We start from the raw sequence: 57,463 nt of genomic DNA on the forward strand, positions 1-57,463 counted from the left end.
AGAGACCAGCAGCATGAAATCAGCACACGCCCCGCTCAAATGCGGAGAGCCCGTTTATGTGCTCTGAGCGCCGGGTAGGCACCTGAACACACCAACTGAATCGTTTCTGTGACATTTCTGACCGCACCCGATTACCTGCAGGTGAACAGCCAGCGTTAACCTCAATACATAGGACACCCGGCGTCCGTGAAATCCACGTGAGTGGATGACGCGGCTGGACCCCGTCGAGAGGGGGACACCGGGATCGACTGGTATCGGGGCGCTGCAGTTTGCATCCGGTGTCACGAGAACCCGGTTCCGGCTCACCCCAGGAGAGTTTGATGACCTCAGCGACCATTCCCGGTCTCAATGGAACTGACGGCACGCCCCCCACGCAGCACAAGGAACTGCTTGCATGGGTGCAAGAGGTTGCCGAACTCACCCAGCCTGATCGTGTCGTCTTCGCAGACGGCTCGGACGAAGAATGGGACCGACTGACAACGAAGTTGGTCGAGGCAGGAACCTTCACCCGCCTCAACGACGAGAAGAAGCCGAACTCTTTCCTCGGCAACTCCGATCCGTCCGATGTCGCGCGAGTCGAATCGCGTACGTACATCTGCTCGAAGGAAGAAATCGACGCAGGTCCCACCAACAACTGGATGGACCCGGCGGAGATGCGCACCCTCATGGGTGACCTGTACCGCGGTTGCATGCGTGGACGCACCATGTACGTCGTGCCGTTCTGCATGGGCCCCCTCGACGCCGAGGATCCGAAGCTGGGCGTCGAGCTCACCGATTCCGAGTACGTCGTCGTCTCCATGCGCGTCATGACCCGCATGGGCAGCAAGGTTCTCGACAAGCTCGGCACCGACGGATTCTTCGTCAAGGCGCTGCACTCGCTGGGCGCTCCGCTGGCCGATGGCCAGGAAGATGTCGCGTGGCCGTGCAACGACACCAAGTACATCACCCACTTCCCCGAGGATCGTGAGATCTGGAGCTTCGGTTCCGGCTACGGCGGAAACGCTCTCCTGGGCAAGAAGTGCTACTCGCTTCGTATCGCTTCGGCAATGGCGCACGACGAGGGCTGGCTGGCCGAGCACATGCTCATCCTCAAGCTCATCTCGCCCGAGGACAAGGCCTACTACATCGCGGCGGCATTCCCCTCCGCTTGTGGCAAGACCAACCTCGCGATGATCCAGCCGACCATCCCCGGATGGCGCGCCGAGACCCTCGGTGACGACATTGCCTGGATGCGTTTCGGTGAGGACGGACAGCTCTACGCCGTCAACCCGGAATTCGGTTTCTTCGGCGTGGCTCCCGGCACCAACTGGTCGTCGAACCCCAACGCCATGCGCACCATCGACCAGGGCAACACGGTCTTCACCAACGTCGCTCTGACCGACGACGGTGACGTCTGGTGGGAAGGCCTCGAAGGCGACCCGCAGCACCTGATCGACTGGAAGGGCAACGAGTGGACGCCCGAGTCGGGCACCCATGCGGCTCATCCCAACTCGCGTTACTGCACCCCGATGTCGCAGTGCCCGATCATGGCTCCCGAGTGGGACGACCCGAAGGGCGTGCCGATCTCGGCAATCCTGTTCGGTGGACGCCGCAAGACGACGGTTCCGCTGGTCACCGAGGCTCGCGACTGGCAGCACGGCGTCTTCATGGGTGCAACGGTCGGCTCCGAGCAGACCGCAGCAGCCGAAGGCCAGGTCGGTACGGTTCGCCGCGATCCGATGGCAATGCTGCCGTTCCTCGGCTACAACGTCGGTGACTACTTCCAGCACTGGATCGACCTCGGCAAGTCCGCGGACGCGTCCAAGCTCCCCAAGGTCTTCTACGTCAACTGGTTCCGCCGTGGCGACGACGGACGCTTCCTGTGGCCAGGCTTCGGCGAGAACTCTCGCGTCCTGAAGTGGATCGTCGAGCGCATCGAGCACAAGGCTGCCGGCATCGACACCCCGATCGGCGTCGTTCCCACCGGATCGGCACTCGACATCGAAGGCCTGGACGTGTCGGACGCCGACATCACCGAGGCCCTCGCGGTCAACATCGACGAGTGGAAGGCCGAGATCCCGCTCATCGAAGAGTGGTTCGACTTCGTCGGCGAGAAGCTGCCGACCGGCATACGTGACGAGTTTGAAGCTCTGAAGCAGCGGTTGGCCTGATAAACCGCCCCCGTATGTAGTGGCCTGATGCCGCATTGGTTCAATTTGATGAACCGATGCGGCATCGGTCGTCTGTATGCCCTTGCCTGTAGCCGTTATGCAGTTCAGCCGTAAAGCAGTTCAGCCGTAAAGCAGTGATCAGCGAGCGGGTCGACACACTCGATCCTCAGGAGGACCAGATATGAGCGGGATCTACAACAACGTGACCGAATTGGTCGGGCGCACCCCGATCGTGCGGCTCAACCGTCTGACCGAGGGCCTGGACGCACAGGTCGCCGTCAAGCTCGAGTTCTACAACCCGGCCAACAGCGTCAAGGACCGGATCGGCGTGGCAATCATCGACGCCGCCGAGAAGTCCGGTGCACTCAAGCCCGGCGGAACCATCGTCGAGGGCACCAGTGGTAACACCGGTATCGCACTCGCCATGGTCGGTGCTGCTCGCGGCTACAAGGTCATCCTGACCATGCCGGAGACCATGTCCACCGAGCGTCGCGTGATGCTGCGTGCTTACGGCGCCGAGATCGTGCTGACCCCGGGCTCCGAGGGCATGGCCGGTGCAGTCGCCAAGGCCAAGGAAATCGTCGAGCAGACCGAGAACGCTGTCTCGGCCAGCCAGTTCGCCAACCCTGCCAACCCGGCCATCCACGAGGCGACGACGGGCGAAGAGGTCTGGGCCGACACCGACGGCGCCGTCGACATCTTCGTGTCCGGCATCGGCACCGGCGGCACCATCACCGGCGTCGGACGCACCCTTCGCAAGTACAAGCCCGAGGTCAAGATCGTGGGCGTCGAGCCCATCGACTCGCCGATCCTCAACGGTGGCCAGCCGGGTCCCCACAAGATCCAGGGAATCGGCGCGAACTTCGTGCCCGACGTCCTCGATCGCGAGATCTACGACGAGATCATCGACGTCTCGTTCCCCGATTCCATCGAGGTCGCTCGCGCACTCGGCACCAAGGAAGGCATCCTGGGCGGCATCTCGTCCGGCGCCATCGTCTGGGCCGCACTCGAGTTGGCGAAGCGTCCGGAAAACGCCGGCAAGCTGATCGTGGCTGTCGTGTGTGACTTCGGCGAGCGTTACATCTCCACCCCGCTGTTCGAACACATCCGGGACTGAGACTTGTGAGTATCCTCGGGACAATTCGCGAGGACCTGCAGGCTGCGCGCGGTCAGGATCCTGCCGCGCGCAGCAATGTGGAGAACGCGCTCGTTTATTCAGGGCTGCATGCCATTTGGGCGCATCGGGTTGCGCATCGTATGTGGGCCGTCCCTGCACTACGCGGCCCGGCGCGAGTGCTCTCGCAGCTGACACGCTTCGTTACCGGCATCGAGATTCACCCCGGTGCCACCATCGGTCGACGGTTCTTCATCGACCACGGCATGGGCGTCGTGATCGGGGAGACGGCCGAGGTCGGTAACGACGTGATGCTCTATCACGGCGTCACCCTGGGTGGTCGCTCGCTCGAGCAGGTCAAGCGTCACCCGACGCTGGGAGACCGAGTCACCGTCGGCGCTGGTGCCAAGATCCTCGGACCTGTCGTCATCGGTGAAGGTAGCGCTATCGGCGCCAATGCCGTTGTCACCAGAGATGTTCCGGCCGAATCCATCGCGACGGGTATCCCGGCGGTGGCGCGGCCACGGACCACCAAGGAAAAGCTGGTGGACCCGAACAGTTACATCGATCCTGCGATGTACATCTGAAGCACTCCTTCTTCGATGGCCACCCTCGTGTAGACGGCGGGTGGCCATCGGCGTCTGTTCAGGCTCGCGTCAGGTGCCACCCGCGACGTCCCAGTACGACGGCCGTCGCTGCGCCCAGTGCCGTCCCGATCAGGGGATAGCAAGCGAGAATTAGCCACTGGGGCGAGTTGTCTCGAAGCGCCATGTAGGAGATGTCCAGGCTCGACTCGTAGTCGCGACTCGTCTGCACACCCCGGATCGGTTCGTAGGCACCCTGATAGACGATGGTCTTGTCTTGACTGGTCATCACGTCGATCAGACTGCCCACCAGAGGAATTCCCCCGACGACAAATCCCAGAACCGCCAGAATCACGATCAGTGCGCGCATCGAACGAGCCTATCGCCCGGCCGGAAGTTCAGACTGCGATCGACGGTTCTTCGGGCGTCGAGAGGGTCAGGATCGCTCGCACGACGCGTGGACTCTGCTCGAGTGAGCGTTCGAGTTCGCGCAACGTGTGGGCCACTCGGGATTCCGCGTAGTCACCGACCAGATCGACGCTGGCCACCAGGTACACCTGCCGTGGCCCGAGGTATTCCATGCGTAGGAACGTGATTCGGTTGATCTCGGGTAGTTGGGTGAGAGCTTCGACGGCTGCTGCCCGCAGCGTCGGTGAGGCCTCTTCGCCGACCAGGAATCGGCGGTTGCGATCGATCAGGATGATCGCGATGACTCCGAGAAGTATGCCGACGAAGATGGAGCCGAGGGCGTCGGGGATCGGTGAACCGGTGATCTGGTGCAGTAGGACGCCGACGAATGCGATGACCAAACCGATCAGTGCTGCAGCATCTTCGGCGAACACGGCCCGGGTCGTCGGGTCGGATGTGTTGAGCGCCTGGGCCATGACGTCGCGGTTCACGGCGGACGCTTCGGTTCGGAGTTGCTTGTACGCCTGCCGGAACGAGATGCCTTCGAGGATGAACGAGACGCCGAGGACTGCGTAGGCGACACCGAAGTCGGTGGCCGGTTCGGAATGGAACAGTTCCTGGATGCCGTGGGTGATCGACACACCTGCGCCGAGCGCGAAGAGTCCGAGGGCGGCGAACATCGACCAGATGTAGGCCTCCCGGCCGTACCCGAGTGGCTGGTCTCGGTCGGGAACCCTTTTCGAGCGGCGGTTCGCGATCAGCAGCAGCACTTCGTTGCCGGTATCGGCCCAGGAGTGGGTGGCCTCGGCGACCATCGATGCAGATCCGGTGACGATGGCGGCCGCCGTCTTGGCCCCGGCGATCAGCGCGTTAGCCGCAAACGCCAGTACGACTGTCGTGGTGCTCTCGTCGCCGTTTCCCGTCGGCTCGGCCTTGGGTTCGATGCTCACGAACTTCAGGCTAGGCGGGTGGCGACGGTTTCGTGCGGTGACGCTCGGCGACGGAGCGCAGCAGTGTGTCGACGGCGTCGTGGAACTGCGTCAGGCCCGGCTCTTCGACGGGAAAGTGCCCGCACCCGTCCAGCATCACGAATCCGGTGGGTGCGTTGATGCGGCGGAGGAACTGCAGGCTCAGTTCGGGTGGCGTCCATCGGTCGTCGGCCGGGTGGGTGAGCAGAACGGGCGTCGTCCGAAATGCTTCGGGTGCGGTGTGCTCGAACGAGAAGTAGCTGCTGAGGAATCCGAGTGGCACCCGAACACCGCCACCGCGCGGATCGGTTGCGCACAGCGTCGCGAGTTCACGGTTGCTGCTCATGTTCGCGACGTCGGCGACCCAACGGATGGGCACGCGGATACGGCCCACCAGTCGTTCGGTGCGGCGCATCAGGGGAGCGCCGTAGACACCCATCGGGCCGAACCGCGCCGCGGCAGCTCTGGCCGACGGATTCGAGGGATCGAGCAGACAGGTAGCGACGACGGCGTCGGCCAGACCGGTCCGCGCGGCTACTTCGTAGGCCAGCAGACCGCCGATGCTGGCGCCCAACAACACCAGCGGCCGATCGTCGGCTGCCTTCTCGGCCCGGACGAGATCGCAGAGGAGATCGACCCACTGCTCGTACCGGACGCCGGCGGGATCGGCTACGACGGTGTCGCCGTACAGCGGAAGATCGGGGAAGAGGACTTCGGCTCCGAGTTTCACGCCGATCCCGGCGAACGGCCACAACGCGCCCGAGTAGCCGCCGGCGCCGTGGATGCCGAGAACACGAACCGGCGCGTCTGGAGCCACTGCCCGTGCGACGTGGACGGTGTTGCCGTTCCACTCCCACCACGTCGGGGTCGGCGCCGGCATGTGGTCGGTGTACCGGTCGGGCATAAACTTCGAGTAATCGGCGCTGGTCACCTACACAATTCTCGGTACCGGCGTCGCGGCTGACAACTCGCATCGGAGGACCGTGTCGACTCGGCGGAAAAGGCCCTCCCAGCAGCGCTCGAGGGCTACCTACGACGCGATCCTGGAGGCAGCTACTCGCGTTTTCGCGTCGGAGGGCATGGCAGCGACCACCAACCGGATCGCTGACGAAGCAGGGGTGTCGGTGGGCTCGCTCTACCAGTATTTCGGCGACAAGTACGAGATCCTTGCGGAGTTGGCGAACCGTCACGTGAGTGCTGCGCGGGAGAGTTTTGCGCTCTGCCTTGCCGACATCGTCGAGCGTGAACTCGCCCCGGACGAGGCCGTCCGGATGTTGGTGGAGTGCGCGGTCGAAGTGAACAGTAAGCCGCGAGAGTTCTTTCACCTGCTCTACGATCAGGTTCCGCGTACGCGCGAGCTCATCGAGCAGGTCGAAGGAATGAATCGGCAACTGGTACTGGGTTTTTCGGAGTACTTGCAGAGCCGCGGTTTCAGTGCGGACGATGCGTTGCTGACGTCGCGGCTGACTGTGACTGCCATGGACAGCCAGGTGCATCGGGTTGTGCTGGAATCGGATTCACCCGAGGAACTTCGAGTGCGAACGGAAGCCGTCGTGCGGCAGGCGAGATCGATGACCGCGTCTGCCAAGAACTCGTCGTGAAACAGAGAACCCGCTGAGCGCGAAGTGCGCTCAGCGGGTTCTGTTGTCCTGTCTCAGGAACCGAAGGGAAGGGTTCCCGGCGGGATCTGGTATCCACTGCTGCCGACGGAGGCGCTGCCCCAGAGTGCGAGGAAAGCGTTGATGGCGTTGGTGAGCATATGAATGTCCTTTGTGAGATGACTGATTCGTTTTCGACGGTACCGGGTGGATCTGTGGATTCGCTGGGAGTTGGCACCCATTTCATGGGGCTGGCACCCGTTCCGGCAGGTCGGAACGGGTGCCAACTGTCAGCAAAGGGTGCCAACTCCCGGGTGGGTCAGCCCACGTAGCCGGGCGGCATGAGTACGGACTTGGTCTCGCAGAAGGCTTCGAGGCCCTCAGGTCCGTTCTCGCGTCCGATACCGGAGTTCTTGTAACCACCGAACGGTGATCCGGGATCGAAGGCGTACCAGTTGATCGCGTAGGTACCAGTGCGGATCTGCGCGGCAACTTCGAGTCCGTGATCGATGTCGGTGGTCCACACCGATCCGGCGAGGCCGTAATCCGAATCGTTGGCGATCTTGATGGCCTCGTCCTCGGAGTCGTACGGGATCACCGAGAGGACGGGTCCGAAGATCTCCTCGCGTGCGATGGTCATCGAGTTGTCCACGTCGGCGAAGATCGTCGGCTCGACGTACCAGCCCTTGTCCAGGCCGGCGGGACGTCCACCACCGAGTACGACGCGCGCGCCTTCTTCCTTGCCCTTGGCGATATAGCCCTCGACGCGCTCGCGCTGCTTCTCGGAGATCAGCGGGCCGAGTTGTGCTGCGGGATCGGACGGATCGCCGACGGTCATGAAGCCTGCCGCGGTCTTCATTCCCTCGATGACCTCGTCGTAACGCGAACGGGGAGCGAGGATTCGGGTCTGAGCGACACAGGCCTGGCCGGTGTTCATCAGGCCGGACATGACGAGCATCGGCATTCCGGCGGCGATGTCGGCGTCCTCGAGGATGATCGCGGCGGACTTGCCACCCAGTTCGAGGGAGCAGCGCTTGAGGTTCTGCGCGGCGATGGCACCGATCTTGCGGCCGACGGCACTGGATCCGGTGAACGTGATCTTGTCGATGCCCGCATGAGAGACCAGGTATTCGCCGGTCTCGGCTCCGCCGGGGAGCACGGAGATGACGCCTTCGGGAACGCCTGCCTCGGTGAAGATCTCGGCGATCACGTGGACGGAGAGAGGGGATTCGGGTGCGGGCTTGAGCAGTACGGTGCAGCCGGCGAGCAGTGCGGGGGCCAGCTTGTTGATCGCCAGGAACAGCGGGACGTTCCAGGCCAGCACGGCGGCGACGACGCCGACGGGCTCACGGGTCACCTTGGTCTGCCCGAATGCGCCGGTGCGCTTCTCTTCCCACGCGAACTTGTCGGCCAGCTCGGCGTAGTAGCCCAGCGTCGCCATCGACGGGGTCTGCTGCATCATGCCGACCATGGCGGGCGGCTGGCCCATCTCGTTGGAGATGAGCTGGTTGATTTCCGCGCTGCGCTCTTCGATCAGCTTGGCGGCCTTGGCGAGGATCGCGCCGCGCTCGGCGGGGGTGGTGCGTGACCACGGTCCCTCGAACGCCGCGCGGGCTGCGGACACGGCCGCGTCGATGTCTGCCGGTGCTGCGATGGGACAGCTGCCGACGCGCTCCTCCGTTGCGGGAGAGAACACTTCGAGTACCTGGTCGGTGGCCGGGGCCACCCATGCTCCACCGATGTAGAGCTTGTCGTAGTCAGTCATCAATTCATTCCTCGGTGTTGTCGGTCGCCGCGAGGGCATACGCGTCGTCTGCCTGTGCGGTGTCGGTGAAACTGGTGAATCCGTATTTCTCGTGCGGTCCGATGGCGGCTACCTCGAAAAGACCGGTGCCGGTGTTGGTGTTCGTGCCTTCGGTGAGCGTGAAGGACGCGAGGTTGTCGACGGGGGAGAACATGCGTTGGAACGGTTCGATCTCGTGGACCTTGTGGCGGAGCCCTTGTACGACGAGTTCGCCCTGCCACATTCCGTGACGCCAGTCCTGTTCGAGCCCGTAGCCGGTGCCGATTCCGATGTAGTTGGCCAGCAGCAGTTCGCAGGCGACGGTGAGGACTTCACCGCCTGGCCGGTGGAAGGTGATGGTCGCTCCGGTGACGTCGCGGGTGTCGGGGCAGAACGTCAGTTCGTGTTCGGGTCGGCCGAGCCATTCGTTGTCCCTGGCTTCGTCCGGCCACACTCGCATGGCTTCTTCGACGATGCGCCTGCCCTGCTCGTCTTCCTGCATGATCACCGAGATCGTGAACTCGTCGAACTGCATGACCGCGTAGATCCAGAAGAAGTTCTGGATTCCGTCGACGGCGCGTCTGCCTTGCGGTTCGGCTTCACCGACCGGACGCACACCCCACGAGCGGTCGCGGTTACCTCGCCACGTCTTCGGGTCGATCGCGAAGTCCTCCCCGTCGACGGTGAGCGATCCGGTCCACGTGCCGGTCTGCAGGAAGCGTGAGGTGTCGAACGTGACTCGTTCGAGTTGACGGCGAAAGTGCTTGGGCTCGAGCGCCGCCGGGATGGTGGCATCGAAGGTGATGTCGAAGGAGAGATCGTATTCGCTGCCCGGTTCGAGTACGACGCGGAGCTTCTGCAGCCCTTCGAGCACTTCGACGCGCAAAGGTCCGACGGTGGTGTCGGTACGGTCGGCACCCAGCGCCTTCGACATGCGAGCAACGATGTGGTCGTCACCGCGGCGAAGGACAGCGAATGCGTCCATGACGCCGAGGTTGGGGTACTGGCCGAGTCCGACGATGAGGAACACGTCGGGGGATTCGGTGGGGTAGCAGTTGAAGTAGTAGCGGTCGTAGAAGTTTCGATCCGAGGTGGCTACGTGACGGATCGGTTCGGCGATCTGGTGAACGGGATAGTCGTCCATCGGTGAGAGCATGTCAGGCCAACCTCTCCCAGTAGGTGCCGTCGAGCATCGCGGCGAGCGAAGCGCGGTGCATGATCATGTCGTCGGGGTCTTCGGGTCGCTGTGACTGGCCGAAAGCTATGGCGCGGGCCTGGATTCGCCACATGATGACCGCCTGGCGCAGTGCGGCATAGGTAACGTAGAACTCCAGATCGTGTGGGGCGTGGCCGGTGATCTCGGCGTAGGTGTGCGCGAGATCCGGCAGTCGAAGGAAGTCGGGAAGGCCGGGTAGGTTCGCCAACCCGGCGATGTCCTCGAAGAACCTGTGCAGGAATGCCATCCAGCCCAGATCCATCTCTCGCGGGCCGAGAGTTGCCATTTCCCAGTCGAGTACGGCTACCGGCGCGAAGTCCTGGTACATGACGTTGCCGATGCGCGAGTCGCCCCAACAGAGCACCGCCGGAGAATCGTCCGCGGGATTGTTCTCCTCGATCCAGTCGAGGGCACGTTCGATGAGCGGTGATCTGATGCCGTCGGAGACCACCCACTCGTAGTACGCGCGCTGCTCGGCGATGTGCGCCGTGAATGCGTCTCGTGCAGTCGTTCCCGAATTCGGGAGTCGGAGGAAGTCGAAACGCTCGCACGGCTTGTCGATGGCGTGCAATTGAGCCAGGACGTCGACCGAGCTGCGCTGGAGGGTTTTTCGCTGCTCGGGGGACGCTTCGGTGACCCACGATCCGAAGTTGTACGGCATGACGTCTGGCGGCACGTCGCCGGAGATTCGTTCCATCACGAAGAACGGCGCACCCAACGCGTCCGGGTCGGATTCCGACCAGTACACCGCGGGTACGGGCACCGCCGAGTGCTCGCGCACCTGAGCCATGGTGCGGAACTGGGATTCGAGGTCGTAGGTCGGAAACACCGGCATGGTCGATTCCGTCGGTGCCACCCGAGCGACCAAGGGATGATGATCGCCGTCCCAGGTGGCGTCGAAGAGGATGGTTTCGCTGGACATGCCGTTGGCTGCGGGCAAGGTGACGTCGGCGACGGTCACAGTGGATCCGCTCGGCACTTTGCCGGCCATCCACCGTTCCAGGCGCTCACGGAGGTCTTCGGTGTCGCGGAGGGAATCGCTCGGTCGGGCGACCTGGGCGTGATGCTCGGTTTCATCGGTCGAAGAAGCAGTCGAAGCAACGTCAGATGAGGAAGCGTCTGGGCTCACGGTCACCTCCTTCCCGTAGGCGTCACGTGCAATGCCCGTAACGGTGTGAGTCAGAACACTAAAACACGTTACAGAAATTGGGAACAGGCGGCACCCGTTTAGTGGGACTCCCTGCGGATTTATCGGGGAAGAACGCGTGTCAGATAACGGCGGTGAGCGCGAGCAAGCCCGCACCGGTCAGAGTTCCGGCGCCACCTAGCTCGGCGGGAACGATCCGGAGCCCGGCGATGAACGACAAACGGGCATGTCGGGCAGCCGCGTCGAGCATCGGTTCCCACAGCGGTGCACCCGACTGGGCGAAACCGCCGCCGATCACCACGAGGTCCACGTCCAGGAGGGCAGCCGCCGAGGCGATGGCGCCACCGAGCGCCGTCCCTGCGCGGTGAAGCGCGTCCACGGCGATCGCGTCACCGCTGCGTGCACCCTCGGCTAGTTCACGGCCGGTGTTTCCCGACCAGCCCTGGCTACGAGCCCATCGCACCGCGGACGGTCCACTGGCCACCGTCTCGAGGCAGCCGACGCCCCCGCAGCTGCACGGTTCGGAAGATCCTGGAACGACGAGGTGGCCGATGTGACCGGCGTTCCCCGTGCGACCCCGAGCAATCTCACCGCCGAGGACGATTCCTCCGCCGATTCCCGTCGAGACGACCAGGCTCAGGAGGTTCGGGGTTCCGCGTCCGGCGCCGTGGTGGAACTCCGCCAATGCCGCTGCGGCTCCGTCCATGGCGAGGGCGGTTCCGGCATCGGGAAAGACGCTGCGGACGCCCGCTACCAGCTCGAATCCCTGTGCCCACTCGGTGACGTTGATGGGAGCTACGACGCCGGCGACGGTGTCCACCGGCCCGGCGCACGCGATGCCCACACCGTCGACGTCGCGGCCGTCTGCGACTCGTTCGAGCAGCGCCGCACACTCTCTCCACGGGTCGGTCTGCGGCGTCGGCACACTGTCGAACACGGGAACGCGGCCGTCCTCGGACACGACGCCGGCCGCCATCTTGGTGCCACCGATGTCGAGTGCGAGGCGCATGTCGCTATCGCTTCTCGAGAACCACGACGAGGTTGCTCACCAGGAACTCCCGAAGACCGGGGACTCGGACCATCCACCACGCCCACGACGGGTGGTAGCGCGGGATCGCGGCGAGCAACGTGCCCTGGCTGGTTCCACGGGCCCAGCGTAGGCCGTCGGTGGCGCCGACTTTGAACAACGACACCCCGAATCTGTTCTTCGGTTCGCGTCCGGTCTTGCGGAGGTACCGCTTGGCTGCGTACTCGCCTCCCAGCGCGTGCCACGGTCCGGTTTCGTGGCCGCCGAACGGACCCCACCACAGGGTGTACGAGAGAACCATCAAGCCGCCGGGCTTGGTCACGCGCAGCATTTCCTCGGCCATCAGCCACGGCTCGCTGACGTGTTCGGCCACGTTGGAGGAGAAGCAGATGTCCACGGACGAGTCCAGGAACGGCAGTGCCAAACCGGATCCACGCACCGCGCCGCCCACGGTCAGACCCGCGGCGTGCATCTCCGACGGATCGGGTTCGACGGGAATGTAGCGGGCACCTGCGGCTTGAAAGACCTCCGCGAAATAGCCCGGACCACCGCCGACGTCGAGGACAGTGAGACCGTCGAGGGATCGTCCGGTGTGACCTTCGTGCAGGTCCGAGATCAACTCGACGGAGTCGCGCGCAAGCGCGCCGTAGAAGATGTCGGGCGCGGACTGCTCGTGGCGGAAGTCGCTGAGCAGGCCGAACGAGCGTTTCAGGGTTGCCCGTCGGCCGAAAATGCGGGTCACTGCGGGCTTGGTCACGGGTAGCAACTTTAGCCACTGGGTCGCCCGGTCCACGAACACCGTCAGGAGCGCGGCAATACGGACGCTCGAACAGTTAGGGTGTTCGGCAGGGTTACCGGCCGGTCAGGCGGGGCATCCCGCAGGATCGCCCGAACCGGGGTGGCCACCGACCGACTCAGGGAGTAACGCACGTGCGCGAGGTTCTGTTGCTCTGCTGGCGCGATACCGGGCATCCCCAGGGCGGTGGAAGCGAGCGTTACCTCGAGCAGGTCGGATCCCAGTTGGCCGAGCGCGGTATCAAGGTGACGCTGCGGACGGCGTCGTACCCCGGGGCGCCCGCGTCGGAGGTTCGAGACGGCATCACGATCAGCCGGGCCGGTGGACGTTTCAGCGTGTACCCCCGCGCTCTGGCCGCCATTGCCGCCGGACGTCTGGGTTTCGGATCGCTCAAGGGCATTCGCCCCGACGCGGTGATCGACACCCAGAACGGCATCCCCTTCTTCTCGAAGACCGTGGCGGGTGCGCCGGTCACGCTTCTGGTCCATCACTGCCATCGTGAACAATGGCCGGTGGCAGGCAAGCTCGTCGGCCGGATCGGCTGGTGGGTCGAATCGCGATTGTCACCGCGCACCCATCGACGTAGTCAGTATCTGACGGTGTCGCTTCCTTCGGCCGAAGAATTGGTGGACCTCGGTGTCGAGCGCGAACGAATTGCCGTGGTGCGCAACGGTGCCGATCGGCTCCCCGTCGGCGTCGACGCGGGTGGATCGATCACCAGGGCCGAGCGTCCCACCATCTCGGTTCTCTCACGACTGGTGCCGCACAAGCAGATCGAGGACGCACTCGAGGCCGTCGCAGCCCTGCGTCCGACGCTTCCGGACATCCATCTCGACGTCATCGGTGGTGGTTGGTGGGAGCAGAACCTGCGAGATCGCGCCGCCGAGTTGGGAATCGGTGACGCCGTCTCGTTCTACGGTCACGTCGACGAGGCTCGTAAACATGAACTCCTTGCGCAGTCGTGGATTCACCTCATGCCTTCGCGGAAGGAAGGGTGGGGCCTGGCGGTCATCGAGGCTGCGCAGCACGGTGTTCCGACGATCGGTTACCGCAGTTCCAAGGGCTTGACCGATTCGATCGTCGACGGAGTGACCGGGCTGTTGGTCGGCGGTGAGCACGCCGGCGACGGCGACATCGCTGATCTGACGCAGGCGGCAGGCACCCTGCTCCGCGACCACGAACTCCGCACGGTGCTCGGTGAGAAAGCTCGGGTGTGGTCGGGCGAGTTCTCCTGGGAGCAGACCGGCACCGGAGTGCTCGAGGTGCTGACCGCGCACAAGGACGGTCGGTGGGTCTCAGGACTGGCCGCGCCTCGCGAGTCGAATTCGGTTCTGGTTCAGTCCGACTGAGATCAGCGCGATCACGCCCATCAGTATCCAGGCGAGATGCGCAGCGATGACGGCAGTTCGGGCACCGGTCGACGCTTCCTGCGCGGCAACATCTCCGGGTACCCGGTAGAGCTCGAGATCGTTGTCGGCAAAGACCTGTTCCAACCCGTCGAGTGTCGCTGCCGCCTTGCCGAGCCGGCCTGGTGTCTCACGCTCGATCAGTACCCATCCGACTCCGAGATCGGCCAACTGCGTAGGACTCCCGCCGGCAAGCAGCACATCCTCGACCTGGGTGGCCCGGGTTCCTTCACCGCCGACAGCACCACCGGCAACCACCAGTTGGCCGGTCTGCAGCACGTCGAGGGGTAGGAAGCGTGGTGCTGGATCGAGTACCGGCGCATCACCGCTGTAGGGGAAGACGCGGAACATCCCGGCGGGAAGCACTGCAACGTCACCGGTTTCGTCTCGTAGTTGCTCGGCCACCACGGTCCAGGACCCGGGATAGTGCACGGGCTTCAACGCGCCGCCGACACCCCACACCAGATCCGGTAGCGCCACGATCGTCACCACGGCGGCGGCGATCGAGAATGTCGGGCGGGGAAGGGAGAACCGATTGCCCGCCCACATCACCGCGGCGGCGGCAGCGAGTGCGTAGAACGGTACGGCCAGCGCGACCCACTTCTGGGCGTCACGCAGTAGACCGGCGCCGGTGAACACCTCGACCGACCATCGGCCGACGTCGAGCCCCCACGGAGTAGCGCCCAGGGTCGGAGCGAGCACCGCGAACAGGGCCAGCGCGCCGAGTCCACTGACAACGGGGTTCCGGCGTCGGCGCCATAGAGCGGGCACACCGGCAAACACCACGACAAGCAGAAGAACTGTTCCGACCAACGCGAAGAGTGTTGTGCGCGTGGAAGGTACCGCTGCCGAGTTCCAGATACCGCCGAGCCCGGCGAGGCTGCCGAGCGTCGCGAGTCCGGGTTCTGCTCGGGCGGCAAAGGCGGCGACTCCCGCTGGATCGGAACCGTCGCCTGCTGCTCCGGATACGAAGGTGGCGACCAACCACGGCGAGGCGGCGACGAGGAACAGCCCGATAGCGCCGCAGACACGCCGCATGGCCGAGGTTCGGCCTCCGGGGGTGGCTACCACCACCAGCGCGGCCGTCAGAGCGAGCAGAGCGCCGGTAGGTGTCAGGCCCGCGAATGCCAGTGACGCGGCCAACGCCCACCAGGACCCGGGCGTGGCTCGGCGAACTCCGATTCCGGCACACACGATCCACGGCAGTGCGGCATAACCGGTCAGCAGGCTCCAATGTCCTTGTAACAGGCGCTCGGCCACGTAGGGGTTCCAGAGCATCACCGTCGACGCGACCAGTTGTGGACCGAGACCGGCCGTCGGCAGCAGGACGGCGACCATGCGCGCCGCACCCCAACCGGCGAGCCAGAGCGCCACGAGCAGGATGAACTTGACCACCAGTCCGCCGTCGATCACGGTGCTCAACGCTGCGATCAGCGCGTCCTGGGGAACGGCGCGGGCTGCGGCGTCGGTGAGTCCGAGGGCGGAGTCGGTCAAGTACGAGCGCGGCGTGCTGACGGCGTCGCGCAGCAGGAGGTAGCCGGGGCCGAGCAGCGGTCCGAGGATCAACAGTGCCAGCGCCAGGCTGTACGCCGCAGGCAGGTAACGGCGGTATCCGGCTTGCACTGTCATGACGCGCACGATACGTGGTGCATCATTACTGCCATGCCTCGCCAACCACTCGATCGCGCCGCCGCGGCCGGGGTCGGCATGGTTTTGGTGGGATCGATGACGGCCAATGTCGCGTCGTACCTGTTGGCATGGTTGGCCAGCCGATGGTTGGGTCCGGTCGGCTACGGAGAGTTCGCGAGTCTGCTTGCCGCCCAGTTGGTACTTGCGGTTCCGGCTTTGGCGTTGCAGACGGTGGTCGCCCGCGAGGCGGTGCGTGGCAAGAGCACAGATGCGTTGCGGTCGTTGGGGTATCGATGCACCGCGATCGTTGCCGTCCTCGCGGTTGCGCTCGCTCCGGCGATGGCGTGGCTGCTCGACACCGGAATCGTGGCGTCGTTCTCGGCATTGGTGACTGCGCCCATGTTGGTTCTGCTGGCCACGGAGCAGGGGTTGTTGCAGGGTCACGGTCGATTCGGCACTCTCAGCGCTGTATTGGCCGGGGCCGGGGTGATGAAAGTCCTTCCGGCAGTGATCGTTCTGGCCTTCGGCGGCGGGGCAGGCGCGGCATTGGTCGCGGGCGCGGCCGGAACTGCGTTGCTGGTGGCGATAGTTCGAGTGGTCGACCGAACCGTCTCGGTGAGCGAGGACCGGCCGGTGCGGATCGGCGTCGTCTCCGTGCTCGCGGCGTCGCAGGTTCAGCTTGCGTTGATCGCGTTGTCTTCGCTGGACCTGCTGATCGTCCGCGTCGTCCTCAGCGAGTACGACGCCGGTGTCTACGCACTCGGAGCCGTCGCGACGAAGGTGGCGTTCTGGCTGCCACAGGCAGTGGGCGTCGTGCTGTACCCGAAGATGGCGAATCCGGCGCACTCGGCGCAAGCGGTTCGCTCGGCGTTGGCGGTGCTCGTCGGTATCGGCGCCGTGTTGGTTCTGGGGGCGGCGGTTGCCGGCCCGCTGGTGCCGATGCTCGTGGGCGACGCGTACGCCGCCGTGGCTCCCATGCTGTGGGCCTTCGCCCTGCACGGTGCAGCGCTGGCGGTACTCCAGGGTGCCTTGCTGTCCGCAATCGCGTCAGAACGCACGCGAGTGGCCCTTCTGGCGTGGGCGGGACTGGTTGTGGAGGCGACGGTCATGCTGGTGTGGGCGAAGACGCCGGGAGAGTTGATCGGCGTCGCCGTGGTGGTGGCGTCGACGACGGCCTTGGCGGTGTCCGTCGCCGCAGTGCGAAGTGCCGACCGCGCCCGGCCGGCACCTCACAGCGACGTCAGTTCTCCAGACGCGTGAACAAATCGTCGAAGTAGTCGAGCGTACGCATCGCGGTGTAGACGGATCCGTAGTTGATGTTCCCACCTGTGTAGACGACGTTGTCGCCTTGTACTGCGCGGATACGGTTCCACATCGCGCGGTCGTCGGTGACGGGATCCACGCCGGGCGCGGTGGTGACGATCATTCCGTCGGCCGAGTCGAGGGAAGTCACCAGGTTTTCGGTAGAGATCTCCTTCTGTCCCTCGACCGGCCACTGGAGCTGGACGCCGAGGTCTTCGGCCACCTGCGTGGAGATGCCCTTGCGGTTGACGCCGTTGACCTTCTGATTCACGTAGTTCAGCAGCACGATCTGCTTGCTCACCAAACTCCGGGCGTGGCGTTCCTTCAATCCGGCTGCTTTGTCCTCGTACGCTCCGATGACCTGACGGACTTCGGGGTTCTCGGTGCGATTCAGCCAACTCGCCAACTGATCGATGTTCTCGCGCCACGGACGGGTGAAGTCCATCGGAAGCACAGGCGCTGTCTGGCTCAACTGCTGCAGCGGCCACATGTCGGAGGCCTCACCGATGTCGGTGCAGATGATCAGGTCCGGTTCCAGCGCGAGAATTGCCTCGACGTTGACCGGTGCCTCGAACACCTGCGCCGTCGGATCGGCTGGAACCCACGGCTCGGCGGCGTCGAAGCTGTACGCGATGACCGGCAGGCCCATCGCAACGGCTGGTTCGAGGTCGAGTCGGGAGTCGATGGCGACGACGCGCTTCGGTGTCACCGGAATGTCGTAGGTTCCGAGCGAGGTCGTGACCGTGCGCATCCCGGACGCATCGCCCTCGGTACCGGCGGACCTTGCGCAACCGGCGGCGAACAGCCCGGAGAATGCAGCACTGCCGACAACAAATCTCCGACGTGTCAGATCGCTGACACAGATGTGCGAACCCAGAACTGTTGATGCGGGCATGTGGCTCCTCGTGTTCGGGGTGGTCTGGACTTCCAGAAAACGCTAAGCCCGCGACCACGCGGAGGGAACGACCCGTTGCGCCAATCCGTACGCCGATCCGGCAACAAAGTCCCGAAATGCAGCAGAGCGCCCCTTCCGTGTGGAAGGGGCGCTCTGCTAACTGCCTGAATCAGTCCTTGCGCAGATCCGGACGCGGGATCACCTGAGTGTCGTCCGAGGTCCAGTCGTGCTCACCCGGAGCCGGCTCGGGCGAACCCTGGCCGCTGGGATTCTGGTTCGTTCCGCCGTGTGCAGCGCGGGCCGGAGTTCCGCCCTTGCCGCCGCGAAGGCCGAGGAAGATACCGGCGATCAGCGCGATGACTCCGAGGACACCTGCCACGATCGGGACGGTGCGGCCGAACAGCGAGAGCTTGTCCATGCCGTCACGCGCCTGCTGGACCTGGTACTCGATGGTCGCCTCGTCGAAGGGCAGCGTGACCTTGAGAACCTCGACGTCGACGGCATCCTTGTTGCGGCCGTAGTACTGGTGCAACTGCTCCTGGCCCTTGACGACGACACCGGTCTTGGGCTCGACCCACAGGTCACGGACGTTGGTGTACCAACGCGTCATCGTGATCGGGGTTGCGCCGCCGGGAACGCCCCAGGTGTCAGCGGGAAGGCTCAGCTTGTTGGTGGGGGAGTTGACGACCTTCGACAGGTCGACGGGATCGATCGTCTGCTGGAAGTGGTACACCTTCAGACCGTTGATCTCGGTCTCTTCGACGAAGTCGATGTCCTTCGTGGCGCGAGCGTTCAGGTCGAAGTAGGGGTAGCTCTTCTGTTCCGTGTTGAACGGGAACTTGTACTGCAGACCGTCGCGGGAAACTTCTTCGGCGGGCTGGTCGCTGGACGTCTGGACGGTTCCGACCGGATCGTTGGTCGGCATCGAGCTGACGCGATCGAGCGTGACGCGGTCCAGGGTTGCGGTCAGCAGTCCGGTATCGCCCTGCTTGTCGGTGCGACGGACCGTCTGGCCGGCTTCGACGGTGATGATGTCGGCGTCGGACGGGTCCTGCGTGGTGACGTAGCGCTGAGCGACGATCGGCACGTTGGTGTCGACCTGTGCCTTTCCGCCGAGGAGGGCCGCCGAGTTGAGGACGCTACCGGTGCCTGTGGCGACGGTGGTCACCTCGAGGTCGAGTGGCGTCTTCTCCAGCTTGCCTACCGTGTAGGTAGGAATGAGGATGGCGATGGCCAAAAGGAAGGCACCGAGGCCCACCAGAATGCAAGGAAGTATCCGGCTCGGCCCTGAGCGTTCCGCCATGCTGTGACTCCTAACCCGTTAAGTCTTTCGAGGTTCCCCAACCGGCACAATATGAGCTGCGCAGATCGCATGGGGCCCCCGATGGACACCATGTGTGGCAGAACACTAACAGTCCACCGGCCCGGTTTGTCGCATGAGGGCATGAATTGGCCAGGCATTTTGTTGTGAGTCCCTGGTGGTTTCCCTCAATCGGCCTGGGGTGCACACTTATCCGTGATGATCAGTTCCACGAATTCCTCTCAGACGGTCCCGCCACAGGCTCGGGGCTTCGTTCCGGCTTTGGACGGTATGCGTGGATTGGCCGCGCTGGGCGTCCTCGTCACCCATGTCGCGTTCCAGACCGGTGAAGCGCAGTCCGGTGCGATCGGGCGCGCGTTCGGTCGACTCGATCTCGCCGTAGCGGTGTTCTTTGCCTTGTCCGGATTTCTCCTGTGGCGCCCCCATGCGGCAAAGGCTCGCGGAATCGGGCAGCCGCAGTCGACCGTCCGGTACTGGATCTCCCGCGCGACGCGCATTCTGCCGGCGTACTGGGTGGCAGTGGTCCTGATCCTGCTGTTCCTGCCCGGAGCCGGCGGGGGCTACCAGGTGTGGCTGGCGAATCTCGGGTTGGCGCAGGTCTTCGTGCCGTTGACACTCACCGAGGGCCTCACTCAGATGTGGAGCCTGTCGGTCGAGGTGGCGTTCTATGTTCTGCTGCCGCTTTTCGCGTATCTGATGGTCCGACTACGAGGAAACTCGGTCCGGTTCCGGCTGCCGCTTCTGCTCGGGGTGTCGGTCTTGGCCTTGACGTGGGCATTCATTCCGATTCCGACGCCGGACGCTATCCACCACGACAACTGGTTGCCGGGCTACCTGCCGTGGTTCGGCGCCGGCATGGTGCTGGCCGAGCTGGCAGTGGGCCCGTCGACACGGGTGCATCGCCTCGCGCACCGTCGGGTACTCCTGACCCTCATTGCCTTTATCGCCTTCGTTCTCTCGTGCACTGATCTGGCCGGGCCCGAAGGTCTGGTGCGGCCTGAGCCGTGGCAGTACGCGATCAAGATTGCACTCGGTGCGATCATCAGCTTCTCGTTGATCGCGCCACTGGTTCTGCGCGATCAATCGCAGCATCGGTTGCTGGCCAGTCCTCTGGCGCTGGCAATCGGACGCTGGTCCTACGGCCTGTTCATCTGGCACCTGGCCGTACTGAACGCTGTGTTCCCCGTATTCGGCATAGTTCCGTTCTCGGGCAGCTTCTTCTACGTCCTGGCCCTCACGGTCGTCCTGAGCGTCGCTGTGGCCTCGGCCAGTTACGCCTTGGTGGAGGAACCGGCGCGCGTCGCGGTCACGCGGTGGGAGAAGCGCCGCCACATCGGTGAACCGGCAAAGGGCAACGCGGCCAACCCGGTCACGACCAAGGCCACCAACATCGAGAACTGAATCGCGAACGAATCGCCCACATAGCCGCCCGGTGCCCGCCACGGTCCGGTCGAGAGCAGCGTGATGCCGATCATCGCGGCCACGCCGGCGGTGCCGACGAGAATGCGTGCGGTCCGAGCCGGGCCGAAGATTCGCAGCGCGGCAAGTCCGAGGATCGAGCACACGACTGCGATCGCCGCTCCCACTCCGCCGCCGATGACGGTGGCCGCCGCGAGCACGCCCACCCATCCTGCCGCGACGCTGCGCCACGGTCGGGGTGGTGTGAGGGGCTTGGGCTCTCGGCGAGTGGGGACAAGAGCCGCGAACAACAGCGGGATCAGCAACACGAGCCCGCCGAAGATGCCGAGGCGGTACCAACGGTCGCTGGGGAAGTCGATGGTGACGGTTCCCGCGGTGCCTGCCGGCACGATCCAGCCCTGCTGCCAACCGTTCACGACCACCGGCGTCAGCTCGGAACCGTCCGGCGCCGTGGCGATCCAACCGATGCTGGTGCTCTCGGGATTGACGATCAGCTGATCGATGGACGAGTTCGTGACGGTCAGTTCCCTGTGATTCGCCGTCCACGCGGTCGATTCGAGCGGTGTATTCCGTTGCGCGGCTGAAGGACCGACCGCCGTCAGGTCGAGATTGTCGACCGAGAATGCGGGGCCTGGTTCGACGACCACTTCAGGCTGTCCCGCCGGCAAAGTCGCCGAAGCGTCCAGACCGCACACACGTGCTTCGACGGGTGCGCCGGTCCGAAGTTGCGTCGCCGTCGCCGTGATCGAGGTGGGGAATTGCTGTCCGGCAACCGAGATGGTCGGGCCGTCGCCACAGGTGACGGTGACGGTGCGGTTGTCGAATGATTCTGCGCCCTGCACTCCGGAACCGGCGATCGGGGTTCCGTCGGCACCGACGACGCCGACCTCGGCGAGGCCGGTGGGCTGCGCCTGGGCGAAGCCGAGCGCCGTCTGATCGAGGACTGGTTCCCAAGCGGTGATGCTCAGGACGATCTTGTCGGTGACGAAGGGGGCGAGGGTAACTCGACTGGTTCGAGGCGTGTCGTCCGAGGGTTCGGGCAGCTCTCGCACCTGCGGCCCGTTGCCGAGATTCACCGCGACACTGGTCGGCAGCGACGGCAGAGTGCCAAGTCCCCGCGTGATGTCCAGGCCGGTGACCAGGGTGGGCTCGGGAAGATTGAGAGTCAGCGTCGGTTTCGGGCCGCCCGGTTCTGTGGTGCTCTGCGGCGCCGACCACGTGGTGCGTGCGTCGCCGTCGGTGGCAGCGAAGGCAGATCCGCGTGTGTCGCCGATGTCGCTCGAACCCGAAGCCGTGATTCGGCCGGGGACGGAAAGCAGACCTTCGAGGGCGTTGCCCTGACGCGCTCGGACAGTCAGTGTCGGTGCAACGACTGTGTTTTCGGGCACCGTGAGCGTGCGCTGGAAGCGGCTCGGCTCTTCGGGTATCGCCATGAATGCATTGCTGCACCGCACGCGGTCCGTCGAATCGGCGCAGGCGTTGCGGCCGGGGAACTCCTGGCTCAGGTTCCACGCGTTCACAGATGCGCCCGTCGGCGTACTCGGCAGGACCGTGTCGAAACGGATCGGTACGGTCTTCGGCGCGCTGCGATCGGAGAAGTCTTCGACGGAGAGTTCGCTGATGCCGAACTGTGTTCCAGGCGATCCGTTTTCGGTGTGAGTCGCTGTGACGCGTACCCACGGAGTGTTGCCACCCGGAATCGAGACGGTGATGGGCTCACCGGGACGCTCCACCTTCACCGCCGTGCTGCCGTTCGGTGTCGAGACCTCGAGCCATTTGACGGGAGCTCCGATTGCCGCGGCACTGGTGGTCAGATGAAGCAACCCACTGGAAATCGGTGTGTCGAAGTCGATCTGCAACCACTGGCCCAGCGCGCGCTCGATGCCGTTGCTGAACCAGCCGGTGGCGGGATCGCCGTCGACCGTCGACGCTGGACTGCTCGACGGTGAGGTGCCGCCCAGCTGGGTGGCATCTGAGGCGGCGCTGGAAACGGTAATCGAAGCGCCACTCCAGCGGCCTTCCACGAGAGGCGTGTTCGCAACCGGATAGTCGGGCACCAGATTGTAGGTACGACGTGCGTCGTCAGGGGTGCGCAGGGCGGAACTGTGGTTGTCGACCTGACCGAAATCGGTTTCCCGATCGCGCGGTGTGTCGGTGACGGTGACAGAATCGACGGGCAGTCCCGCAGCTTCGGCGTCGGCGGCGAGAATCATCGGCCCGGTCCCCGGAACCAGCCCGCTTTCGTGAAGTCGCACAGACGATTCCGGCCCACCTTGTACACGCGGAACCTGGTTCAGGTCGACGGAGTACGGGCCACTGACCGCCGGGGTGCCGTCGGGCGGGGTGACCTCGAAGATCTCGATGGCCGGGTAACCGGGACGCAGATCGCTGTCCGCGACCAGCCCTTCGATCGGTTCGGGGCTGTCGTCGTCACCGAAGTGGGCGACTCGCTCGATCCCCGGCGAGCCTTCGACTGCCTGGTGCACGAGTATCGGCCTGGCCGAGCGCGACGTTTCGCCGTCGAGGTCGTTGCGCATCACCAGGTAGTGGATGCCCTGCCCAAGCAAGGTCTGTGCGAGGCCGTCCGACGGACGTCCGTCGGCGATGAGACGTTGCACCGAATCGAGCGCTCGGATGGCGCCGGGAGGGGTCAGCGGGACCGAGTCACGCACCGCCCACGGCGTACTCGCCAAAGCCTGAAGCGGTTCGTCACGCGTCAGACCCCAGACCTGGCTGCCGAAGGGCGCTCCCGGGACGACCAGGGCACGTTCGGCTTCCGATCCGGGGGAGGTGTTGTCCTCGAGCCACTGCGCTGCTTCGTTCCAGTACGAGGGAACGTCCGGGTAAGCGCCGCGGGGAGCGAGCTTTCCCGTCCAGGCCAAGGCAGTCGAGAGGGTGAGGGCAACGAGGATCAGGCTGGTCAGTGCGACCATCGGTTCGCGCTCGGGATGGGCGAACGCGCGGCGCCATCGGGCGAGTGGAACCGATCCCGGTAGTGGCACTTTGGCCAGCAGGTGTGCGAGTCCGAGCACCAGCGGCAGACGGACCAACGGCTCGAGCTTGTGGACGTTGCGCAGCGGAGCACCCGCCGAGTCGAGGAACAGGCGTACCGACTCCGACACCGGCGAGCTGAGTTCACCAACGTATCCCGCGGCCAGGCCGGTGATACCGACGAACAGGACGAGTGTCAGCCGGCCGCGAGCAGGCATGGACCGCATGCAGAGCCCGGCGAGGCCGGCGGCGGCAACCAGACCGGTGGCGACAACTGCTGCGGGCTGGGTGACCAGGACGGCGCCGGCAATGCGTTCGGGGGAGACGAACGGGGTCCAACTGTCCGTGCCGCGAAGTATCTCGGCCAGCGACGCCCATTGCGTGGTGACACCGGCGGACTCGATGTAGTCGAGGAACGGTGGGCTGATCTTGCCGAGCAGCAGTAGCGGCACGATCCACCAGAGTGTGCCGAGAGCGACGAACAGCGCCCACCACGCGGTGAACTTCAGCCATGTTCGGTTGGGTTTGTGCGAGAGCCACCAGATGATCGCGACCAGGCAGGCCGCGGCGGTGGCGACGGCATTGATCGAACCCATGAGCGCGACGGCAAGCGCGGATTGCGCGGCCAACCGCCTCAACCCCCGTGAGCGGTTAGGGAGTCCAGGGACTCCATTTCCACGCACAGGGCCGAAGGCCAAAATCACCGGCAACAACACCCACGGCGCCAGCATCATCGGCAGGGTTTCCGAGGAAATCGAACCGAGCGTGGTCAGCACGCGGGGAGAGAGAACAAAGGCAACCGCTGCGATGACGCGCGAACTACGGCTGCCGATACCGAGAGCCTCGGCAACTCGGATGATGCCCCAGAATCCTGCGATCAGAAGCAGCGCCCACCAGATGCGCTGGGTGATCCACGGCGGAACGTTCGCCAACTCGCCGAGCGCGAAGAACGGCCCGTGCGGAAAGAAATATCCGTAGGCCTGGTTCTGAACCTGGCCTAGCGGGGCCTGACTACTCCACTGATGCGACGCGCGTTCGAGAAAACCGAACGGATTCTGCGTCAGGTCGTACTTGGTGTCAGCGGTGATCAGACCCGGCGATTGCAGAAAAGTGAGAAGAAACGCTACGACGGAGGCGCCGAACAGCCACCGCTTCGACAGGGGCTCTGCCGACGGGGCGGTGTCTACCGAAGACACCGCCCCGTCGGCGGAAGAACGGGAACTCGCGAGGCCTGCGCTCTCAGCGGCTGCCGTACTCAACCTGGTTCAGCACGGAAGAATCTGCGTTTCCGCTGCGGTCGATCTCGGGACGAGTGTTGTCCGACGCGGCGGCCGTGACACCGAAGATGACGCCGGCACCCAGAACGGCACCGATGACAGCGCTGGCCACACCGGGGACAAGGAACTTCGTCATCGCGGATCTCCCAATTGGTCGTTAGTCGGTCGTTCGCGGTCGGACGGACTTACCGGCCCGTACGAACTGCTCGGGTCAAGGTATCACCCGCACTCGAGAATCCGGACGATTACCCTCGTGACGTGCTGGTCAGTCGAGGGTTTCGGCACCGAGCGCGGTCAACAGAGTGCGCAGTTTCGTGGACGTCTCGTCGAGTTCGTCCTGCGGATCCGATTCGGCGACAATTCCACCACCCGCGCTGGCCCAGGCGTTGCGGCCGTCTGCACTGATCTCGGCGCAGCGGATGGCAACCACCCAATCGCCGTCACCGGCCTCGTCGCACCATCCCACGGCGCCGCCGTAGAAACGGCGAGGCTCCTCGGTCTCGCGGATGACTTTCAGTGCCGCGTCGGTGGGTGTTCCGCACAGCGCGGGCGTCGGATGCAGCGCGATGGCGAGGTCGAGCGCAGTGGTGTCGTTTCGCAGCGTGCCGCGGATCGGGCTGGCTAAGTGCCAGACCTCGTGAGTATTGGTCAGTTCGGGAGTTGCTGGCACCGACAGATCGCTGCACATCGGTTGCAGGACCTCGCGGATCCACGCCGTCACGAAGGCGTGCTCGGACAGATTCTTCGTCGAATGCAGAAGACTTTCGCCTGCCTCGCGGTCTTGATCGGCGTCGGCGGATCGCTTTGTGGTGCCGGCCAACGGGCGACATGTCACGACGCGCCCGCGTCGACTGACCAATACTTCGGGCGTCGCGCCGACCAGGCTGTGGCCCTCGAATTCGGCTCCCGCAGCAGAGAGGTCGACGGCAAAGGTGTTGGCGACGGGATTGAGCGCCGCCATGCGTGCGGCGAGCGCGGTCGGGGAGATCGGGGTCTGCGTCCGAAGTTCCACAGTGCGAGCCGCGACAACCTTGTCGATCTCGCCGCTGCGGAGGCGTCCGATCAACTTTTCCACCCGACGAAGATGCTCCGACGACGACGGGATCTCCCGGTCAACCCGGGTCGTGGGCAGGGCCTGGGGATCGCGCGGTTGCCACGGCCGCGACGTGATCGTCGCCTCGGCAGGTTCGTACAACGCCGTTGCGGCAGCCGGGTCGAAGGGGAGCGCTCCGACGATCAGCTTTGTCGTACCTGCCGACAGAGCGTGGGTGGCCGCGTCGGAGCTGTCGAAGCTGCGTCGTACGCCGCGGGTGACCACGCTGTGATCGGGGCACGAGAGAACAAAACCGTCCATGGTGGCTTCGACACTAGTCGGCCACGGATCAGGAATGCGCGAAGGTCACTTCCCTGGAGGGACGATCAACACCGGCCGATGACTGTGACGCAGAACATGATCCGCGACGCTGCTCTGCAGTAGCGACCGCAAACCCGTAGTGCCACGGGTGCCGGTCACGATGATGTCGACGTCCAATTCGTCTGCGGTTTCGCAGATTGCAGACCAGATCGCGGATCGGCACTCGGCGCTTCTGCCTTCGACGGTCAGGCCTGCGGCCTCGGCCAGTGCGACGCCCTCGGCGAGGGTGACTTTGGCGTCGGTGTACGCGATGTCCTCGACGTCGTCGTCGGGAACCCACTCCGGTTGCATCACCCCGGACAGGCCGGACATGCGAGCGGCCTGGCGAACCATCGGCTCCCAGGCAGTGACGAGAACAGCACGATTGGCGGAGAGGAAACGCCCCGCATAGTCGACTGCACGCTTGGCGTTGTCGGAACCGTCGTACGCGATGAGCATCAGACCTTGTGGCATCACGACCTCCTCGTCAGCGGGGGAATCGGTTCTCTTCCAGGCTACCGTCCCGATGTGCCCGTGAGGGAGTGTATGGGTACCGGGTCCGTTACGGTCGAGGTATGCGGATCAAGTTTCTGAAGGCTGCGACGACCATTGCTTTATGCGGAGGGTTGGTTGCGGGATGCTCGGGCGAGAACGGGACCGCCGATCCGGTTTCGAGCGCCCCGACCAGCACCACCTCCGAGATCACGTCGACGCCTGCGGCATCCAGCTCCGCGCCCGTCGCCGCGTCGTGCGGTAGCGACCTTCTGGCTTCGCTGTCCCTGCGTCAGAAACTTGCCCAGCTGCTCAACGTCGGCGTCACCGGGACCGACGACGCGTTGTCGATAGTGCAGAACGAGGAGATCGGCGGCATCTTCGTCGGAAGTTGGACCGATCAGTCGATGCTCACCAATCGCGAAGTGCCGCAGGTTGCTTCGGCGTCGAAGTTGCCGTTGATGGTGACGATCGACGAAGAAGGTGGACGAGTTTCCCGCGTCGCGGACATCCTCGGGCCCGATCCGTCGGCCAGGGAAACAGCGCAGACCATGACAGTGGAACAGACGTACCAGATGGCACTCGAGCGTGGACGTGGGTTGAAGGATCTCGGGATCACCGTCAACTACGCCCCCGACGTCGACGCCAGCAGCCAACCCGACGACTCCGTGATCGGAGACCGCTCGTACTCCGACGACCCCCAGACCGTGGTTGCCTACGCCGGTGCGTACGCGCAGGGTATGCGCGATGCCGGAATCTTCCCGGTGATCAAGCACTTTCCCGGACATGGCAGCGCGTCGGGTGACTCGCACCGGGGCGAGGTGACAACGCCGCCGCTACAGGATCTGATCGCATCGGACCTGATTCCCTTCCGTGAACTGTCGGGGACCGGAGTCGGCGTCATGATGGGTCACCTCGAGGTTCCCGGTCTGACCGAGCCCGGTACCCCTGCCAGCATCAGCCCCGCAGCCGTTGCGTTGCTTCGCGACGGAGTGGGTTACGGCGCAGCGCCGTTCACCGGCCCGGTATTCACCGACGACCTCAGCGGAATGCAGGCGATCACCGACCGATACGATATTGCCGACGCGGTTCAGGCTGCGCTGGTGGCTGGAGTCGATCAGGCATTGTGGCTGACAACCGACGACGTTCCGCGGGTGCTCGACCATCTCGAGCAGGCCGTCGCGTCCGGTGAGCTTCCGCAGGCGCGGGTCGATCAGGCCGTGGTCACAGTTGCCACTGCCAAAGGTGCCGTGACCTGCTGAGTCGAAGTCGGGATTCGACGCACAATCTTACCGTAGAGTAAGATCGACATTTACCCTGTGGTTGGAGGAAGCATGGCCGGCGGTACCAAGCGACTGCCACGCGCAGTGCGTGAGCAGCAGATGCTCGACGCGGCTGTGGACGTGTTCTCCGACAGGGGGTTTCACGAAACTTCGATGGACACCATCGCAGCCAAAGCCGAGATCTCGAAGCCGATGCTGTACCTGTACTACGGCTCGAAGGAAGAGCTGTTCGCGGCGTGCATTCATCGTGAAGGGCTCCGCTTCCTCGAAGCGCTCGCCCCGGCCGGCGCGCCGAACCTGACTCCGCGTGAACAATTGCGCGCCGCTCTCGAGGGCTTCCTCGGGTTCGTGGGCGCAAACCGCAAGTCGTGGATGGTGCTCTACCGTCAGGCCGTCGGGCAGCAGGCTTTTGCGGGAACCGTGCAGTCCAGCCGCGATCGGTTGATCGAGTTGACTGCGCATCTGCTCGAGTCCAGCACCAAGGATCCTGATGCCGCGCACGACTACGGGATCATCGCCATTGCGCTCGTCGGCGCCGGTGAGGCGGTAGCCGACCGGGTCGCGGGTGGGGAAATCGAAGTGGATGCCGCAGCGGATCTACTCGAATCCCTCGCGTGGCGCGGTCTGTCGGGCAAGAAGAAGTCCGAATAGCCCCCAAACCAATCTGAGCGAACGTACCTTTCAGCGCATCCAAGGCGCCGAAAGGTACGTTCGCTCAATTGGGGTGGGTGGGAAACCCGACAAAACTTAGGTCAGCGCAGCGTCGCCGTGACGTGCGGGTAGCCCTTCTTCGGGTGACGCAGCGACAGATCCCAGCCGCCGTCGGTGCGATCAGCGTAGGCATTCAGCGTCGCCGGTAGCAGAATCGGCTTGCCGAAACGCACGCTGTAGGTGACCTTGTCCGCGACGGATCCCTCGACGGTCCGCAGAACTGCCGCGGCACTCCACATTCCGTGAGCAATGGTCTTCGGGAAACCGAAAGCCTTGGCGCCCAGAGACGAGACGTGAATCGGATTGCGGTCGCCGGAGACGGCGGCGTACTTGCTGATCGTGGTCTGGTCGACGCGGATGGTGCTCATCGGCATCGGCGGGACCTCGTCGGCCTTGGGCTCCGGACCTGGCTGGCCGGACAGGGAGGTCTTCTGCTGGTTCAGGAAGCTCGAGGTCTGTCGCCAGACCAGTTCCCGTCCCACCCGAATTTCGGTGATCACGTCGATCAGCAGGCCCTTGCGGTGCTCACGCAGGTTCTCGGCATGCACCGAGAGGTCAAGCGGTTCGCTGACGGAGATGGGCCGCAGCGATTCGATGACGTTCTCGGCGTGAACGGAGCCGACGGCGGCGAAGGGGAAGTCCTTCGACACCATCAGCTTCATCACGGTCGGGAAGGCCAAGGTGAAGGGATACGTGATCGGCAGAGTGTCGCCGAATCGCAGTCCGGTCACGCGGCAGTACGACGCCAGATTGTCGGTGTCGACCTTCAGTCCGGTGAGGGTGAAGGTCTGCTGTGGCACCGAGCGCGAGTTGGACTTGTTCCACGGCAACAATCCCAGTACCGCCCGGGAGTAGATGTCGATGGTCTTTGGCTGCTCGGTGAGCGCGACGGTCTTTGTTGCCATCATGCGCCCAGGAGGCTCTGGCCGCAGACGCGAACGACCTGTCCCGTAACGGCATTGGAGGCCGGGCTGGCGAAGTATGCGACGGTCTCGGCGACGTCGACGGTCTCGCCGCCCTGCAGGAGCGAGCTCATGCGGCGGCCGGCTTCGCGGGTGGCGAAGGGGATGGCTGCGGTCATGGCGGTCTCGATGAAGCCCGGTGCGACGGCGTTGATGGTGATGTTCTTCTTCGCCAGGACGGGAGCTTCGGCGTGTACGAGGCCGATGACGCCGGCCTTGGAGGTGCCGTAGTTGGTCTGGCCGCGGTTGCCCGCGATGCCGGCGATGGAGGAGACGTCGACGACGCGGCCGCCTTCCTTGAGGGCGCCCTTCTCGACGAGGTGCTCGGTGATCTTCTGCGGTGCAAGAAGATTGACGTTCATGACCATGTTCCAGCGGCCCTCGTCCATGTTGGCGAGGGTCTTGTCGCGGGTGATGCCGGCGTTGTGGACGATGATGTCGGCTCCGCCGTGACGCTCGAGGAGGTGAGCTGCGAGGACCTCGGCTGCGTCGGCCGCCGTGACGTCGAGGGCGAGGGACGTGCCGCCGACCTTGTTCGCGGTCTCGGACAGTGCTTCGCCGGCGGCCGGGATGTCAGCGCAGACCACGTGTGCGCCGTCGCGGGCAAGCACCTCGGCGATTGTGGCACCGATGCCGCGGGCTGCGCCGGTGACGACGGCAACCTTTCCTTCGAGCGGCTTGTCCCAGCTTGCGGGCGCGACGGAATCTTCAGCACCGACGACGATGACCTGGCCGTCGACGAAGGCGGACTTTGCCGAAAGGAGAAAGCGCAGAGTCGATTCCACGCCGGACAGTCCGGTGGACGCCTTGGGGGAGACGTAGACCAGCTGAGCTGTGGAGCCGCGCTTGATCTCCTTGCCGACGCTGCGGGTGAAGCCTTCGAGCGCGCGCTGCGCGACATGCTCGTCGACGCTCGACGTTTCTTCCGGCGTCGTGCCGAGAACGACGACGCGAGCCGACGGTGCGAGGTTGCGGATCACGGGCTGGAAGAACTCGAACAGCTGCTCGAGCTCGCTGACCTGAGTGATTCCGGTGGCGTCGAACACGAGTCCGCCGAAGCTGCTGTCGTGTGCCTGAGCCGCCGGGTAGTCGGAGAGCAGTACGCGAAGTGGTTCTGCGAGCCGACCCTTGCCGCCGATGAGGACAGGTCCGGCGAGTGCGGGTTCCCCTGCTTTGTAGCGACGCAGGTTCTCGGGCCTGGGCAGGCCGGCCTTCGACGCGATGAATGCGCCGGGGGCGGACGAGAGGAACTGTGAATAGAGGTCGGGAGCTCCCTTGCTGGCTGCCACGGTCCTACCTTCTGTTGTGTTTCGGGTTGTCTCTCACCGGGCAATCGGAAGAATGCGGCGATAGACAAGTAACTTACTACTGAGTAAGAATAGTCTTCAACAGGTAATCGCACCATCCTTGGAGACGCAAGTGACAAGCAAAGCCCGTTCAAACGCAAAGCCCGCCGCACCGCGCACCGCACCGGCCGCAGCCGCTGCGAAGTCCGCAGGTCAGCGCCGTCCGGTTGCGATCGTCGGCGGAAATCGCATTCCGTTCGCACGCTCGGACAAGGCGTACGCACAGGCGTCCAACCAGGACATGTTCACTGCGACGCTCGACGGTCTGGTGAGCCGATTCAATCTGCAGGGCGAGAAGCTCGGCATGGTCGTCGGCGGTGCGGTGCTCAAGCACAGCCGTGATTTCAATCTCATTCGCGAGTCCGTTCTCGGCAGCGCGCTGAGCCCGTACACGTCGGCGTACGACCTTCAGCAGGCGTGTGGCACGGGACTGCAGTCGATCATCGCCGTCGGCGACGCCATTTCGGCCGGCCGCATCGATTCCGGCATCGGCGGCGGCACGGACACCACGTCCGACGCCCCGATCGGCGTCAACGATCAGGCGCGCGAGTTCCTGCTCTCCCTCAATCGCGCGAAGTCCACGGGCGACCGCATCAAGCTGCTCGGCAACGTCCGTGCGGGCATGCTCGGCCTCGAAATTCCGCGCAACGGCGAGCCTCGCACCGGCAAGTCGATGGGTGACCACGCTGCGATCACCGCCAAGGAATTCGGCATCAAGCGCGAGGACCAGGACGAACTTGCCGCTGCCAGCCACAAGAACATGGCGGCTGCCTACGACCGCGGTTTCTTCGACGACCTCGTCACCCCGTTCCTCGGCCTGACCCGCGACGACAACCTCCGTCCCGGTTCGACCGTCGAGAAGCTGTCGACGCTCAAGCCTGTCTTCGGTACCAAGCTCGGCGACGCGACGATGACGGCAGGCAACTCGACGCCGCTCACCGACGGCGCTTCTGCAGTCCTCCTCTCCACCGACGAGTGGGCAGCCGAGCGCAACCTTCCGGTTCTGGCGCACCTCGTCGATTCCGAAACCGCTGCCGTCGACTACGTCCACGGCAAAGACGGGTTGCTCATGGCTCCCACGTACGCGATTCCGCGTTTGCTGGCCCGCAACGGTCTGACCTTGCAGGACTTCGATTACTACGAGATCCACGAAGCCTTCGCTTCGGTGGTTCTGGCAACCCTGCAGGCCTTCGAGTCCGACGAGTACTGCAAGGAACGCCTCGGCCTCGACGGCGCGTTGGGATCGATCGACCGAAGCAAGCTCAATGTCAACGGATCGTCCTTGGCTGCAGGTCACCCGTTCGCGGCAACCGGCGGACGTATTGTGGCTTCCCTCGCAAAGATGCTCGCGGAGAAGGGTTCGGGCCGCGGTCTGATCTCGATCTGTGCGGCCGGTGGCCAGGGTGTCACGGCGATTATCGAGCGGTAACCGCTCCACAATCTCCTCACGCGACTGAAAACTGCGCTCACCTGCAGTGATCGTCGCGAGGGGATGCGTAATCGGGGATCCGGCCACGAGGGGTGGCCGGATCCCCGAACTCTTTGCAAACTTTTTCGCGCAGGCGTGTAACGCTGCAGAATAGCTACCGATATTCATGACAGCCCCGTGTTGCTGCCTGACCCCCGACCTGGCAGCAGCGCGGGGCTCTCGTATGTCCGGATATCCTGTATTGAGTTGTCGGTGAGCGCCGCAGCGACGGTTGATGCAGCGAGGAGCCAACAGGTGAGTGACGAAGAGGGTCCGTCCGTCGAGAAGACGAACAGCGAGGACTCGTCCCTCCCGGAACAGGAACTCGAGTCGGTCGAGGAACCTCAGGCGGTCGAAGAGACCGAGTCGGTCGAGGAACCCAAGACCCCTGAGGACACCGAGGCGGTTGTCGAGGCTGAATCAGTAGAACCTGAACCAGCCGAAGCACCAAGGCCAGTCGACGAAGACGCAATCGATTCCATAGAAGCGACAGTCGACGAAGCAATAGACGAGCCCACAATCGTCGAACCGTCCATCGGCGAATCGGCAAACGAGGTCACCACCGTCATCCCAGTCGTCCCAGCGGAGGACGCACCGCCGACGGAAGTAGTCGACTCGGCTCCGGCGACAGAAGCCATCGACGAGCAGACAGAGCAGTTCGAGCCCCCGGCAGTGGTGGTTCCCCCGAAGCCGCCGCGTCCCGAGTTCGTGCAGCAGTACGACACCCAGCAATTCGAACCCATCCAGCAGCAGTACGAGCCTGTTGTCCGCGAACCAGAGGCAGTTGCACCACCAGCACCGCAACAACAGCCAGAAGCGCCCGCTCCGGCTTCTTCCCGTAAGTGGGTCAAACCAGCGATAGCACTCGGCGCCATCTTTGCCGTCGCAGTGATTGCCTACGGAGTGGACATCTTCACGTCGTCGGGGAAGACACCACGCGGCACCCAGGTCGCCGGGGTGGACATCGGTGACCTCACGCCTGCCGACGCAGAGGCCACGCTGCGCGCCGAACTCGGCCCAAGGCTCGTCGAACCGGTAGCGGTACATGCCGGCGGCGTCGATTCCGAGATCGTTCCCGCATCTGCGGGTGTGGACGTCGACTGGTCGGCGACGCTCTCGGGCGTGAACGCTCAGCCGATCAACCCGATCACCCGCATCACGTCGTTCTTCGGCTCCCGCGAGGTGCCCGTGGTGTCGACGGTCGACCAGGGTGCGTTGGATGCCTCGATGTCGCAACTTGCGGCGAACAGCGATCGTGCGCCCGTCGAAGGCGCAGTCGTGTTCGAGAGTGGGAAGGCGACGGGTGTTTCACCTGCCGCCGGCCAGGCTCTCGAAACGCAGCAGGCGGGCGCAACGTTCGCCGCGGAGTGGTCTGACGGTGGCGTCGTCGATCTTCCGGTCGACGAGGTGCCGGTGACGGTCACTCAGGCCGGTGTCGATCGCGCACTGCAGGAGATTGCCATTCCGGCTGCCTCGGGTGATGTCGTGGTCAACGGCCGTGACGGCAAGGTTGCGACGCTCGGCGTCGACCAGATCGGTGAGGTTCTGACCTTCACACCTGACGGCTCGGGTGGGCTGACTCCGCAGTACAACACGGATGCTGCGATCAAGATTCTGACTCCGCAGTTGGTATCGACTGAAGTACAACCCAAGGACGCGTCGTTCACCTTCGCCGGTGGTAAGCCGTCGGTTGTGCCGGGTGTTGTCGGTGATCTGATCAACTGGCCGGACACGGTCAAGGAACTTCCGGTTCTGCTGGGCAGTACGGCTTCTCGGGCAACGCCCGCAGTGTACGGACCGGTCCCGCCGGCGTTGACCACCGAAGCCGCGGATGCCCTCGGCATCAACGAGGTGATCGGCGAATTCACCACCGGTGGTTTCGAATACGCGTCTGGAGTGAATATCGGCTTGGCTGCGTCGGAGATCGACGGGGCCGTGATCAAGCCAGGGGATACGTTCTCGCTCAACGAGTACACGGGTCCGCGCGGTGCGGCTCAGGGATACGTCGAGTCGGGGATCATCAACAATGGTCGCCCGGACAAGGCTGTCGGCGGCGGTATCAGCCAGCTCGCGACGACGCTCTACAACGCGACGTATTTCGCAGGCATGGACGACGTCGCGCACACCGAGCACAGTTACTACATCTCGCGGTACCCCGAAGCGCGTGAGGCGACCATCTTCGATGGTGCGATCGACTTGCAGTTCCGTAATCCGGCGAAGACCGGCGTGATGATCGAGACGATTGCGACGTCGTCGAACATCACCGTTCGGATCTGGGGAACCAAAACCGTCGATGTCGCTTCGACGACCGGCCCGCGCACGTCGCCGACATCGCCGAACACCGTGACGTTGCCGGAGGGGCCTGGTTGTGTGGCTTCGAGCGGTGCGCCCGGATTCACGGTCAGCGACACCCGCGTGATCACCGACCACGCGAGTGGCGCCGAGATTTCCTCGAACACCCGGACCGTCAAGTACGACCCGGTGCCGATCGTGAAGTGCGAGTAGGGAACTACTTGCCGACGAGTGGGCCGAGGGTGCGGCCCGCGAGGTCGACGATGCCTGGCTCTTCGCCGTTGGTGATCAGGTTGATCACGACGCCGTCGATGCCGTGGTCGAGGATGCGCGTCTGAACCTGCTCGGCGACGTCGTCCGGGCTGCCGACGAAATGGCGTTCGGTGGCCTTGGCGACCACGTCTTCCGGCGCCGTAGTGATGTCGAGGCCACGCTCCGCGAGGAACGTTCGCTGATGCGCGCGAGCCTTGTCGCCGTCCTCGTCGATCATCATGAACGTGAGGAAGCTGGTCTCGAGAGTTGCGGGATCGCGACCGGCTTCGTCGCAGCGTGCCGCAAGTGCTTCCATCTTGCGGGGCAGTTCCGACGGGTCGCAGATGATGTTGAGGTGATCCGCGAAGCGAGCGGCGAGGCCGAACGTCTTCTTCTCACCGCCACCGCCGAGCAGGATCGGCAGGTCGTCGCGGACGCGAGGCTCGTTGATGGCGTCCTTGACGTGGTACCACTTGCCGTCGAAGGTGGGGCGCTCACCGCGGAGCATCGGCGCGATGATCTGCAGTGCTTCGTCGAGCTTCTGGAAGCGCTCGGTGAACGTTCCGAACTCGTATCCGAACGAATTGTGTTCGAGTTCGAACCAACCGGCGCCGATGCCCAGGATGGCCCGACCGCCGCTCACCACGTCGAGGGTGGTGACGGTCTTGGCGAGCATGGGCGGATTGCGGTAGGTGTTTCCCGTGACCAGTGCAGACAACTGGATGGTCTCGGTGGCCGTCGCCAGCGCGGAGAGCGCGGAGTAGGCCTCGAGCATCGGGGCGTCCGGCGCTCCGATGCCGGGGAGTTGGTAGAAGTGATCCATCACGAATGCAGTGTCGAAGCCTGCGGCTTCGGCTTCGCGGGCCTGCGCTATGACGGTGGGGAAGAGGTCCTTGACCGGACCGCCGTAGCTGAAGTTGGGCATCTGGTATCCGAGGCGAGTGCTCACCGTTTCGACGTTACTCGCGATCGGTTGACCTGGCACGATTTTACCAACTCTATGGATTCCGTTGTGCTGGGCAGACTTCCGGAATTCAGAGAAGTTCTTCGGCCGCTTCGCGTCGCTTGGCGCGCTGCTGGTGAAGCTTTACGCCTAGTGCGGCTGCCGTGGCGCCGAGGAGTGCGCCGACCCCAGCGCCGGCCCAAGTCGCGATTCCGTCGCCCGGATGAGCTACGAGTTGGGCGACGACGCCGATCAATGCGATCAGATAGACGGACCCAGCCACGAGAGATCGGGGTTGGAGACCCTTCATGCTTGCGTAGACGTCGACGTCATGGGCCTGCGCGTAGCGGAGCACCACCATCGAACAGACAAACCATCCGATGACCAGACCCAATGAAATCCATGCGCCGGTGCGTCCGGCAACCCACGGCAGAATTGCCGCTGCGATCAACGTGATCCAGTAGGCGAATTGGAACCCCACGGCCGAGGCTTCGTTCCAGACGTCGCGCTGACGCTCGTCCTTGTAGAAGTCGTCGTCCAGATCTCCGACGAACCGCATTGCCTTCATCATGGTGCTCATGCCGTCTCCTCTGGAATTTCTGCGGTGAGTGCCGATTCGGGTAGGGGAAAGAGCGCTTCGACGGTGGTCCCCAGTGCCAGTGCCAGGCGAAGTGCCAGGTAGACACTCGGTGCGTAGTCGCCGCGTTCGACGGAGACAATGCTCTGTCTGCTCACCTGACCTGCCGTGGCCAGTTGCGCCTGGGTGAGGCCGGCGAGGCGTCGGTGCTCCCGCACGTTGTTGTCGCCGGCCTTTCCAGTCATGGGAAAAGTAAAGAATACTTGTCACATGATGTCAAGTTTACTTGTCATATGAGAGGCTGACGAGCATGCGTGAACGATTTCTCGAGATCGCCCTGGCCAATCCAGTGGTCGCAACGATCGTGGATCGGGCGCCGAAGCTGGGATTGCCGGAGTGGCACCTGACGGCGGGTGGGCTCTTCCAAACCGTCTGGAATCACATCGACGGCCGTGACCTCGGCGCCGGAATCAAGGACTACGACCTCTTCTATTTCGACGCCGGCGATCTGAGCTACGACGCGGAGGACCGTGTGATTCGTTCGGCGGCAGAACTGTTCGCCGATGTGGATGCCGATGTCGAAGTACGCAACGAAGCCCGCGTGCACCTGTGGTACGAGCAGCATTTCGGGATTCCCGGCGTTCCGTTCACCAGTTGCCGCGACGCTATCGACCACTTCGCTTCCACAACTTGCTGTTTCGGGATCACCAAGGCCGCGGGCGGCACTGTGGACGTGTATGCCCCGCATGGATACGACGATCTTTTCGACATGATCGTCCGCCCCAACCCGGTGCTGGCGCCGAGAGAGGTTTACGAGGCCAAGGCGGCACGGTGGCGCAGGGAATGGCCTGCGCTGACCGTGGAGCCTTGGCCGGAGACCCTGACCTAGACTTCGATCGGCGGATGCAGCCTGTCCATGGTCCATTGCCGATTTCGGCGTGCAGCAAGTGAACTGGCCCCGAGTGAGGCGACGAGAAGGCCGCCGAGGACGGCGATCGAGACCCACAGTCTCGAGTCGATACCGCCGACGGTGAGTTGTCGTAGCCCGTTCACCGCGTAGGTCATCGGGTCGAAGGGGTGGATGATCTGGAACGGTTTCGCGGTGGTTTCGACGGGATAGATGCCGCCGGCCGAAACCAGTTGCAGCATCAGGAACGCCAGGGTGATGACGCGTCCGACGGAGACTCCGAAGATGGCGTTGAATGCCTGGATCAACGCCATATACGTGGCAGTGATGAGCATCAGGAATCCGACGGTGCCGAGGGCGTGTGTGGGGTGCAGGCCGACGGCGAAGTGCACGACCAGGTACATCACGATCACCTGGCAGATGCCGATGAGCAATGCCGGCCAGTACGAGGCGAGGACCACTCGCAGCGCGCCGAGTCCGTTTGCGATGGGCCGGTTCTGGAGCGGCTTGAGCAGCATCCAGGTGATGATGCCGCCCACGAACAGCGCGAGGGGCAGGAAGAACGGAGCAAAACCGGTACCGAAGGTACTTGCCCGGTTCTCGTAGGTCTCCTGTAGTTCGACCGGGCTGGAGAGGGTTTGAGCGGTTGCGGTTCGCTGCTGATCGGTCCAACTGGGAACCTGACCGGCGCCCTCGGTGAGTTTGGTCGCGAGTTCGGCAGACCCGGCACGGAGTTGCTCGGTGCCGTCGGCGAGTTTGGCTGCACCATCGGAGAGTTGGACGCTGCCGTCGGTGAGTTGAACCAGTCCACTGCTGAGGGTTTGAGCGCCGTCGTTGACTTGCTGACCGCCGTCACGCAGCTGCACCAGGCCGTTGCGGAGTTCACCGCCGCCGTTGGCCGCGGCATTCAGCCCGGCTCGGAAGGTGCTCGACGGATCGTCGAGTTGGTAAGCGAGTTGTTGTGCACCGCTCTTGAGTTCGCCCAGTTGGCCCATGGTCGCTTCACCGAAACCCTGAGTGCGCAGCATGTCCTGGGCAGGCGCGAGGGCATTGGCGATCTGTTGGCTGACAGGATCCGGGTTCAGCCGAAGGCTGGCCACCGCCTGCCCGACCAGTTGTGCAACGTCTGCCTGTGTGTTCCCGAGGACGCTCAGTTGGTCGACGACCTGGGTGACGCCACCACTGAGTTGGCTTGCGCCGTCGCCCAGTTGGACGGCTCCGAGATCGAGTTGCCCCAAACCGTCGGTCAGTGCGAGGACGCCGTCCGTGGCGGTATTGATACCGGTCGAGAGTTGCGCTGTACCGCCGGCAAGAGTGGCTGCACCGTCACGTGCGGTAACCATGTTGTCTGCCAGCGTTTTCGAGCCCGACGCCAATTCGCCGGCTCCGGCGTTGGCAGTGTTCACTCCGGCCGAGAGCTGGAGTGCTCCGTCGGCGGCCTGCTTCAAACCTGCACCCGCATCGGTCAATCCGACCAGAACCGTCTCGACGGACTGCGCGCCGATCTTGTCGCTGACTTGACTGAGAACCTGCTGGGCGGCATTTTGGCCGATGATGGTGCCGAGGTAGTTGTTGACGTCGTTGAAGGTGAACTGCAACTGAGCTTTGTGGGGGTCCTTGGACGTCGGGGAGGCAACGGCCTCGCTGAAATTCTCGGGCAGAGTGAGAGAGAAGTAGTACGTCCCGTCCGAGACTCCCTGTTCGGCTTCCTGCTGTGAGACCAGGTGGAGATCGAGCTCACCGGAATCGAGAAGTGCTTGGCTTACTTCGTCGCCAGCCTTGAGCTCTTGACCCTGCACCATTGCACCGCGGTCGGTGTTGACCAGTGCGACGGGGACCTTGTTGACCTCACCGAACGGATTCCAGAAGGCCCACAGGTACATTGCGCCGTACAGCAGTGGCATCAAGATGATGGTGACGAGTGCGATCCTGGGCATCGCGCCGCGGGAGAACCGCTTGAGTTCGGTTCCGAGAGACATTCCAGCGAGCATCGCGGTTACCTCGCCCCTTCTTGGTCGGGATTGGTGACTTCTTGGAGCAGGGCGACGGCATCGATGGGTGATCCGTCGGGCAGCGGGTTGACGGTCGACGCGATGATGGTCTGGTAGCTCCCCATCTCGACGAGTCGCTCGACGAGGTACGCGCGTTCGGAGTCGCGCCGCACCTGTTCGAGATCGTCGACGACGAGCAGGGCCGGCTTCTTCGTGTTCGCGACGGCGATACGCAGCAGGGTCGCCTCGAGTTCCCCGAGATCGCTGACGTACCGGCCGAGCGCAGGTAAGGGATGATCGCCGAAGACGGGAGCGCACACCGCTTCGAGTTCGCGGTCTCCGGCACGTCCGATGAGCTTGTACCAGGGCGCATCCCAGCGAATTTGTTCGGTGATCAGATCTCGGACGGTGACGGACTCGGCAAGCTCGTCGATGTCCTCGAACCCGGCGACCCCGGCGATCTCGAAGATCTCTCGGGGACGCGTTCGACCGAAGACGGACAGTGATCCGGAACTGGCTTTCATTCGTCCGCTGAGTGTCAGAAGTAAGGACGTACGTCCTGAACCGGCGGAGCCTTCGAGGATGGTCACACCGCCTGCACGAATCTCGAGATTGACGGGTCCGAACACCGGCCCCCATGGGCCGTCGAGCGCCAAGTCCGTGGCGGTCAATGCCAGTTCAGGGGCGTAATCGAGTTGTGCGTGCTCTGGTGCGACCACGATGATCACCTGTCTGTTGATCTACTCGGCCTTCGAAAGAACCGAGTGCTGGTTCAGTGGACGTTCGTGCTCACCCAATCACATCGGTAGCGGGTGAGCGGTCCCACGAATGGGATGTGTCGGACACGATCGGTAACTTGGAGACCGAACGGTATGTATTCTGTTGGAAACGGGCAGGGGGTGTCGAGGTGCCGGTTCGTAGACGCGGTATGTGCGCGTTACTGGTCATGGCCGCCCTGTCAGTTGTCTCCTGTGGCGGTGAGCGCGAGTCGCCCCCGTTCGTGTCGAGCGAGAGGCTTTTCGAGTTCACCGGTCGCAATGTCGGACCCTTGACCGTTCCGCCCTTGCCTTCCGATCGGCACGAGTCCGAAGCAGCGCCATACGGAGCCATCACCCTGTCCGGTGGGTGGAGCGGCGCAGCCAATGTCTCGCTGCCCGGATCCGTCACGTGTTTCGAGCACAACTGGGCGGATTCGCTGCCCGCCGGTCACCGTCAGTGGGCCTACGAGGTGCACACGAGTTCCTTCTACGAGTACGACGGCGGCGGCGAATATCCGGGGCGTGATTTCCAGTTGCAGGTCTACGTGAACGAAAACCCGGAACCAGGTCAGTCCGGGGCGACGATGATGTTCTCGGATCAGAGCGGACAGTTCGTGTCCTTCGGCGGCGGCGTCGACAATTCCATCGAAATAGTCAGTTCTCCGGACCGCAGGCGCGTGGCGCTTTCCCTGGTAGGAACGGCGGCACGGCCCGGCGAACAACCGACGACGTCCGTACTGTCCGCACAGATCAGTTGCCCGACCGTCGAGCGCAGATGACCACAGATTGCCTTGACTGCCGAGCATGAAAATGCCGGTCCCGAAACATTCTCGGGACCGGCACTTTTCATGAATCAGGAACGAATCAGAATGCTGCTTCGTCGATCTCCATGATGTCGTTCTCGGTGTTCGCGATGATCTCGCGTGAAGCGGTGAGCTCGGGCAGGACGTTCTTGGTGAAGAAGGACGCGATGGCGACCTTGCCCTCGTAGAAGCCCTTGTCCTTGTCGGAAGCGCCGTTGTCGAGTGCTGCGAGAGCGATCTCGGACTGGCGGAGGAGCTGCCAGCCGATGAGCAGGTCGCCGACGGACATCAGGAAGCGGACGGAGCCGAGGCCGACCTTGTACAGCTCGGTGGGCTGCTCCTGAGCTCCCATGAGGAAGCCGGTGAGCGTGGCAGCCATGGCCTGGACGTCTTCGAGTGCGGTGGCGAGCAGTGCGCGCTCCGCCTTCAGGCGACCGTTGCCGGCTTCGCTGTCGATGAAGGTCTTGATCTGTCCGGCAACGTGAGCGAGGGCGACGCCGCGGTCACGAGCGATCTTGCGGAAGAAGAAGTCCTGAGCCTGGATGGCCGTGGTGCCTTCGTACAGCGAGTCGATCTTGGAGTCGCGGATGTACTGCTCGATCGGGTAGTCCTGCAGGAAGCCGGAGCCACCGAGGGTCTGCAGGCTGTCCGTCAGGTACTGGTACGCACGCTCGGAGCCGACGCCCTTGACGATCGGGAGCAGCAGGTCGTTGACGCGGAACGCGGTGTCCTTGTCTGCGCCCGAGACGAGCTGGGCGACAACCTCGTCCTGGTGTGCTGCGGTGTAGAGGTACACCGCGCGCAGGCCTTCGGCGTATGCCTTCTGCATTGCCAGGCTGCGACGCACGTCGGGGTGGTGCGTGATGGTCACGCGCGGTGCTGCCTTGTTGGTCATCTGGGTCAGGTCAGCACCCTGAACGCGCTGCTTGGCGTAATCGAGAGCGTTGAGGTAACCGGTGGAGAGGGTGGCGATTGCCTTGGTGCCGACCATCATTCGAGCGTGCTCGATGACGTCGAACATCTGGGCGATGCCGTTGTGGACCTCGCCGACCAGCCAGCCCTGTGCGGGGATGCCGTGGCCACCGAAGGTGACCTCACATGTGGCGGAGACCTTCAGGCCCATCTTGTGCTCGACGTTGGTGACGAAGACGCCGTTACGCTCGCCGAACTCTTCGGTCTCGAAGTTGAAGTGCGTCTTCGGGACGAAGAACAGGCTCAGGCCCTTGGTGCCGGGTCCGGCGCCTTCGGGGCGAGCGAGAACGAGGTGGAAGATGTTCTCGAACAGGTCGTCCGAGTCGGCCGAGGTGATGAAGCGCTTGACGCCCTCGATGTGCCAGGAGCCGTCGTCCTGCTTGATCGCCTTGGTGCGTCCGGCACCGACGTCGGAGCCGGCGTCGGGCTCGGTGAGGACCATCGTGGCGCCCCATCCGCGTTCGACGATGGTTGCTGCCCACTTCTTCTGCTCTTCGGTGCCGTTGTTGAACAGCACGTCCGCGAAGGCGGGTCCGGCCTGGTACATGTGCGCTGCAGGCTGTGCGCCCAGGATCAGCTCACCGATGGCCCACACGACCGAGCGGGGAACCGGCACGCCGCCGACCTCTTCGCTCAGTCCCATGCGGTACCACTCGGCATCCCACAGAGCCTTGAACGACTTCTTGAAGGATTCCGGAAGTGCAACGGTGTGCGTCTCGGGATCGAAGACAGGGGGGTTGCGGTCCGCATCGGCGAAAGATTCGCCAAGCGGTCCCTCGGCCAGGCGTGCGACCTCTGCCAGCATGTTGCGGACAGTGTCGGCATCCAGGTCGCCCCAAGCGCCTTCGCTCAGTGGCTTCTCCAGTCCGAGAACCTCGAAGAGGTTGAACTCCAGGTCCCGAACGTTGCTCTTGTAATGGCCCATGTCTTCTGCTTCTCCCAGTGAGGTGGTGCGGTCCAGCACTCCTAGTACCGCCCGAAGTTTATTACTCGTCGGTAACTTAATACATGTTACTAGCCGTTCTTTGCATTGCCAACACCGGATTTGCGTCCGATGACAAGCGCGTCGACCGCGATTCCCGTTTCGGTGTGTCTGTGCGGATTTCCGGCGATCTCGAACTCGAGCCTTCCTTGGAACTCCTGCATCAATTCTTCTGGTGTGTAAAGGATTTCGGGATCTTTCGGTCCGCCGACGCCGTAGTCGATGTTGCTTCGGTCGTGCCCCAAAATCATGAGGATTCCATCAGGTTTCAGAGAATTTATGGCACGGTTCACAACCAGGGTGCGTTGTGGTGCGGGCAGATGAAGGTAAAGAAGCAGGGCCAAGTCGTATCCCTGCCCGTTCCTTGAGGCGTAATCCGCGACGGTGACGTCGCCGCATCGGTAGTCGAGCCGGTCGAGAACCGATCGAGGTGAGCGGGCCGCGATCGTGCGGGCTTTCTCGATCGCGACGGCCGAGTAGTCGATGCCGGTGACCTCCCAACCGCGGGTCGCGAGCCACAACGCGTTACGGCCCTCGCCGCACGCCAGGTCGAGTGCCTGGCCGTGGGGGAGGGCCGTCGCGTATTCCACCAGCAGTTCGTTGGGAGGAGCGCCCCAGACGAGCTCGGTTTCTTCGTACTTCTTGTCCCAGGCCGCCGCATCCATAGATGACGACGGTAGTGCCACTCAGTGGTTACGCACTCCGTCCATCGGGTTCTTGCGAAGGGCGGCGCGCGTCGGGATCGCGATGGAGACAAATCCCAGAACAGCGGTCACCGCGACGATGGAACCGTAGATCGCCGGTGAAATCGCCGGGATCGGCTGCCCGGACACCGCTACGGCGATACCCATCAGAGGCGGCAGGGCGATCAGTGATCCGACCACGACGGCGATTCCCACCACCATCAACGACTCGATGCGCATCATTGCGCGGACCTGCCTCGTCCGCGAGCCCACCAGTTGAAGGAGCGCGAACTCGCGGGAACGCTCGGCAGTGGCGGCGACCAGGGTGTTCACGACGGCGACTGCGAGATAGCCGAGCAGGACGAGTACGGCGAGGATGCTGACCCAGGACTGCATACGACGCTGATCTTCGCCCGCGGCCCCGAACTGGTCCTGGTTCATCGCGGCGATCGAGGGGAACGAGCGCAACGACTGCTGGACTTCGGCCGACCGTCCGGGTTCGGCAGCAACCAGAACGGTGTCGATCAGAGCGTCGGTGGAGTGCTGACGCAAAGTCTGGATCGGCATGGTCACGTCCCCGAATCCGAGGCCGCGACCATATTTTGCGACGACCATCGGATGCACCAGTGTGCCGTCCCCTAGATAGAGGTCGACGCGCTGACCTACCTTGGCTCCGAGTGTGAAGGCGCCGTCTTCGCTCACGGCAACGGTATCGCCGGTCAGAGCGCTCAGGTCGCCCTCGGTCACCGCGAGATCGAGGGTCGCGTCGGCGCTGGCGGCGTCGATGCCCTGGGCAGCGATCGCGCTGTCGGCTGAGCCGCCTTCCTCACCGCTGGGTACCGGCAGGACTTGACTGCGGACCACTGGGTTTGCCGCACTCACTCCGGGCACCGATGCGATCGAGTCGAGGAGCGAAGGAGCGATGCCGGCCGGCGCGCCGACGATCAGGTCGGCGGTGACGCCCTTGATCGACTGGTTGGTCGCCTCGGCGGCGACGGTGCTCTGGCTGAAGAACTGCACCGAGCCCAGTGCGATTGCGAGAGCCAATGGAACAACCGCCGACGAGAGCCGTCTCGAATTGGATTCGGCGTTGGCGGCAGCGAGAACTTTGGACGCCGACCCACTACGGCGCAGTGGACCGCCGATCACCTTGATGATGCCGCGCACCAACAAGGGGCCGAGCAGCGCGACCGAGAAGATCAACAACAGTGCGCTCGAACCGGCTCCAGCGGCTGCCACGCTGCCGGGCAGGAAAGCGGGGAGCACGCACGCGCTGAGGCCGGCGGCGCCGAAGATCAGCCCGGTGACGATGCGTCCGCGGCTCAGTTTCGCCGGGCCGCTTTCGGATTCGCGAAGCGCTTCGACGGGGTCGAGCTTCGCCGGTCGTCGTGCCGCGATCGCCGCTGCCGCGCGGGCAGTGAGTACGCAGATCAGGAATGCCGCGATCGCCGGAAGCGGGCTGTACGCCAACGCGAAATCGGTGGGCATGACCCCGGCGTCGGCAAACTGTGCACCCAGGAATCGGGCGAGCAGGTATCCGGGCACCGCGCCGAGAGCCGCCGCAGCCGCCGCGACGAGCAGCACTTCACGTCCGATCATGACGTGGACTTGTCGCGTGGTGGCCCCGATTGCCCGCAACAGAGCGAACTCTCGGCGTCTGGCGTTGATCGAGAGCGACAGCGTGCTGGAAACGACGAACATACTGACCATCAACGCGAGACCGGCAAACGACGCGCAGAGCACGATCAACTGGGTCCGCGCAGCACCGGCGTCGAGGAATTCGATGCCTCCGCGCGCAGTGCCGGTCGAGACCTCCGCGCCGGTTCCGGCGAGTGCATCGCGGGCGAGAGCGGCAGCATCCACGCCTGCGGGAGTGATCAATCCGACTGCGGTGACAGCGTTCTGGTGCGGCCACAACCGTTCGGCCTCTGCGTCGTAGAGGAAGACGAGTGCCGGACGGTCGGGTGACGGCGCCGACGCCGAATCAGCTGTGCCGACGACGGTGTACTCGTCAGCTATCGCGCCGTGAGCCAGCGTGATTTGCTCGCCGAGAGCGGCGCCCGTGGTCGAGACCACCTCGTCTCGGCTCTGCGGAGCGCGCCCCTCGGTGAGCGAGTACGGCGCCAATTGTGCTGTGTTCCAAGGATGTGCGTCGAGTACGACGCCCTCGGCGGTGCTGACGGGGACGGAGATGTCGGGAATCACCGTGACATCGAGGGCATCGAGCTTGCGGACGGTATCGCCGTCGAGGAGAACTCGCTCGGCAAAAGGCTGATCGGCGTCTTCCTTGACCTCGAGCGCCTGTGGTGCACTCACGACGGCGTCGGCACCGGCGTAGAGATGTGGTGAGACTCCGCCTCGCACTCCCGATTCCAGGAGCACACCCAGACCGCAGGTGAGGAGCGCTGCGCAGAATACGGAGACGAACACGGCGACGAAACCGGAGCGATGCGCTTTCAGGTGCGCAAAGGTGTGCGCTTTCATCATCACCAGTCCCCGAGGTGTGTCATGCGCTCGGCGATCTGCTGCGGCGTCGGGCGGTCGATGTGCCCTACCAGTTTCCCGTCGGCGAGGAACAGCACACGATCGGCGTACGACGCGGCCACCGGGTCGTGCGTGACCATGACGATGGTCTGATCGAACTCGGCGGCTGTCCGGCGCAACAACTCCAGAACCTGCTTGGCGCTGCGGGAGTCGAGGGCGCCGGTCGGCTCGTCGGCAAAGAGTGCGTCGGGGTGAGTGACGAGGGCGCGCGCGATGGCGACGCGTTGCTGCTGACCGCCGGACAGTTCGGAGGGTTTGCGCTTGCGGTGCGATCCGAGTCCGACGGATTCGAGGACGAAGGTCAGGTACTGCTTGTCGGCTCGTCGTCCGGCGAGGAGTAGGGGGAGCGTGACGTTCTGCTCGACGTCGAGAGCGCCGAGCAGGTTGTAGGCCTGGAAGACGAAACCGATGTGATCGCGACGGAAGATGCTGCGGGCCTTCGGCTTCAGCTGTGAGATCTCGGTGTCGCCCAGCCACACCGATCCGCTGCTCGGTCGATCGAGCCCTGCGGCGCAGTGCAGGAAAGTGCTCTTGCCCGATCCGGACGGGCCCATCACGGCGGTGAAGGTGCTGCGCGGCAAGGTGAGGCTGATGTTGTCGAGGGCGGTCACGGCGCCGCGGCCGTTGCCGTAGATCTTGCTGACGCCTTCGAGTCGCACGGCGGATGTTCGGGCGGCCGTGGCACCAGGGGCCGGCGGGGCGAGGACCGAGTGTCGATTCTTCATGGGATGAACGCTATGGAGATTCGGCATTCGTCGACATCCAGCAGGGTCCCGAATCAATGGTGTAGCCAGCTGTAGTGGATCGCGGCATCAGGTGCGGCATGCTGGGGCAGTGAAGAAGAGAACCAGGGCTGCGGTGTACGTGCTCGTCGAGGGTGCGGCAGCCGTGGTCTCCCTGTTCTTGCTGATGGTCGGTCTCATTCTGCTGTCGCTCTCGATTCTGATCGTCGGCTGGTTGCTGTTGCCGTCGTACGTGCGGGTGCTCCGGTGGTGGGCGGGTCTGGCCCGCAAGAGAACGGCTGCGTACACCGGACGCCCTGTTCTGCAGCGATACCCACCGATGCCAAGCAATCCGACCTTCGGGGATTGGCGCCGGTTCCTCACCGATCAGTCGACCAGGCGCGACGCGGCCTGGCTGTCGATTCATGGTCTGGGGGCTTTCGTCGCGGCGATGCTGACCATTGCTCTGCCACTCGGTGCACTCAATTCGATTGCCGTCCCGCTGTACTGGCAGCAGATGCCCGCCGGTGAACCCGTCAACAATCCGTACCCCGTGACGTCGTGGTTGGGCGCTGCCGGAATGCCGTTGATCGGCATCCTGTACCTCCTGATCGCGTGGTGGTTGGTCCCCGCGATGGCGAAGTGGATCAGCTGGTCGACCACGACTTTGCTTGCGCCGGACACGCGTTCGGACCTCTCGAAGCGCGTCACCGCCCTGACGGCCAGCCGCGCTGCGGCGCTCGACGCACATTCGGCCGAACTCAAGCGCATCGAGCGGGATCTGCACGACGGCGCGCAGAACCGTCTGGTCGCGGTGGTGATGATGTTGGGGATGGCCGAGCGGTCGTTGCAGAACAATCCGGACCAGGCTCTGCCACAACTGCATCGGGCCCAGGATGCGGCCACCGAGGCGTTGAGCGAACTCCGGACGTTGGTGCACGACATCTACCCGCCGATCCTCGACGAGTTGGGTCTGGAGGGCGCGATCTCCGCGCTCGCCGGGCGCTCCGCCGTGCCCTGCGTACTCGAGATCGACGAACTCCGCCGTGCCCCGGCTGCCGTCGAGGCTGCTGCGTACTTCGTCGTCGCCGAGGCCTTGACCAACGTCGCAAAACACAGCGGAGCGCGCAGTGTCACCGTCACGGCACGGACGGAGGCGTCGGACGACTCGTTGGGTGAGACGATGCTCATCGACGTGATCGACGATGGTCAGGGCGGCGCGAACGAACGCCCGGGCGGCGGCGTGGCGGGTATCCGACGCCGGGTCGAGGCTTTCGAAGGAACCGCAGTATTGGAGAGCCCGGAGGGTGGACCGACAACGATGAGGGTGGAACTACCGTGCGGATTCTGATTGCCGAGGACGACGCTCTCCTGCGAGAGGGGCTGGCACTGCTGCTCCGCGGAGAGGGCTTCGAGGTGTCTGCCGTCTCCGACGCCGCACAGTTCCTCACGGTGTTCGAGGAGACCGCCCCCGACGCCGCGGTGCTCGACGTCCGGATGCCTCCTACTTTCACCAACGAGGGGCTTCGAGCGGCGATCGAGGTGCGCAAGCTTCGCCCGGGCTTTCCCGTCCTGGTCCTTTCCGCGTACGTCGAGGATCGCTACGCCGGTGAATTGTTGGCAGGAGGCGCCGGCGGGGTCGGGTACCTGCTCAAGGAACGGGTCGGCAAGGTAGCCGAGTTCGTGGACGCATTGAACCGGGTCGTCGACGGCGGAACCGTGATGGATCCCGAGGTCGTATCCCAACTGATGAGCCGTCGACGCGCCGACGATCCGATCAGATCACTGACCCCACGCGAGTCCGAGGTTCTCGGACTGATGGCGGAGGGGCTGGGAAATCAGGAAATCGCCAGGAAACTGGTCGTCAGCGACACTGCTGTGAGCAAGCACATAGGAAATATCTTCGCAAAACTCGGCCTGTCGGCTTCCGAAAGCGGGCATCGTCGTGTTTTGGCAGTTCTAGCTCATTTACGCGCCTGATCGTGGATCTGGACTACATACCTGACCGAAGCGTAATGTGAGCCAGCCTCATGTTGTTGCCGTGATCGAACGGTGACCTGAGAGGCAGGGGCTTATGTCCTGTACGTAACGTGTGATGTCGAATGCGCGTCATCACCAGAAACCAACGAGGAGATCGATCAATGGGTAAGCCGATTGCCAGTGTGGCCGGAGGTCGGCAGTCCGTCCTTCTCGGGCTCGGCGTTCACCGCCCGGAGCGAGTCGTGACCAACGACGAGATCTGCGAGCTGATCGATTCCACCGACGAGTGGATCCAGACGCGATCGGGTATCAAGTCGCGCCGGTTCTCCGGCGAAGGTGAAGGCATCCTCGCGATGTCGATCAGCGCGGCCCGTAAAGCACTGGACGTCAGCGGCATTGCTCCCGAGCAGATCGGCGCCGTGATCATCGCGACGTCGACGTGGGACCTGCAGACTCCTCAGGCTGCGTCCATCGTCGCCCACGAGCTCGGCATCAAGGGTCCTGCTGCATTCGACGTCGCGGCAGGCTGCGCCGGTTTCTGTACCGCCCTTGCCGTGGCCAGCGACCTCGTTCGCGGCGGCACGGTTGATCACGTACTCGTCGTCGGCGTCGAGTTGATGAGCGAGGCCACCGAGCCCACCGATCGCAGCGTTCGCTTCATCTTCGGTGACGGCGCAGGCGCAGTTGTCGTCGGCCCGAGCGATACCGTCGGAATCGGCCCGGTCGAGTGGGGTTCGGACGGCAGCCAGTCCGACGCCATCGTTCAGGAGCCGAGCTGGCTCGACTACACCAAGAACCCGACCGGACCTCGGCCGTGGATCAAGATGGCCGGTACCGCGGTGTTCCGCTGGGCTGCCTTCGAGATGGGCAAGGTCGCCACTCGCACCCTGGAGAAGTCGGGGCTGGGTATCGAGGACATCGACGCTTTTGTGCCACACCAGGCAAACCAGCGCATCAACGAGGTCATCGCTCGCAGCATGAAGCTGCCCGAGGGCTTCCCCGTCTCCAACGACATCGCCGAGACGGGCAACACGTCCGCGGCCTCGATCCCGCTCGCCATGGAGCAGATGCTGCGCGACGGCCAGTGCAAGCCGGGCGACAAGGCATTGCTTCTCGCCTTCGGTGCGGGTCTGTCCTTCGCCGGCCAGGTTGTCGTCATGCCGCCGTTGGCTGGAGCGGAATCAGCCTGATCTTCTCTCGTGACGAGCGCCTCGAACCCCACGGTTCGGGGCGCTCTTCCGTTTCCGTCTGGCTCGTCGAACCCTGCGATGTGGCACCCTGGCGAGATGGTCGAGAGTATGGGGGAGTCCGAACGTACGGGTGTGACGGGCGGCAGCTTGGCGAAGATGGGCGGGCAAGTGGCGCTCGCCAGCACGGTCAGCCGGATCACCGGCTTCGTCCGCACCCTTGCCCTTGCCGCGGTCCTCGGCATCGCCCTGGTCAGTGATGCGTACAACGCGGCCAACAGTTTCCCGAACATGGTCTATCAGCTCCTCCTCGGCGGGATTCTCGCCAGCGTTCTGCTTCCGTATCTGACACGGCAGCGAAGTCGTGGGCGGACGCTCGAACGAGAGCAGACGCAGCGCGTTCTCACCGTCGGAGCGCTTGCTCTTGCGCTCGTGACGGTAGTGGCGGTGGTGTGCGCGCCGCCTCTGGTCTCGGCCGTGATCGATGATCCGGCTCAACGAGAGTTGACGACGCTCTTCGCGTACTTGCTTCTGCCGGAGATCTTCTTCTACGGCGTCACGGCGATGATGACGGCAGTACTCAGTGTTCGATCAGTGTTCGGCGCGCCGGCCTGGGCGCCGGTGATCAACAACGTCGTCCTTCTGGTGACGGTCGCGGTCTTCCTGTGTATCCCGGGGCCGGTGGCTCTGACTCCCGAGTCGATGACCACCGCGCAGGTCCTGGTGATCGGTATCGGCACTCTGCTCGGGATCGTGGCGCAAACCGCCGTCGTTGCTCGAGCGCTGCACCGCAACGGGTTTCGGTGGCGCCTTCGCGTGCGGGTCGTACCGCACACCTGGCGCCCGGTGCGCGTCGGGGCGCCGTTGCTCGGTTGGGTACTTGTGTACGTCGTCGCCGGTCAGATCGGTGTGTGGGTGACGATGAAGGTCACTCTCTCCCGTCACGTCTACTCGATGTACACGCACGCGGATCTGCTGTTTCAAGTGGCGTACGGCATTCTCGGTGTGTCGTTGTTGACGGTGCTGATGCCGCGGATCGCCAGGTCGGTTGCTGCGGGTGACGACGTCGGCGTCGTATCCGATCTCGGCCGGGGAGCCCGGTATTCGGTGGTGGCGCTGATTCCGGTGACGGTGGCGCTCATGGTGTTCGGCCCCTCGTTGACCACCTTGATCTTCTTCGGCCGGGTCGACGGCAGCAGTGCCCGGTTGATCGGGACGGCCGTTGCGGTCAGTGCATTCGGGCTGGTGCCTTTTGCGATGGTCATGCTTCAGCTTCGAGTGTTCTACGCCGACAACAACACCCGAACTCCCGCGGTGATCGCCATGGTGATGGTGATAGCCAAAACAGCGCTCGTTCTACTTGCGTCACTGTCCGCGAGTGACGAAACGCTGGTCCTGGCCGTCTGTGCGGCGGGCTCGTTCTCCTACGTGTGCGGAGCGGCGCTCGGCCACATCCTGCTTCGAAAGCGATACGGGCTGTTGGGATTCCGTCGCGTGCAGGCCACCGTCGGAAGGATTTCGGCAGCGGCAATTCTGGCAGGTGGTTGTGCGCTCGCTTTGGTGGTGGCGGTTCAGAACCGAGTTCCCGAGCCCAGGCTTGCTGCTGTTATTTCATTGTCGGCGGGTGCGGCCGTCGGTGCAGTCGTCCTGTTGGGCGCATGCAAGGTCGTCGGTGTTCCCGAGATTCGCCGGGCTCGGGCCCTACTGCTGTCCTGAGGACAAGAGCGGTACCAGCAGTTCGTCCGGAGTGAGGGCGCCGTGCTGTCCACGGAGGCCGGACAGTCCCGATTCGACAGATCGACGTACGACGGCCACGTCCCCGGACGCAATGGCGATGACATCACCGATCCGGCCGTGATACTCGGAATGCACTGCAGGCCCGAACAATCCTGCGACTATGCCCTCGGATCTCGTCCCGATCCACATGCGGTCACCCAGTTCGGCGCGCCAGCGGTCCGCAACATCTTGTGCAGCGCCTTCTCGGGTGTGGATGTGACGACATCTAGGTTCACCGGCAAGAGCGAGTACATCTTTGGACAGAATCGGAGTGTTGTCGAAGTCGATCTTGTTCTCGTCCGACACATCGACCATTCCGTGATCAGCCGTCACCAGCAATCTCACGTCCGGACCGAGAGCGGCGGCGAGTTGCTCGACCAGTCGATCGACAAGCATCAGTTGGAAAATCCACGGCTCGGACTCGGGGCCGTAGACGTGGCCGAGTGCATCGATCTCGCTGATGTAGCAGTACGTGAACGTACGGTCGGCAGATTTCGACGCGGCCACGGTGCGAGCGAGGAGGTCTCCGTATGCCTGGATTCCGGCGAACTGGGCGCCGCGCATTCCCGCCCGGGTGAGGCCGCTGCCGTCGAATTTGGACGGAACGACGGTAGTGACGGTGATGCCGGCGGCCGCGGCACGATCGAAGGTCGTGGCCTGCGGCTGCAGGGTCTCCGGGACGATGGAGTCGGTCTGAGATTCCTTCTTGCCCGCGCTGTGCCAACCCAGCCAGTTGAACACCGAATCGGCTTCTTCGACGTAAGACTGGTAACCGGTGATTCCGTGCGCCCCCGAGGGCAGCCCGGTCCCCAACGAGACGATGCTGGTGGCCGTCGTCGTGGGGAATCCTGCCCGTATGGGCGTTCCGATCAGTGAGTTCAGGAATGGTGCGTGTTCGGCGTTGCGGGCGAGCAAGTTCGCGCCCATCCCGTCTACCAGCAGAATTACAGTCTTCTGGCTGGGCTGTAGATCGAGACGGTTCGCTTCGCCGCTCACTCCGAGAGAAGCGAGTACCGACGGCGCAAGCGTCGACAGAGTCGGCTGCGAGTACACATCGAGGAGAGGGGCGGGGGCGGGCATCCCATGAGATTAGGCGTTGGACGCAGAAAACTGCATACCTTCTGGGCGAGTGTTCAAATCCGTGCGGTCAAATCGGGACTTTCCAGATGATCAGCGCGCAGAGACCGCGGGCCGGTGCGGCCTCTGCGCGGAGATTCACTCCATGATCGTGGAGATCTGGAACTTGGCACCGAGTGGATCGGCCACCGACGCGAGACGGCCGAAGGGCGTGTCCTCGGGATCGCGCAAGACGCTGCCGCCGAATTCGACGACCTTGGCGACGGCCGCGTCGGTGTCGTCCGCCCCGAAGTACACCTGCCAGAACGACGGCACCTCTGCCGGGAGGAACGAGCTGGCATCCATCAAACCGGCGACGACGGTGTCGCCCTGCTTGGCCTGTGAGTACCGGAACTCGTCGCTGTCGCCGATGGACTCGTAAGTCCAGCCGAACACGTCGGTGTAGAACGGCAGGACCGCGGCGTAGTTCTTGGACAAAGTCTCGTGCCACACCGGCGCTCCGGCCTCGCCGACCAGACCGAAGCCGTGGTGCTGATCTGCCTGCCAGATACCGACGACTGCACCGGCAGGATCGCCCACGATCGCCATGCTGCCCTGGGGACCGACCTGCATCGACGGCATCATGATCATTCCGCCCGCGGCTTCGGCCTTGGACGCCGACGTTGCCGCATCAGTCGAGGAGATGTAGGTGGTCCAGACGTTGCCGTACGGGTTTCCCTCCTGCTGAGCTCCGAGCCCGGCGATGGGCTGCCCGTCTTTGCTGAAGATCGCGTAGCCGCCGTACTGCGGGTCGTCGTTTGTGTCAGTCTGCCAACCGAACACGTTGGTGTAGAAGGATTTGGCGACCTCGGTATCGGAGCTGGTGAGGTCGATCCAACAGGGTGTTCCGTCGAGCGCTGTGCGTGCGGGCATCTGAAACTCTCCTTTACCGAAACGGATACACAAGTACGGGTCGCGCAAATGCTTGGCCGAGGAAGGCGCGAATCTCACGCTACGCGCGTACCCCGACACATTCCCAGGGCTCGAGAGCTTTGGAGTATTTGACCGTTCGCGCTTACCGGTGGGCCGGACCTGCCGACGTAGTCGATCGCCGAATCGTCCTTGATACGCCGAAGTTGATGGGGCACTTGCTCGATCGACAAGGCCGTTCAACGGGTGTGGTGCCGGTACGTGTCAGCTCGTGATCAGCCCCGTGCGATCGAGCCATGCGAGCGCGTGACGTGAAAACTCGTCCGGAATCTCCAACTGTGGGGTGTGGCCGGTGTCGCCGAGAATGATGGTGGTCCAGTGTGGATGTGCGGTAGCAGCTGCCCGTGCAGCCTCGACCGGGACCAACCGATCGCGGTCGCCGTGCATCAGGAGTGTCGGAGTCGTGATCTCTCGCAGGGTCTTTCGATACGAAGCCGGACGGGCGAGAGTCATCAGCAATGACCGTGCTGCCTGGAGGAATTCGGCATCCTGGGTGGGTTCGTTGCGGCGAATCGCCGTCAAGGCGGCGCCAGCGTCGAGGACTGCGGGATCGGCTCGCGTCGGATCGGCAAAACACAATCTGGTCATCTGAGCGGCCAACTGCCGGTCTGACATCTTCCGACGTCCGAAGCCGAGAACCTGCTCTCCGACGTACGGCATCGAGTAGAGCGCGAATTGGGCGGCGACAGTCAGGTCGGGAAGTTGGACGGGCAGGGGGAGCGCCGGATCCACCAGCACCAGGCCGGCAACTGATTCGGGATTGGCATGGGTCGAGATTGCCGAGACCATTCCCCCCATCGAATTGCCGAACAGGACGGCAGGTTCACCTACTACTGTCTCGAGAAAGCGATTCAGGAGTGCTGCGTTGGCGTCGACGCCGGTGTGCCGCCCACGGGCAGAGGTGAGTCCGAATCCGGCGAGGTCCAGTGCGTACACACGCGTGCGCGCCGCCAGCGTCGGTGCCACCCGCACCCAGTTCAGGTGCGAGCCGCCCAGACCGTGAACGAGCACGATGGGCGGCGCTCCGCTGGGACCGCCGAAGTCGATCCAGTGAACATCACCGCCGAGGTCGGTGATGTTGCTTGTCCCGCCCCACGGGTGTGTGAGGGTGCTTCCGTCGGCGGGTTCGGCCGAAACAGCGGATTCCATACCTGACAGGATGCACCGAGGCGCGGTTCCAGTCACGCTCTCGTCCCGGTTCGGTATCCGAAACTGTGTCCTCGATCACGGATTATCGGGAAGCTCGGGAAACGGGCAAAACGGAATTTGACTGGTGTCAAGTACTTTTCGCGGTTGTCATCGCTTTCCGACGGCCGTGGTGTGCGTCCGGCGGAGGTCGGTTCGGGCATACTGAAAACCATGTGGTGGATGGTCGGGCTCATTGTTCTGGCCGCGCTGGTTTTGGCATCCGTTCTGGTCGGTTTCGTTTTCCGCCGCCCGATCGCCGAAGCCAAGTCGGCGGTGCTTGCCTTCGACGACGCCAGCTCTCAGCCCCAGCGCGACTGACCACCGTCGAGCGGAATTGTTGCTCCAGTCAGATACGCGGCATCCGGGCCGACCAGGAAAGCCACCGCGGTGCCGATGTCCGTTTCGCAGTCCCCGATCCTCCGTAGCGGAATCCCGGCAACAAAAGCGGCAGCCTCTTCCGGGCGTGCATCTGCCCAACGCTGTAGCCCGGGCGAGGATGCGTGAGGAGCAACCGCGTTGACTCGGATCCCGTCTACGCCCCATTCGCACGCTGCTGCGCGACTGAGGGCTCGGACGGATTCCTTCACGGCCGCGTATCCGCCGTAGCCGGCGGCGTCCCAACGGACGGCCACGGAACTGACCATGTTGATGATCGCCCCGCCGCCGCGTTCCTTCATGAACGGGTAGCAGGCTTGCATGGTTCGCAGCGTCGCGACGGGTCCGGAAGTCAATCCGTCGGCAAGGCGCTCCGGAGTGAGGTCGAGGACATTGCCGAGCGGGTTGAGGCTGGCGTTGTTGATCAGGATGTCGACGCCGCCGAACAGTTCCACGGTTCGCGCCACGGCAGCGGTGATGGAACCCGCGTCGGCGATGTCCACGAGCACCGGTTCGGCACGGCCGCCGCGTTCGGTGATCTCGTTACATGTGACGACGAGTTTCGACTCAGTGCGGCCCGCCACCGCGACGGAAGCACCTTCCTTGGCAAGCGCAAACGCAACACCCTGGCCGACGCCTTGCCCTGCGCCAGTGATCAGCGCCACTTTTCCATCCAACTTGCCCACTGCTGTTCTCCTGCTCGTCATTCAACGGTTCCCGAAGCGTTGTCCGAATCGCGCATTGTTACTCGTGGGTTCCCGCTGGATGAGATGTGAGTTACGTCCCACTCAACGGCACCGCTTCAAATTTCGGCTGTCTTACGTATATTGTGAGCGCCGTTACACACCGTACGCGCGGACCGCGTAAATACCATGATGAGGAGCTAGACATGGCACAGACTGGAAGTATGGATCCGATCACCGCAGGCAACCTTGCTGACGGCGCAAAGATCCTTGCGGGACTCGCAGGCATCATCACCGGCATCGCAGCTATCGCGACGTTCGCTGGTGCAATTGGCAACGCTGGCAGCACCGCCGCACCCAAGGCTTGATCTGCAAGTTTTACGCTCCTTTCGGCCCGTGTCCTGAAGGCATTGCCTTCGTGGACGCGGGCCGGAGGTCTATCTGTACCTGAATGTCTGTGTCTTGCAGGCACATTCAATTCTGTGATGCGTCAATTGCCGCCGGAACATCCACACCTTCTTCGTGGATTTGGGGTCCGAAGTTCGGCAGCGGAGTGAAGTCGAGTGCCGCCTCCGAACCGCGGTAATGGCGGAAGTAGAAGAGGGATCGGTCGGGCCGCACCAGGCTGTCCGGTTCGCTTGTCTTCCATCCCCAGTGGACGTCCGCTCGCAGAATCTCCGACAGCCTCACGATGTTCTTGCAGCCGTGGCTTTGCAGTCCAAGGCATTTCAATTCCTCGACGTCTCGCAGTTGCCCGTCGCGCGTCCACCTGGATTCGTAGACCAGAGCGTCGAGAACAACACGGTGTGAATCCGCCTGAGTAACTCCGGCAAGTAGAGCCTCCCAGTCCAATCCTGGTGCGTGTTCGAGGTATTCGTCGGCGTCGATGAATGCTGCCCACGCGACGGTGTCGCGGTACCGGCTCACGTAATCGACGTAGGCCTCTACCTGTCCGTGCACGATCCGACCGTCCTCCTCGCGCGGTTGCCAGTCGACGATCGTCACCGGAAGGTCGTGCAGTTCTTTGCGGAATGCGACCTGAACTTCACTGTCCGACATCGATCGGGTGAAGGCGCCGTAAGAGTTGCCTCTCTTGTCCTCGCTGCGGCCGTGCCA

General features: G+C 64.0%; 49 protein-coding genes and 1 pseudogene (1 of these 50 cut by a window edge). 19 read left to right on the top strand and 31 right to left on the bottom strand.

The window, feature by feature from the left end; genetic code table 11:
• Positions 1-320 precede the first annotated feature (320 nt).
• From H7C86_RS25970 to epsC, 3 genes are all read left to right on the top strand, one after another.
• Positions 321-2,150, top strand: coding sequence for a phosphoenolpyruvate carboxykinase (GTP) (locus H7C86_RS25970; protein ID WP_029254577.1), 1,830 nt, complete (start codon positions 321-323; stop codon positions 2,148-2,150).
• Between the two features lie 181 nt (positions 2,151-2,331).
• Positions 2,332-3,267, top strand: a complete 936-nt coding sequence (gene cysK / locus H7C86_RS25975; protein ID WP_003945916.1) for a cysteine synthase A — start codon at positions 2,332-2,334, stop codon at positions 3,265-3,267.
• Positions 3,268-3,272: 5 nt separating this feature from the next.
• On the top strand, positions 3,273-3,851 hold the full coding sequence (epsC, locus tag H7C86_RS25980) for a serine O-acetyltransferase EpsC (RefSeq protein ID WP_003945907.1): 579 nt from the start codon (positions 3,273-3,275) through the stop codon (positions 3,849-3,851).
• A gap of 58 nt (positions 3,852-3,909) precedes the next feature.
• Here the strand turns inward: epsC and H7C86_RS25985 are convergent, their stop codons facing one another.
• The 3 genes from H7C86_RS25985 to H7C86_RS25995 are packed head-to-tail and all read right to left on the bottom strand — an operon-like array spanning position 3,910 to position 6,155.
• The gene (locus tag H7C86_RS25985; RefSeq protein WP_182262488.1) at positions 3,910-4,218 is read right to left on the bottom strand and encodes a hypothetical protein; all 309 of its coding nucleotides are present in this window, start codon (positions 4,216-4,218) and stop codon (positions 3,910-3,912) included.
• 28 nt (positions 4,219-4,246) lie between these two features.
• A complete protein-coding gene (locus tag H7C86_RS25990) occupies positions 4,247-5,206 on the bottom strand; it encodes a cation diffusion facilitator family transporter (RefSeq protein WP_019747118.1) in 960 nt (319 codons plus the stop codon).
• A 10-nt stretch (positions 5,207-5,216) separates the two neighbouring features.
• On the bottom strand, positions 5,217-6,155 hold the full coding sequence (locus H7C86_RS25995; RefSeq protein ID WP_020906414.1) for an alpha/beta hydrolase: 939 nt from the start codon (positions 6,153-6,155) through the stop codon (positions 5,217-5,219).
• A 52-nt stretch (positions 6,156-6,207) separates the two neighbouring features.
• Between H7C86_RS25995 and H7C86_RS26000 the strand changes: the two genes are divergently transcribed.
• Positions 6,208-6,825 (top strand): TetR/AcrR family transcriptional regulator, encoded by a 618-nt coding sequence (locus H7C86_RS26000; RefSeq protein ID WP_182262489.1) that lies wholly within the window; start codon positions 6,208-6,210, stop codon positions 6,823-6,825.
• Between the two features lie 316 nt (positions 6,826-7,141).
• Here H7C86_RS26000 and H7C86_RS26005 read toward each other — a convergent pair whose 3' ends face one another.
• The 5 genes from H7C86_RS26005 to H7C86_RS26025 all read right to left on the bottom strand — a co-directional run bounded on the left by H7C86_RS26005 (position 7,142) and on the right by H7C86_RS26025 (position 12,752).
• Positions 7,142-8,587: an aldehyde dehydrogenase gene (locus H7C86_RS26005; protein WP_003945530.1), complete on the bottom strand. Its 1,446-nt coding sequence runs from the start codon at positions 8,585-8,587 to the stop codon at positions 7,142-7,144.
• Between the two features lie 4 nt (positions 8,588-8,591).
• A complete protein-coding gene (locus H7C86_RS26010) occupies positions 8,592-9,761 on the bottom strand; it encodes a hypothetical protein (protein ID WP_133727629.1) in 1,170 nt (389 codons plus the stop codon).
• Position 9,762: 1 nt separating this feature from the next.
• Positions 9,763-10,950, bottom strand: a complete 1,188-nt coding sequence (locus H7C86_RS26015; protein WP_259349298.1) for a phosphotransferase family protein — start codon at positions 10,948-10,950, stop codon at positions 9,763-9,765.
• 139 nt (positions 10,951-11,089) lie between these two features.
• Positions 11,090-11,977 carry an ROK family protein gene (locus H7C86_RS26020; RefSeq protein WP_182262491.1) on the bottom strand — a complete coding sequence of 296 codons (888 nt, stop codon included), beginning with the start codon at positions 11,975-11,977 and terminating at the stop codon, positions 11,090-11,092.
• A 4-nt stretch (positions 11,978-11,981) separates the two neighbouring features.
• Positions 11,982-12,752 (bottom strand): bifunctional 2-polyprenyl-6-hydroxyphenol methylase/3-demethylubiquinol 3-O-methyltransferase UbiG, encoded by a 771-nt coding sequence (locus H7C86_RS26025; protein ID WP_003945692.1) that lies wholly within the window; start codon positions 12,750-12,752, stop codon positions 11,982-11,984.
• Positions 12,753-12,925: 173 nt separating this feature from the next.
• Here H7C86_RS26025 and H7C86_RS26030 point away from each other — a divergent pair, with 173 nt between their 5' ends.
• Positions 12,926-14,140 (top strand): glycosyltransferase family 4 protein, encoded by a 1,215-nt coding sequence (locus tag H7C86_RS26030; protein WP_019747129.1) that lies wholly within the window; start codon positions 12,926-12,928, stop codon positions 14,138-14,140.
• On the opposite strand, the gene H7C86_RS26035 is transcribed toward H7C86_RS26030, so the two are convergent.
• Positions 14,087-15,826, bottom strand: coding sequence for a hypothetical protein (locus H7C86_RS26035; RefSeq protein ID WP_182262492.1), 1,740 nt, complete (start codon positions 15,824-15,826; stop codon positions 14,087-14,089). The two genes, H7C86_RS26030 and H7C86_RS26035, sit on opposite strands and share 54 nt — an antisense overlap.
• A 33-nt stretch (positions 15,827-15,859) precedes the next feature.
• Here H7C86_RS26035 and H7C86_RS26040 point away from each other — a divergent pair, with 33 nt between their 5' ends.
• Positions 15,860-17,086, top strand: coding sequence for a lipopolysaccharide biosynthesis protein (locus H7C86_RS26040; RefSeq protein ID WP_030534642.1), 1,227 nt, complete (start codon positions 15,860-15,862; stop codon positions 17,084-17,086).
• On the opposite strand, the gene H7C86_RS26045 is transcribed toward H7C86_RS26040, so the two are convergent.
• Together H7C86_RS26045 and H7C86_RS26050 are read right to left on the bottom strand one after the other, a co-directional pair.
• On the bottom strand, positions 17,067-18,023 hold the full coding sequence (locus H7C86_RS26045; RefSeq protein ID WP_182262493.1) for an ABC transporter substrate-binding protein: 957 nt from the start codon (positions 18,021-18,023) through the stop codon (positions 17,067-17,069). The two genes, H7C86_RS26040 and H7C86_RS26045, sit on opposite strands and share 20 nt — an antisense overlap.
• Positions 18,024-18,192: 169 nt before the next feature.
• Positions 18,193-19,326, bottom strand: a complete 1,134-nt coding sequence (locus H7C86_RS26050; RefSeq protein ID WP_019747133.1) for a DUF3068 domain-containing protein — start codon at positions 19,324-19,326, stop codon at positions 18,193-18,195.
• A gap of 216 nt (positions 19,327-19,542) precedes the next feature.
• Between H7C86_RS26050 and H7C86_RS26055 the strand changes: the two are divergent.
• A pseudogene (locus tag H7C86_RS26055) lies at positions 19,543-20,592 on the top strand (acyltransferase family protein); the annotation flags it as partial.
• A gap of 23 nt (positions 20,593-20,615) precedes the next feature.
• On the opposite strand, the gene H7C86_RS37875 reads toward H7C86_RS26055, so the two are convergent.
• The 4 genes from H7C86_RS37875 to H7C86_RS26075 all read right to left on the bottom strand — a co-directional run bounded on the left by H7C86_RS37875 (position 20,616) and on the right by H7C86_RS26075 (position 26,898).
• Entirely contained in the window at positions 20,616-24,950 is a 4,335-nt protein-coding gene (locus tag H7C86_RS37875) for an alpha-(1->3)-arabinofuranosyltransferase (protein ID WP_182262494.1), read from the bottom strand.
• 43 nt (positions 24,951-24,993) lie between these two features.
• On the bottom strand, positions 24,994-25,167 hold the full coding sequence (locus H7C86_RS26065; RefSeq protein ID WP_003945488.1) for a DUF2613 domain-containing protein: 174 nt from the start codon (positions 25,165-25,167) through the stop codon (positions 24,994-24,996).
• Between the two features lie 129 nt (positions 25,168-25,296).
• On the bottom strand, positions 25,297-26,385 hold the full coding sequence (locus H7C86_RS26070) for an isochorismate synthase MenF (protein ID WP_182262495.1): 1,089 nt from the start codon (positions 26,383-26,385) through the stop codon (positions 25,297-25,299).
• 45 nt (positions 26,386-26,430) lie between these two features.
• Complete coding sequence (locus tag H7C86_RS26075; protein WP_003945900.1) at positions 26,431-26,898, bottom strand: universal stress protein; 468 nt, start codon at positions 26,896-26,898, stop codon at positions 26,431-26,433.
• Between the two features lie 101 nt (positions 26,899-26,999).
• On the opposite strand from H7C86_RS26075, the gene H7C86_RS26080 reads away from it, so the two are divergent.
• Both H7C86_RS26080 and H7C86_RS26085 read left to right on the top strand, forming a co-directional pair.
• Positions 27,000-28,178: a glycoside hydrolase family 3 N-terminal domain-containing protein gene (locus H7C86_RS26080; protein ID WP_182262496.1), complete on the top strand. Its 1,179-nt coding sequence runs from the start codon at positions 27,000-27,002 to the stop codon at positions 28,176-28,178.
• A 72-nt stretch (positions 28,179-28,250) separates the two neighbouring features.
• A complete protein-coding gene (locus H7C86_RS26085) occupies positions 28,251-28,850 on the top strand; it encodes a TetR/AcrR family transcriptional regulator (RefSeq protein WP_003945885.1) in 600 nt (199 codons plus the stop codon).
• A 101-nt stretch (positions 28,851-28,951) separates the two neighbouring features.
• On the opposite strand, the gene H7C86_RS26090 is transcribed toward H7C86_RS26085, so the two are convergent.
• Both H7C86_RS26090 and H7C86_RS26095 read right to left on the bottom strand, forming a co-directional pair.
• The gene (locus H7C86_RS26090) at positions 28,952-29,815 is read right to left on the bottom strand and encodes a MaoC/PaaZ C-terminal domain-containing protein (protein WP_182262507.1); all 864 of its coding nucleotides are present in this window, start codon (positions 29,813-29,815) and stop codon (positions 28,952-28,954) included.
• Entirely contained in the window at positions 29,815-31,161 is a 1,347-nt protein-coding gene (locus tag H7C86_RS26095; RefSeq protein WP_003945596.1) for a 3-oxoacyl-ACP reductase, read from the bottom strand. The genes H7C86_RS26090 and H7C86_RS26095 overlap by 1 nt, the downstream gene beginning before the upstream one ends.
• 130 nt (positions 31,162-31,291) lie before the next feature.
• Between H7C86_RS26095 and H7C86_RS26100 the strand changes: the two genes are divergently transcribed.
• A complete protein-coding gene (locus H7C86_RS26100) occupies positions 31,292-32,647 on the top strand; it encodes an acetyl-CoA C-acetyltransferase (RefSeq protein ID WP_019747140.1) in 1,356 nt (451 codons plus the stop codon).
• Between the two features lie 294 nt (positions 32,648-32,941).
• Positions 32,942-35,191 (top strand): VanW family protein, encoded by a 2,250-nt coding sequence (locus tag H7C86_RS26105; protein ID WP_182262497.1) that lies wholly within the window; start codon positions 32,942-32,944, stop codon positions 35,189-35,191.
• A gap of 4 nt (positions 35,192-35,195) precedes the next feature.
• Here H7C86_RS26105 and H7C86_RS26110 read toward each other — a convergent pair whose 3' ends face one another.
• From H7C86_RS26110 to H7C86_RS26120, 3 genes are all read right to left on the bottom strand, one after another.
• Positions 35,196-36,179 (bottom strand): LLM class F420-dependent oxidoreductase, encoded by a 984-nt coding sequence (locus H7C86_RS26110; protein ID WP_024487540.1) that lies wholly within the window; start codon positions 36,177-36,179, stop codon positions 35,196-35,198.
• An 85-nt stretch (positions 36,180-36,264) separates the two neighbouring features.
• Positions 36,265-36,753, bottom strand: a complete 489-nt coding sequence (locus H7C86_RS26115; RefSeq protein ID WP_042950943.1) for a hypothetical protein — start codon at positions 36,751-36,753, stop codon at positions 36,265-36,267.
• Entirely contained in the window at positions 36,750-36,995 is a 246-nt protein-coding gene (locus tag H7C86_RS26120) for a helix-turn-helix transcriptional regulator (protein WP_019747144.1), read from the bottom strand. The genes H7C86_RS26115 and H7C86_RS26120 overlap by 4 nt, the downstream gene beginning before the upstream one ends.
• 65 nt (positions 36,996-37,060) lie before the next feature.
• On the opposite strand from H7C86_RS26120, the gene H7C86_RS26125 reads away from it, so the two are divergent.
• Positions 37,061-37,639, top strand: coding sequence for a nucleotidyltransferase family protein (locus tag H7C86_RS26125; protein WP_182262498.1), 579 nt, complete (start codon positions 37,061-37,063; stop codon positions 37,637-37,639).
• Here the strand turns inward: H7C86_RS26125 and H7C86_RS26130 are convergent.
• Both H7C86_RS26130 and H7C86_RS26135 read right to left on the bottom strand, forming a co-directional pair.
• A complete protein-coding gene (locus H7C86_RS26130) occupies positions 37,636-39,648 on the bottom strand; it encodes a YhgE/Pip domain-containing protein (protein ID WP_021333162.1) in 2,013 nt (670 codons plus the stop codon). The two genes, H7C86_RS26125 and H7C86_RS26130, sit on opposite strands and share 4 nt — an antisense overlap.
• A 5-nt stretch (positions 39,649-39,653) precedes the next feature.
• A complete protein-coding gene (locus tag H7C86_RS26135; protein ID WP_019747147.1) occupies positions 39,654-40,376 on the bottom strand; it encodes an ATP-binding cassette domain-containing protein in 723 nt (240 codons plus the stop codon).
• Between the two features lie 179 nt (positions 40,377-40,555).
• Between H7C86_RS26135 and H7C86_RS26140 the strand changes: the two genes are divergently transcribed.
• Positions 40,556-41,185 (top strand): hypothetical protein, encoded by a 630-nt coding sequence (locus H7C86_RS26140; protein WP_241840959.1) that lies wholly within the window; start codon positions 40,556-40,558, stop codon positions 41,183-41,185.
• Between the two features lie 85 nt (positions 41,186-41,270).
• Here H7C86_RS26140 and H7C86_RS26145 read toward each other — a convergent pair whose 3' ends face one another.
• The 4 genes from H7C86_RS26145 to H7C86_RS26160 all read right to left on the bottom strand — a co-directional run bounded on the left by H7C86_RS26145 (position 41,271) and on the right by H7C86_RS26160 (position 47,115).
• Entirely contained in the window at positions 41,271-43,106 is a 1,836-nt protein-coding gene (locus H7C86_RS26145; RefSeq protein WP_020906438.1) for an acyl-CoA dehydrogenase, read from the bottom strand.
• 89 nt (positions 43,107-43,195) lie between these two features.
• Positions 43,196-43,828, bottom strand: a complete 633-nt coding sequence (locus H7C86_RS26150) for a bifunctional 2-polyprenyl-6-hydroxyphenol methylase/3-demethylubiquinol 3-O-methyltransferase UbiG (protein ID WP_019747150.1) — start codon at positions 43,826-43,828, stop codon at positions 43,196-43,198.
• A gap of 21 nt (positions 43,829-43,849) precedes the next feature.
• Entirely contained in the window at positions 43,850-46,333 is a 2,484-nt protein-coding gene (locus tag H7C86_RS26155; RefSeq protein ID WP_182262499.1) for an FtsX-like permease family protein, read from the bottom strand.
• On the bottom strand, positions 46,333-47,115 hold the full coding sequence (locus H7C86_RS26160) for an ABC transporter ATP-binding protein (protein WP_019747152.1): 783 nt from the start codon (positions 47,113-47,115) through the stop codon (positions 46,333-46,335). The genes H7C86_RS26155 and H7C86_RS26160 overlap by 1 nt, the downstream gene beginning before the upstream one ends.
• A gap of 109 nt (positions 47,116-47,224) precedes the next feature.
• Here H7C86_RS26160 and H7C86_RS26165 point away from each other — a divergent pair, with 109 nt between their 5' ends.
• The 4 genes from H7C86_RS26165 (at position 47,225) to murJ (ending at position 51,995) form a co-directional block, all read left to right on the top strand.
• Positions 47,225-48,463 (top strand): sensor histidine kinase, encoded by a 1,239-nt coding sequence (locus tag H7C86_RS26165; protein WP_223257929.1) that lies wholly within the window; start codon positions 47,225-47,227, stop codon positions 48,461-48,463.
• A complete protein-coding gene (locus H7C86_RS26170) occupies positions 48,451-49,092 on the top strand; it encodes a response regulator transcription factor (RefSeq protein WP_003945784.1) in 642 nt (213 codons plus the stop codon). The genes H7C86_RS26165 and H7C86_RS26170 overlap by 13 nt, the downstream gene beginning before the upstream one ends.
• 161 nt (positions 49,093-49,253) lie before the next feature.
• Positions 49,254-50,282, top strand: a complete 1,029-nt coding sequence (locus H7C86_RS26175) for a beta-ketoacyl-ACP synthase III (protein ID WP_003945837.1) — start codon at positions 49,254-49,256, stop codon at positions 50,280-50,282.
• A 96-nt stretch (positions 50,283-50,378) separates the two neighbouring features.
• Positions 50,379-51,995 carry a murein biosynthesis integral membrane protein MurJ gene (murJ, locus tag H7C86_RS26180; protein WP_259349300.1) on the top strand — a complete coding sequence of 539 codons (1,617 nt, stop codon included), beginning with the start codon at positions 50,379-50,381 and terminating at the stop codon, positions 51,993-51,995.
• On the opposite strand, the gene H7C86_RS26185 is transcribed toward murJ, so the two are convergent.
• The 3 genes from H7C86_RS26185 to H7C86_RS26195 all read right to left on the bottom strand — a co-directional run bounded on the left by H7C86_RS26185 (position 51,981) and on the right by H7C86_RS26195 (position 55,250).
• Positions 51,981-53,135, bottom strand: a complete 1,155-nt coding sequence (locus H7C86_RS26185) for an alkaline phosphatase family protein (RefSeq protein ID WP_134998359.1) — start codon at positions 53,133-53,135, stop codon at positions 51,981-51,983. The two genes, murJ and H7C86_RS26185, sit on opposite strands and share 15 nt — an antisense overlap.
• 135 nt (positions 53,136-53,270) lie before the next feature.
• Positions 53,271-54,044, bottom strand: a complete 774-nt coding sequence (locus H7C86_RS26190) for a VOC family protein (protein WP_182262500.1) — start codon at positions 54,042-54,044, stop codon at positions 53,271-53,273.
• Positions 54,045-54,305: 261 nt separating this feature from the next.
• Positions 54,306-55,250 carry an alpha/beta fold hydrolase gene (locus H7C86_RS26195; RefSeq protein WP_182262501.1) on the bottom strand — a complete coding sequence of 315 codons (945 nt, stop codon included), beginning with the start codon at positions 55,248-55,250 and terminating at the stop codon, positions 54,306-54,308.
• Between the two features lie 144 nt (positions 55,251-55,394).
• On the opposite strand from H7C86_RS26195, the gene H7C86_RS26200 reads away from it, so the two are divergent.
• Positions 55,395-55,607, top strand: a complete 213-nt coding sequence (locus H7C86_RS26200) for a hypothetical protein (RefSeq protein WP_228118235.1) — start codon at positions 55,395-55,397, stop codon at positions 55,605-55,607.
• On the opposite strand, the gene H7C86_RS26205 is transcribed toward H7C86_RS26200, so the two are convergent.
• On the bottom strand, positions 55,589-56,350 hold the full coding sequence (locus H7C86_RS26205; RefSeq protein ID WP_020723638.1) for an SDR family NAD(P)-dependent oxidoreductase: 762 nt from the start codon (positions 56,348-56,350) through the stop codon (positions 55,589-55,591). The two genes, H7C86_RS26200 and H7C86_RS26205, sit on opposite strands and share 19 nt — an antisense overlap.
• A gap of 203 nt (positions 56,351-56,553) precedes the next feature.
• On the opposite strand from H7C86_RS26205, the gene H7C86_RS26210 reads away from it, so the two are divergent.
• A complete protein-coding gene (locus H7C86_RS26210; RefSeq protein WP_161120888.1) occupies positions 56,554-56,715 on the top strand; it encodes a hypothetical protein in 162 nt (53 codons plus the stop codon).
• Positions 56,716-56,821: 106 nt separating this feature from the next.
• On the opposite strand, the gene H7C86_RS26215 is transcribed toward H7C86_RS26210, so the two are convergent.
• A protein-coding gene (locus H7C86_RS26215; protein ID WP_182262502.1) for a glycosyltransferase family 92 protein crosses the window boundary here: on the bottom strand, positions 56,822-57,463 show its 3' portion. The gene runs 204 nt beyond the window's last position; only the last 642 of its 846 coding nucleotides appear in the window; the start codon falls outside the window, past its right edge; it ends in the stop codon at positions 56,822-56,824.

The sequence above is a fragment of the Rhodococcus sp. UFZ-B548 genome, from assembly GCF_903819475.1.
Taxonomy (GTDB): Bacteria; Actinomycetota; Actinomycetes; order Mycobacteriales; family Mycobacteriaceae; genus Rhodococcus_F; species Rhodococcus_F erythropolis.

Bases quoted from the DNA above. Each gene is read 5' to 3' on its own strand.
- H7C86_RS26150 (WP_019747150.1), bottom strand. From the start codon at position 43,828: ATGGATGCGGCGGCCTGGGACAAGAAGTACGAAGAAACCGAGCTCGTC.
- H7C86_RS25985 (WP_182262488.1), bottom strand. From the start codon at position 4,218: ATGCGCGCACTGATCGTGATTCTGGCGGTTCTGGGATTTGTCGTCGGG.
- H7C86_RS26070 (WP_182262495.1), bottom strand. From the start codon at position 26,385: ATGGACGGTTTTGTTCTCTCGTGCCCCGATCACAGCGTGGTCACCCGC.
- H7C86_RS26020 (WP_182262491.1), bottom strand. From the start codon at position 11,977: ATGCGCCTCGCACTCGACATCGGTGGCACCAAGATGGCGGCCGGCGTC.
- H7C86_RS26065 (WP_003945488.1), bottom strand. From the start codon at position 25,167: ATGACGAAGTTCCTTGTCCCCGGTGTGGCCAGCGCTGTCATCGGTGCC.
- H7C86_RS26085 (WP_003945885.1), top strand. From the start codon at position 28,251: ATGGCCGGCGGTACCAAGCGACTGCCACGCGCAGTGCGTGAGCAGCAG.
- cysK (WP_003945916.1), top strand. From the start codon at position 2,332: ATGAGCGGGATCTACAACAACGTGACCGAATTGGTCGGGCGCACCCCG.
- H7C86_RS26115 (WP_042950943.1), bottom strand. From the start codon at position 36,753: ATGAGCACCATGATGAAGGCAATGCGGTTCGTCGGAGATCTGGACGAC.
- H7C86_RS26045 (WP_182262493.1), bottom strand. From the start codon at position 18,023: ATGCCCGCATCAACAGTTCTGGGTTCGCACATCTGTGTCAGCGATCTG.
- H7C86_RS26175 (WP_003945837.1), top strand. From the start codon at position 49,254: ATGGGTAAGCCGATTGCCAGTGTGGCCGGAGGTCGGCAGTCCGTCCTT.
- H7C86_RS26210 (WP_161120888.1), top strand. From the start codon at position 56,554: ATGGCACAGACTGGAAGTATGGATCCGATCACCGCAGGCAACCTTGCT.
- H7C86_RS26190 (WP_182262500.1), bottom strand. From the start codon at position 54,044: ATGCCCGCACGCACAGCGCTCGACGGAACACCCTGTTGGATCGACCTC.
- H7C86_RS26120 (WP_019747144.1), bottom strand. From the start codon at position 36,995: ATGACTGGAAAGGCCGGCGACAACAACGTGCGGGAGCACCGACGCCTC.
- murJ (WP_259349300.1), top strand. From the start codon at position 50,379: ATGGTCGAGAGTATGGGGGAGTCCGAACGTACGGGTGTGACGGGCGGC.
- H7C86_RS26090 (WP_182262507.1), bottom strand. From the start codon at position 29,815: ATGGCAACAAAGACCGTCGCGCTCACCGAGCAGCCAAAGACCATCGAC.
- H7C86_RS26050 (WP_019747133.1), bottom strand. From the start codon at position 19,326: ATGGCGGAACGCTCAGGGCCGAGCCGGATACTTCCTTGCATTCTGGTG.
- H7C86_RS26125 (WP_182262498.1), top strand. From the start codon at position 37,061: ATGCGTGAACGATTTCTCGAGATCGCCCTGGCCAATCCAGTGGTCGCA.
- H7C86_RS26145 (WP_020906438.1), bottom strand. From the start codon at position 43,106: ATGGGCCATTACAAGAGCAACGTTCGGGACCTGGAGTTCAACCTCTTC.
- H7C86_RS26160 (WP_019747152.1), bottom strand. From the start codon at position 47,115: ATGAAGAATCGACACTCGGTCCTCGCCCCGCCGGCCCCTGGTGCCACG.
- H7C86_RS25970 (WP_029254577.1), top strand. From the start codon at position 321: ATGACCTCAGCGACCATTCCCGGTCTCAATGGAACTGACGGCACGCCC.
- H7C86_RS26035 (WP_182262492.1), bottom strand. From the start codon at position 15,826: ATGACAGTGCAAGCCGGATACCGCCGTTACCTGCCTGCGGCGTACAGC.
- H7C86_RS26005 (WP_003945530.1), bottom strand. From the start codon at position 8,587: ATGACTGACTACGACAAGCTCTACATCGGTGGAGCATGGGTGGCCCCG.
- H7C86_RS26195 (WP_182262501.1), bottom strand. From the start codon at position 55,250: ATGGAATCCGCTGTTTCGGCCGAACCCGCCGACGGAAGCACCCTCACA.
- H7C86_RS26130 (WP_021333162.1), bottom strand. From the start codon at position 39,648: ATGCTCGCTGGAATGTCTCTCGGAACCGAACTCAAGCGGTTCTCCCGC.
- H7C86_RS26075 (WP_003945900.1), bottom strand. From the start codon at position 26,898: ATGCCACAAGGTCTGATGCTCATCGCGTACGACGGTTCCGACAACGCC.
- H7C86_RS26185 (WP_134998359.1), bottom strand. From the start codon at position 53,135: ATGCCCGCCCCCGCCCCTCTCCTCGATGTGTACTCGCAGCCGACTCTG.
- H7C86_RS26080 (WP_182262496.1), top strand. From the start codon at position 27,000: ATGCGGATCAAGTTTCTGAAGGCTGCGACGACCATTGCTTTATGCGGA.
- H7C86_RS26010 (WP_133727629.1), bottom strand. From the start codon at position 9,761: ATGCTCTCACCGATGGACGACTATCCCGTTCACCAGATCGCCGAACCG.
- H7C86_RS26040 (WP_030534642.1), top strand. From the start codon at position 15,860: ATGCCTCGCCAACCACTCGATCGCGCCGCCGCGGCCGGGGTCGGCATG.
- H7C86_RS26155 (WP_182262499.1), bottom strand. From the start codon at position 46,333: ATGATGAAAGCGCACACCTTTGCGCACCTGAAAGCGCATCGCTCCGGT.